Genomic DNA, 57,671 nt, shown 5'->3' with positions numbered 1-57,671 from the left:
GAAATGTTATCTAGCTGTCTGATGAAAGAGCCTTTGGACAATGCTCTAACTGTGTTTGAGAAAAATAGAAAACACAGAACCAGTAAAGTTCAACTGGGGGCTAGATCCAACATGCGTCTTTTCCATCATGGAACGCCGATGTCCCGGTTGATTAACTATGCTCCGATAAAGTTTGCTGCATCGATAGCACCTCAATTTGTGCACTCTAGACAGGACTGGTTGTACACATATGACGCAGAAAACCCCAATTAGGAGTATCAAACTGCTATAATTCTCGGCTAACACACGAAAGAGATTGTGTCTCTTCGATAGCGGTTGTACCGTGGGATATTAAGTTTTTAGTAAGTTTGTTAGGTAGGACCTCACATCATGGTCATGACGATCCTTGTCTCTATATGTGCATTGCTTTTGTTAGTGTTGCTTGGTGTGTTGCTCTATCGTGCTGCTCGTACATTTGATGCAAATCCAAATCATACATTTGTTGTCCAGTCTCAAGGAGAGATTGTTGGTGCGCTAAGAGAGCCAGCTACTCTTTGGGATCCAAAAATGTCCGTCCTTAGAGATAAGGATGCTCCCGACATTACCTATCCTGCCAGAAAAGCACAAACAGGTGAGTTTTTTACACGCGCACTTGTAAACCGGCGTACAGGTCGAATTTCTCTTACTGTGAATACGTGTACACCAAAACCATTTAGAAGTATGACGCTGGATCGACACCAGCTCGAAATTACAGCTAATGTTGTATTTCGTCTCGATATTGAACGTATCCACATTTCAAGCCAGCTTGAGAATTTTGGGGCCACTTTCGCCAATCGTATTGAAAACCTATTCGACAACGAAATTACGAGTTGTAACGATGAAGACATTCGCGGACAACAGACGCGTATCGAGCAAGCCGTTACACAAGCTCTTCGTGAGATTGAGGATGAATCTAAAGGCGATAGCATGCTAAATGGCATGCCCTTAGGTATCAAAATTTATGAAGCCAATTTTTCGTTTAAAGAAATAGACACCATGGCTGAGGCTCAAGCAGCTCAAGCTGGGCCGGATGGCCGCCCTATCGGTCCCATTTGGATCGATCAACAGCATATCGATAAATTGGCGGACACCCTTGCGAATAGAGATCCTGTTGTTCGTGAATCTGTGATGCGTATGATCGAACTTCAAACCCGTCAGAACATAGTTGAAATGTTATGTAAGTCTGGCGGACTTGTAGCATTCACCGCAAAAGAGCTTGGGCTCAATGATCTGATGTCGGAAGTGAAAGAAGAACGCGGAGGCGTAAATAGAATGTCTTCAAGTCCTGATGTTGCTAATGGCGTGGATGCCTCTGAAACGGTTCAAACAGGTGTGGAAGCAGAAATTGAAAGTGATTTAGGCGCTTCCAGGGAGCCAGTGGAGCGAGACTATTATGGGCGACCTATTCCAAAACAATAGATCTTCAGGTTGCAATAAAAGTTGATCATTATTGCAGGTTTTGATCAGATTCACTGCTTTTTGTGGCTTCCTGAGTGAAATTCAATTCACGTTGTTAAGATTACGAAAACTACCTCGAGTCATTCTGTCTTCATAAATTCATATCCATTGGGGGATGAAAATGAAGTCCTATGAAGTTCTGGCGCGAAGATATTGCGCTTTTTTGGGTGAAGACCCTGACGAAGAAATAGAAGGCTTGCCGGTCTGGAGAATTGCTCTAGCAGACCTTGAAGCGGCTATAAACGCGTTGGAAACATTTGGTGTTTCAGCTCGATCTCCAATGAACGAAACTGATATTACTCCGAACGACGATGGTTCTGGGAACAAACCTGCCCCACCAAAGAAGCGACCTAAACTGCGGCGGGTGGCGTGAACCTATCCCTTAATTTGAGTTTTCTATTATTTTAGCGATTTGGCGAACCATCGCTCTATCGTGTTCTTTAGTATTTTCATCCAATTCATCATACTCTTTCAAGCAATCATGAATTCGAGCGCGATTGTCACGCTTGGGGCCATACCTCCAACCATTGAGAAGTCTATCAAACATCCATCTGCGATGCTGTAGTCTTGCCAAATCTTCAACTTCTTTCTCATTATCAAGATCAATGACGTGTGTGCCTTGTGGAAGCATAAAACAATTGTGAGACAGCCCGTCATTTCCATTTTCTAGCCATCTATTTAGATCGAATCCGGCGGCATCGAGCGTTGCGCGTATATGGGCTGCCAATCTCCTATTTGCGACACGTAACTCTTCCTCCAGATAATCCCAATCATATGAAATATCCTTGATATTCTTGGTACTGCTCATCGTCTGAAGATAAGTTTGGTGGAAGAGCCTCGGGATTGCGTCAAAGTCTGGGGTCTTCAATGCTGTCCCATCCATACCATCTTGCCATGATCCATACGGTATTAGGCTTAGATCGTCTATCAAGTTTGTTAGCGCATAACTGGATGCTTTCTGCTTTGGTTGTCCTATCAACCCTACACCCTGTCGGACTTCACGCAGGCCTGAACCATCAAGTGAATTGACAAAGATTGGAGCGCTAAACCAGTTTTCTCTTTCAGCTCGATCTTTGATTGCAACGGCGGTTAGCAATGGGTGTTCACCGTCGTTCAAAGCGACATAGATTGCGCATGGGGGTATTGTTCTACATCGTTGAATGAGAAACTCTTCTGTTTTGGGAGATTTAAGTGTTAAATCCGCCGCAAGAAATGAAAAGTCTACATATTCCTCAATACCAGGATGACGAGCCTTGAACGAAGCAGCTCGTTTTCTGGCATTCGGGTCAATTATTGTAACTGCCATTTTGTGCGGGTTGTTAGAGACTGAAGTTATCAAAAACTCCCTCACCAAAGCCTGCCCCAAAAAGCCAAATCCAATGACGACTATATGCTGAACATCATAATTATTCGCGCGAGCTAAAAGATATGGGGGGTGAGCCAGCATTACACTGCGGGCGACACCTGAAACAAACGAAAAAGGTTTTAGTCTTGTGGCAGGACTTGCCTTATCAACACGCTCTAGCAGCCATGGATCATTGATGTGCGCAAGTACCTCTTTTTTAGGGTAAAGCTTGGCAACTTGTTGAGCTTCTGACCATGTTTCGACATCTGTTTCCAGAGCTACAACAAGTCTGTTAGCGCGATTTGCACCCGCCCTTGTCAGATCATCGCTCAAGTTTTCAGTTCTCGTAATTGAGTTTTTGTTTTTTGCGGAAGTGTGAATACCTGTTGTAGGTAAATTTGCTGAATTTGCATATTCTAGTGCAATTTGATGTTCACCTAAGATTACATCGTGATTGGATCTAGCCCAAAGAAAAATTCTAGATGCCTTACCACCAACTGCAAATATAAAAATACGACCTATCAAAAGGACAAAGGCTAACGCGCCAGAAATACGGGCGATTTGTAGAGATAGCGGCATATCTTTGAGTGCGGTGGTTACATAAATATCTGAAGCAAATATTGCTTTTATGCTTAACTGAACCGTCTCAAGTATTGCTTGCCAATTTTGATTTTCAGAGGGTCTCGATGCGAAAGTGGCATTTGCGTTATCCAATTCCCAATTCCACCAACCGAGCATTCCAGACAGAAAAGCCGTACTTGCGAAAAGTGATAGGCAAAACCAATAGATGATCGCGGAGTGTTGCAAAGCAAAGTACTCAAATCTTCGAAGTATAAACCGCAATATTGTCATCATGCTTCCTATTTTGGGTATTATTCAAACGGTACTCACACATCGCATGTTTAGAATTTCATTGAATCGAATTAGCGTAAAGGTCTTGATGGTTAGGACTTGGTGATGACTTCAATTTCAAAACAAGAAGTTCTCGTAATTGCACGCGTCATGCATGAGGCAATTAGAGCCTTTCAAGCTGCCCATGATCAACCAACGTCTCCGCACTGGAATAAAGCGCCGCGTTGGATGAAAGATGCATCCATTGCTGGGGCGAAATTCAGAATTGAAAACCCAAAAGCATCAGCTTCAGATCAACACGTGCAGTGGATGAATGAAAAAAAAGAAAATGGGTGGAAGTTAGGAACAGTTAAGGACCCAATCGCCAAAACCCATCCATTGTTAATTCCGTATGGTGAACTACCTGAACTTGAAAGGCAAAAAGATGCTTTGGTTGTAGGAATTATCAACGCACTAACAATGGAGGTTTAACTTATTCTGTTTTCTTTTTCTTGAATGACACATTTTCTGACAAAAGCCTGATACCGGCCCAGCTGACGAGACCTGCGGTGATTGGAAAAGCAATTGCTATAAATGAATCATCGAGTAGTTTTTTCAAAGATTGCGCTATGACCGCACCCAATGGTGTTGTTAGTGACGCAATTAAAATTGCTACTACGGCCGCTCTAAAACTGGGTCCAATAAGTAACAAGCACAGGATATAAGTGATAACTCCCTCGGGTATTTCATGAAGTATCAACCCAAAACCTGTAAACAAGCCGGCTTCATGGCTATGCCCCATAGAGGCAACATATGTCATGCCATCCAAGAAAGAATGCAGTCCTATCGCTATCAAGGGAGTGAGAGAGACGTTTGCAGATTGATTTTGAGTGACGCTGCCCACTTTGTCGAGAAACCAACCGGTCATTAGGCCTAAAACTAAAAGACCGCCGCCGATACCGCCAAAATGCAAAGATTCCGGAATTAGGTGTATAATGGCAATGATACTTAAAAGCAGCCCAGCAACTATCGCAGCGAAATGACCATAACGTTTTGCTAAACCGGTGTTGAGGACCGCGAGAACAATCCCCATAAAAGAGAAAATCCCCGCTAAAGTGGCGAGAACAATAGATGCAGGTAAGTGAAATGAATGTTCTATTGTATGGATTAGATCATCCATGTGAAATGCCGCCCGCTTTATGATTTTTGTAACAATTAAAGTCGCCGAACATCAGAAAGTTGCTGAAAGCCCGTTGTAAATCGTTATATAGTAACGCAAGATTAAAAGGGCAATCTTTCATATCGATCTTCACAGATCTAATCTTTATGCAGTTTCTAACGAGTTACATCCAATGAGCCTTAGTGATACGGCAATCGAAATCTCATCTTTGAAATTTGGGTGGAAGAAGCATCACCCTATCCTGTCAATTAATGAATTGAATATACAAAGGAACGCTAGAACTTTCTTAAAAGGTGAAAGTGGGAGTGGAAAGTCTACTCTCTTAGGTTTGATCGCGGGTATCCTCACACCAGATAGCGGTTATCTCAAAGTTTTTGATTTAGAAGTTTCGTCGCTCAGTTCAGCTAAAAGAGATCAATTTCGATCTGAGCATATGGGCATCATCTTTCAGATGTTCAATTTGTTACCTTTTTTATCGATAGAAGAAAATGTCAGTTTACCCTGCCGTTTTTCAAAGGTTAGAAAATCCAATTGTCACAAAAACCATGGAAGTGTTGAGGCAGAAGCCAAAGAACTTTTGAATAAACTTGGTTTAGACCCAAAGCTGTTTTGGGAACGGAAGGTATCTGATTTGTCCGTTGGTCAGCAGCAACGTGTCGCGGCCGCAAGAGCACTCATTGGTTCACCATCGATTATAATCGCCGACGAACCAACCTCAGCGCTAGATACAAAAAATCGAAATAGCTTTATTGAATTACTGTCCCAATCTGCCAGTACTAGCGAAACGACTTTGCTATTTGTCAGTCATGATGAAACTCTTGCAAGCGAATTTGATTTTACAATTGACATAGACAACATTAATTTAGCCACTGAGGGATTGAACCAATGATAAAAGGCGCAATTCCCAATTTAGCTTGGAAGAGTATTCTAGCTCGAAAAACAACTGCTTTTCTTACCGTTTTAGCGGTTGCGTTGAGTGTCGCACTATTCGTTGGTGTAGAAAAAACAAGACATTCCGCGCGCTCTAGCTTTGAAAATACTATATCTGGTGTGGATGCAATTGTAGGAGCACGAACCGGCCCGATAAATCTTTTGCTATTTTCGGTGTTCCGTATAGGCGATGCAACCAGTCCCATGTCATGGGAATCGTTTGAGGCCATACAAGCTCGACCAGATGTGGCATGGGCTATCCCAATCGCACTTGGTGATAGCCATAGAGGGTACAAGGTTCTAGGAACCGAAACTTCGTATTTTGAACATTATAAATACGGGCAAAAGCAACCACTGGAATTGGCGGCGGGAGGCGTTTTTAACCCTCACGAATTAGAAGTCGTTTTGGGATCCGATGTAGCTCAAAACCTAGGTTATCCACTTGGGCATAAAATCATATTGTCTCATGGGATTGGTGAAGTTTCGTTCCAAAATCATGATGATCATCCTTTTGAGGTTGTAGGTATTCTCAAACCGACTGGCACTCCCGTTGATCAGACTATCCACATCAGTCTTGAAGGTATGGAAGCTATGCATGCGCCTGCCCCCGCTAAGTCTAATGGCAATCATGATCACGTAAACCGTGATGATCATAATGATCTTCATGCGCATTCAGAAGAGATGGAGCACAAACAGCACGATCATAACGATGCTCATGACCATCACCCATCTCACGATCATGAAACTCATGATCACGATGCTCACAACCATGAAGGTCACGATAATCATGAGGCGCAAAATGACCAACATGATCATCACAACCACAATGATGAAGCAGTGCATTCCGATGATCATAGCAATGATGCTTCACACGAAGATGCGCATCATCATGAAGCGGACATTCATGATGACCATGATCATCAACATCTGGAGCCCAATACAATAAATGCCGCTCTCATCGGTTTGACATCAAGACCTGCGGTTCTTCGTTTTAATCGAGAGGTGAACACTTACGAAAATGAAGCCTTACTCTCTATCATTCCAGGTATGACGCTTTCTTCACTATGGAGCATAGTGGGATCGGCAGAAAAGGCATTGCTAGCCACTTCGGCATTCGTTGTAATCGTGGGTATTTCAACCATTTTGATTACCATCTTCACAAGCTTGAAAGAGCGTCGCCGCGAAATGGCTATATTACGCTCAATTGGTGCAAGGCCATCGGATATATTCGCTCTCATAATTTCGGAAGCTGCGTTGTTAGCTCTCTGTGGAAGCGTTCTTGGTGTAGGATTTATTCAAGGCTTGTTACTATTTGTAGCGCCTTTGATAAATGCTCAATTAGGATTGAACTTATCTGGATTGCAACCAGGCCTGTTCGAATTGATTGTCATTGTAGTTGTCGTAGTGCTAACAGCATTTATGGCTTTTTGGCCTGCTTTTAGAGCGACTAAGAATTCTTTAGCAGATGGTTTGACTATTAAAGTCTGAATCATGCCATATTCGCTCTTTAAGAATGCTTTGAGTATATTTGCAAGGTTTGTTTATGAGCGTTTACAAGACATACACGGCGGTTCTCTCCGCTCTTTTCTGTTTGGGACAATCTTCCTTTGCGGAGCCCGTGGCGGCAGATGATGGTTCAGTGCAAACTGAAATTGACCCGCTAACTTATGTTTTGCCTGAAGATAAAAATGAACTTTTTGAATTGGGTTGGGAAGATCTGCTACCGCCAGGCGAAGCAGAAAGAACCGCCGCTCAGATTCAGGCGCAAATGCAGTCACTTTTTAGCATCGCAGAAGGAAGTGCCGGAGATGTGGCGATGCAGTTTGGATCTCACAATACTGTTGATGCGCTCGATGGCCATAAGATCAGAATACCAGGATACACGGTACCCTTTGAGTTTGGCAAAAATGCAAAAATAAAGGAATTTTTACTGGTTCCTTACTATGGAGCGTGTTTGCACGCGCCCCCACCTCCGCCAAATCAAACGTTGTATGTTACGACCGATAAGGCCATCAAATTGCAAGACTTGGCACAAGCGGTATGGATTGAAGGATATGTGTACACAAAAAGCGAATACACTGATCTTGCGGAAGCAGCATATACGATTAAGCTCACCAATATCGAAGTTTATGATTACTAAGTTAACCCTATTGGAATAATATTTTTCAAAATCTTTATTTTTATTGATTTTGATACTTGCGGGAACCTAGCAAAACCAGCTAGGACATTGTTCCTGATTATGGAGAGGTGGCCGAGTGGCTGAAGGCGCTCCCCTGCTAAGGGAGTATGCGAGAGATCGTATCGAGGGTTCGAATCCCTTCCTCTCCTCCAGGATCTTGTTGATAGGTGATGGTGCGCTGAGAAATTACTTTCTCTTATATGGCTTATCCGCTTTTTAGAGTAGTGTTTAAATTGTCCAAAACAAATACCATGATCTATTAATGAACGCCCATCGTGTCTAAAACGCTGAAGTGTTGTACAATACATCTTCTTTATATTGCTGGAGTTCTTCGGTTAAACGAACGGGGAATCTATAAATAGCACTGAAATTTAACGTGTACTGGAAGCCGCTAAATTCGGCGCAATACCTGACCAATGCAAACTCTAAAACCAGAAAAATTTAACATAAAAACCTTGTTTAATCGCTATTAAAATAACGTGTAAACAAGGTTTTTGATAGGATTGGCGTTAGGCACCTAAAACTTCTGGTAATGCTTTACAGAAGCGGGCTACATCTTCGATTTTTCCCATGGAAACACGGGTCCATTCACTATAATCCATGTATTGGCCACGAACAGAAATGTTTTTGTCCATCATAGCTTTTTGAACGACATTCGCTTCTTTTCCTGATTTGAAATAAACAAAATTCGTTCCTGAAGGTAATGCGGTTAAACCAAGCACATTTAAGGTTTCCAAAACCATTTCACGCCCTTCCACAACTTTATTTTTGGAATACTCCAAAAAGGCAAAATCATTATAAGCGCCTATGGCACCCGCATAGGAAGTTCCGGGGCTCCAGGACATTGCAGTATTGCGGATTTTTTCAGCAGTTTCTGCACTAGAGATTGTATAACCAACACGTATACCAGCCATTCCATATATTTTGGAGAACGTACGAGATATAATGACATCATGTCCTTCTTTGAGAAGACTAATACAACTCGTTCCTTCTGGATCATCTGCCAATTCGATGTAGGCTTCATCCACAAGTACTGTTGTTTTTGCAGCCATACGTTTTACAGACGCTCTAATCGTTTCCCCCGGTGTGACGACGCCTGTAGGATTGTTTGGGTTACATAACTGAACTAACCCTGTTTTATCAGACACCTTCGCTTCAATACCCGCCAAATCTATTTCCATCTCAGCAGTTAGTGGTATCCGCTCGATAGTGGCCATTCCCAACTTGGCTGCATATAAAGCTGTAGTGTCCCAAAATAATCTTGGAGCTACTATTGGACCTTTAGGACCATAGATTAATGCTATAGCAGAGAGGGCCTCACCTGAGCCGGTCGTTATGACAACCTGCTCCGGCTCGACGCCATTGCGTTCGGCGATCATCGACATTAATGTCGTCACGGCTTCTCTTGAAGCGTAATAGGCTCCCTTTTTTGCTGCGTACTCAATCATTTTAAGAGCTGACTTAGAAGGCCCATAAGGGTTTTCATTTCTAGAGAGTAACGCCACTCCTTTTTTGGGGCCCAATAAGTAAGGGTCAAAGGATACCGCCTCAGGGGGAAACGCAGCTTCCTCTGCCACGGTAGATGCACCGTTAGTTGCGCAGGCTGCTGTGGCAAAGCCAGTTCCTACTGCGCCCGTTAGCATGAATCGTCTTGAAATATCAAAGGCCATTAGAGCCCCCCTTTTGCTGAGGTGAAAGTTTCAGATGAAGCCATTGTGACTTCATCTGGCATTTTGTTGGGTGAATAAATTGCGTTAAAGAACACAACAATCGAAGTCGCGACGAGATATATTCCGAACACACGCTTTAGTGCAGGACCATTCATTGAATGGGCAGCTTTCGCCCCTAAAGGTGCAGTGATGAAGGACATTGCAGTTAGAGCCACAACTGCAAGAAGGTTGATGTAACCAAAGGATCCAAAAGGAAGCGTCTCATTTCCTAAACCAAGAAGCACAAAACCTAGTGCACCTGGAACGGCAATAACAACTCCAAACCCAGCCGCGGTTGCCACTGATTGATGAACTGATCGGCCACAAATGGTCATCACAAGAACCGCAATCGTTCCACCACCAATACCAAGAAGTGCTGAAAAAGCGCCCAAAAATGTTGCTATAAGCGCTAAAGGAACACCTTGTGGCATATGCTTGTAATTATGCTTTGTTGAGGAAATTAAAGGTCTGATAAAGTGAATTCCCATGAGGAAAACCCCAATAGAGAATATCCACTTCAATGATCGACCATCCATTATTTTGGCCAACAATAGACCTATAAGAACTCCTACCACCAACCATGGTGTCCATTCTCGAATGATCTTAAAATCAACAGCACCTCTTTTGTGATGCGCATGTACGGACCTTGCTGATGTTACGATAATAGTTGCTAGAGAAGTCCCGATTGCAATATGTGTCAAAACTTCTGGATCAACGCCAAAATATCCAAACACTAACAATAAAGCCGGGACCACTACAAAGCCGCCTCCGATACCAAATAATCCCGCTAGGAATCCGGCAGCTAGTCCTGCGATCATCAATATCGCAACCTGTTGACCGACGACAACTGGATCAAATTCTACCCACATTTTATAACTCGTATTGCATGATAATCATGCTTTTTTGCTTCAGAACAATATGAGAGATGGCGTCATCGCCATCTCTCGATGAGTGTTAAATGTTTAGGATTTAGAACGTCGCGACACCTCTCAGATAGTAGTATCCTCCTTGCCAATCAACGACAGAATCGGAGCGATAAATGCGACCACAGCATGTCTCCCCAATTGTACCCGCATCAGGGTATTCATCGAATGCATTTCTAGCACCCAATGCAATCGTTAAGTCATCGGAAACATCAAAAGACACTTCCAGGTCCACTAGTATCTCAGGGTCAAATTCCTGGATTACAGAGACAGTGCTGCCTCCATTTGAATTTTCGTATGAGCCATAATAGTTGGCGCGTGCAAGAAATCCGACCGGTCCAGCCTGGTGAGTTGCAGTAAATACACCTCTCCATTCTGGGCTACCGTTTTCGAAATCAAATTGAGCTTCAGCGTTGAAGAACTCGTTTACTTCGCTATCGAATTCCGTGGTATTGTAATTCACAGATCCAGTAAATGAAGAAGAGTGTCCATTGCTCCAATCAAGATCATAAGTTGCAACAATATCAACACCTTGAGTTAAAGTATCAAATGCATTCTGGAAGTAGAACACACCTCCGATAGATTCTGCTCCAACAACTCCGGCACCCTCTAACGCAAGGAAGTTCAAATATGCTTGTCCCGCTGTTGGATCAGCGGAAACATCTTGAGTAGAAATCGCGTTCAGGCGATCTTCTAATGCAATGCTGTAGAAATCTAACGTTAAAGAGAAGTCTCCAGCGTTAAACGTTGCACCCAAAGTGTAATTAGTAGATTTTTCAGGTGCTAGTGGAACTGCTCCCAAGGCACCAGCTATGGCACCACCAGCGGGGAAAAGACCAGTTGCGACAGGGAAACCATTCGGCAACCTAGTTGAAACGTTGGTTGTTCCCTGCTGCCCTGGTGTAGGAGCGCGGAAACCTGTACCAACCGAACCTCTTAGGTTCAAGAATTCCGTTACGCTGTATCGGCCGGCGACTTTCCAAACAGTTTCTGCATCGAAATCTGAATAGTTTTCATAACGTATCGCAGTATCTAACGCGAACTTATCAGTTAGATCCATTTCTAGTGCAAAATACGCCGCATATGAATCGCGCTCATATGAATCTGAAAACTCGGGAGAATAACCTGGAAACCCGTTAGATCCGACACCTACAACATTATAAACTGAATCATCAGTATCAGCACAATTTAATGTCGATCCAGCCGCAATGACAGCTGCCCCAGTCGTTGTTGGAGTACGATCTGCAACCAAAGATTCATCTGAACAAAACCCAAATGGATCTTGTCCGGCAAATGGCCCAGGTGCATATGAATCAGGGCTCCCTTCTTTGATTTCATAGCTTTCATCAAGATATGAGACTCCGAAAGCAAATGTTGCAGATTCAGAGAATCCGAAATCAACGTCTTTGGTGAAATCCGCTTGGAATTGCATTTCTTCGTTGATTAGGTCACCGGGTCGGAATAATGTCGGCGTATCAGGTCCCAATGAAGGATTAATAGTATTATACAGTGTATATTGAATCTCACTGTGACCCATCCTTCCGCTAACGTCATAAGTAAAACCACCTAGGTCACCCTTTATTCCAGCCAAACCAGAGTAATCAGTCACATCACCTTTGAAACGTGGCGTAAAACCACCTGGGAAAATTTCTAATGGGCTATACTCAGAGCCATCCTCTAATCTAAGGAATTCAATTGTTCCATTGCCAGGATAACGATAAAAGAAACTTCCATCAGATGTTGATTGAGAATAATTTCCAAAAGCGTACAACTCTGCGTTATCACCAATATCATAGCCGAAGTTTGCAAAAGCTCTGAAAGCGTCAATTGGCGGTTGTCCCCAAGGTTGAACAACTTCAGCACCATGAATGTCTTGGCCCATTGCTTGTGCGGCAGCTACAAAAGCCTCAGGATCAGCTCCAAAATCAAGAATGCGTTGTTCACTAAAACGCGGGTCATCGGGATTTACACAGAACCAGCTTTCACAATATTGCTCTGCACGTACTGTAGCATCGGCGGCGGTATATTCCGCTGAAACATTTAGGAAACCATTCTCACCAAGTGCTAAACCAACATTTCCGGCAAATGTCGTTTGAAAGCCATCCCCTTCATAAAATTTACCGATGTCGGTTGTGATTACACCACCATCGGGTGCGTCTTTTAATTGAAAATTTAGCACTCCAGCGATGGCGTCTGATCCATAAAGTGCAGCAGCACCGTCTCGCAATACTTCAACGCTCTTCAGCGCGACGGCTGGGATTGTGGCAATATCCGGTCCCTGCGTACCTGATCCACCGATTTGAACTAGAGGTGATCTGTGGCGTCGTTTTCCATTTACGAGAACAAGTGTCTTGTCGTTTGGCATACCACGCAGCGAAGCGGGACGAACAAAAGTACCACCATCGGAAATTGGTTGGCGAGAGATTGAGTAAGACGGAACTAGTGTTTTGATGATATCATTGGCATCTGTGAATGGTACTGCCGTAATTTCTTCGCCTGACAACACATCAATCGGAACAGTAGAATCTGCAACGGATCTGGCCTTACCAAGCGCACCTGTTACAACAATTGCGTCCATGACTTTTTCTTCAGTTACGGAAGAATCACTGTCAGCATCTTGCGCATAAGCGGAAACACCAGACATTGTGACGACACAAGCTAATAAGTATTTTTTGAAAGAGAATTTCATATTCAGACCCCTCGGCCAGATTGCACGGTATGGGAGATGCAATCAGGACGTATTAAACTCGGATTAGTTTCCCCGCCGAATTTACGTTAATTTTAAGAATGGTTGGTTTTATGGTGTTGTTATTTAACAACATTTTTAGTGGCTTTGATTGCCTTGGGTGTTATCATCTTTGCAACACCGTTTACATGCCCCGCCTTTGGACCATGATTTAATTGAAAGGTTGGATTTATTAATTTTACAACGAAAACTGACCATTTTGTTGAAAGAGAAAGTTTCTGCTCAATATTTTGTCATATTGTGAGATTTGGCGATTGAATAATACGCAGAGCTCTCTCGTTTATGTATGCTTTTTTGCATATATAAACCAAAGGTTGTTGCCAGAACAATTGTTATTGGGAAAGAAAACAGGATTGATAAAAATGCGCTACCGCTCTCACTTACGCGGGATCATTTGACTGAATGAAATGATCGTTGATGCTATGTCTCTTATTGAACGTGCTTGAGCCATCGCCATTTTCCGCATCACATTGTAGGCTTCGTCTTCACTTAATCCGCGATCTTTCATAAGAAAGCCTTTTGCACGCTCTATAAGTTTGCGATCAGCAAGATCAGCTTTAGTTTTTTTGAGCTCTTTTTGCAGAGCATCACTGAACTGAAATCTTTCTACAGCAACAAAAACTAATGGAGCTATTCTCGAAGAATACAGCCCATCTATAACATAGGAAGCTACCCCTGCTCGCACGACTTCCCGTGCCATATATTGCTCATCAGCATCTACAAACAAGACAACCGGTAGAGGAGAATTTGACGCGATCACGTTCAACATTTGGAGTAATGCTTGATTAGTCTCTACTTTGTGTAACATGAGAAAATCAAATTTTTCTTGGGCGAGCCTGTCTAATAACTTTTCTTCATTCCACCCTTCGATTTTTGCCAAATCAACCAGGCCCAACAAACCAGCTTCAATAATCTGAGTGCTTTTATTATCATCAGACATCAGCAGAGCTCGCAAAGATTTAGATTTTACAGATGCGCTCGCGTCCATACGACTTAATTATCCAATCGATTTTCAAATATTTGCTTTTGGGAAAGCCTGACGGCCAATCATTTACTAAGATGAAGTAAGGAAAATTTCAGGCAAGAATGATCGATACGATCACAAGAAATGACTTGAATCAGACAAAGAAACTGGCACGATTGTTCAATGTTCGAGCACTTCGTAATACACATAGTGTTACGCAACAAATAATGAATTGACCTACACTGCTTTCAGTCTCTGCATGAAGTGTATCTTGATCACGAAAAATTTAGAGTCTCTTTCGACGGGATTCTGCTATGCCATCGTGTAACAAAATGCAGAGCGCGTTTGACTGTGAGGATTTATGGATAATTCCTATGAAAACTGGATGGATTTTGAAAGAAGGATATTCATCGCACGATCTGTTAAAGATCTGGAGCGGTAGTTTTCTTCGTCTACTAAGAATTACGTCCGAATAATCTGAAACTCAAATAGTGCACCAATTCACATGAAATCTACTGACTTTTTACCTGAGAACAAGATAAGTATCTCTTTGGCCCTTGGTGTCCCCATATTAGTGGGAGCATGCGCAACACCCAACATGCCTTCGATAGAAGAAATGAGTCTAAAAGATAACTTTATTGCTTCCGATGAAGCTGCGTTATCAGTTGCGGCACTTCCATCAGATAAGAATTGGTGGATAAGTTTTGAAGACGATTTATTGAGTTACTTTGTAGAAAAAGCGCTAGCGGAAAATGCCTCCATTGAAGTAGCCTTTGCAAACTTAAAAACCTCAAGAGCAATTTTAGCAAGAGAGCTTCTTTCTCGAACACCTATAACCTCTTCAGGTTCATCACTTGAGTATGGACGTAGTGCTGCCGCGGGACAAAATTTTGAACTAGATGGTTCTCTTCAATTGGGTGCTTCATGGGAATGGGATTGGGTTGGACGTGTTTCAGCACAAATAGCTGCTGCAAATGCGACGGAGCTTGCTTCCCAAGAATTACTTCGCGACACCGCAGTAACAATCGCTAGTGATACCGCGCTTGCTTACATTGCTACGCGCGGTGCTCAACGGCGCCTGCAAGTTGCCAATAGTAATGCTTCAGCTCAACTAGACGGACTAAATATTCTACGTGATTTGTATGATAATGGCCGTGCTACGCTCTTGGATTTAGCAAGAGCTGAGTCACAATATCATACAACACTCGCCTCTATACCACGACTAGAAACCACCCTGGAAACGGCCTTGATTTCACTTCGGACGTTAACTCGATCCGATGATCCAGAAGACAAGAAATTCTACGAATTAAAAAGCACAACACAAAGTTCATTTGAAATTCCTAAGGTTCTAAAACCTCCTACCGTTTCTACTCCCATTGAGTTGGTGGAAAGGCGTCCAGACATTCGCCATGCTAAAGCACAGTTAATAGGCCAACTGGCAAGCAGCCGAGAAGCTCGAACTCAATTGCTACCACGGATTCAGTTTGATCTGACTTTCAGTAATTTGTTTGATGATTCGAGTAATTTTGGAGATCTAAATACCTTTGGGTTGGGTATAGGCCCAAGCATCACTTGGGCTGGCCCAGATTTACGACGAACATATGCAAATATTGATATTGCTGACGCACGTACACAAGCAGCTCAGGCAGTCTATGAACAAGCCATCGTAGCTGCTATATCCGATGTTGAAACTTCTGCTATATCTTACCTGCAGGAGCGGAAACGCCTTAAAGATTTAAAAAAGGCAGCAGCATCCGCCGCAACAGCTCACGATCTAGCTAGAATACGCTTCGAAGAAGGTCTAGACGACTATCTGGACGTCATAGATGCACAAAGAACTTTGTTAAACGCAGAAGATCAGCTGGTACAAAGTCAAATTGAAACCTCACGACGCGCCATACTCATTTATCGTAGTATGGGAGGCATTTGGAATTCCGATGATTTGGAAACCCATCGCAGCAAAGACACCACAGGAATTTCCAATGATTAGATCAATTCTTATCCTAACCATCGTCGTGCTCTTAAACGCACTGCCAGCAAAGGCTCAGCGCGCCGGTGGAAAGAGACCGCCCCCAAGCGTCTTTGTGACTAAAGTGACCGAGCACCCCTTCTCACTGCATATCGAAGCTTTAGGGACGCTTGAACCAAATGAACGCGTGGAACTAACACTAAACGCCGCTGATAGAATTACAGCTTTGTTTTTCGAGGACGGTCAGCGTGTGGACAAAGGGAAAACGCTTCTATCATTGGCTCAACGTGAACAAGTTGCGCTTGTCCAAGCTGCTGAAGCAACTACGGAGGAAGCGAAGCAACAATTTGAACGTATCCAAAGATTAGCTGAGAAAGAGGCCGTTTCCGCGTCTGAGTTAGATCAAGCCCGCCGCAACCTCTCCAACGCAAGTGCTCAATTGCGTGCGGTTCAATCTCGACAGAAAGATCGTGTTTTAGTCGCACCGTTCAGCGGCGTTTTAGGGTTTAGACAAGTTAGCGTGGGGTCCTACATCCGTCCCGGAGATGTGGTCACAACATTAATCGACGATTCAAAAATGAAACTTGAATTTACGGTCCCTTCTACGTTTTTGCGTTCTTTGAATGTTGGTCTCAAAATTGATGCGGCAACAGATGATCTTCCAGGTGAGATATTTACCGGTGAACTTACAAGTATTGATAATTCTATTGATCCAGTCTCCCGCTCAATTAGAGCTCGAGCCACTATTGAAAACACGGACCTCATACTCAAAGCAGGAATGTTTATGCGGGTATCATTGTACGCGAACAACCGTACTTCTCTTGCTATTCCCCAAGAGGCCATTGTTTCAATCGGACCCGATTCATTTGTTTTCATCATCAACGCTGACGGAAATGCAGAAAGAAAACAAATACAAATAGGCACACGAGATAGTGGATATGTTGAAATCATTAGTGGGTTAGACTTAGGAGAAACAGTCATTACTGAAGGTTTGACTCGCGTTCGCAATGGAAGCGCTGTGCAGATTGCCCAGCAATCAACTCTATCTTCTGCCCTATCCACTCCCAAAACGCTTGAGGACTAAGAGATGGTTCTGTCAGATGTCTCGGTTAAACGGCCTGTTTTTGCTTCTGTTATAGCATTTGTATTGCTTATGTTTGGGATCGTATCTTTTGATCGACTTCCCCTTCGTGAATATCCTGACATCGACGCCCCTATAGTTTCAATAAGTACGCGCTATCCGGGTGCATCTGCAAGCATAGTTGAAACACGCATTACTCAAGTATTAGAAGATAGAATTGCTGGAGTTGAGGGAATCCGTTTTATCAATTCACGGTCTAGAGATGGCCGTTCAGATATATCAATTGAGTTTAACACTGGACAAGACATTGATGCAGCAGCCAACGACATCAGAGATCGAATTTCAGGTGCTGCACGTGCGCTTCCCCCGGAAGTGGATCCTCCTGAAGTTGAAAAAGCCGATTCAAATGATGATGTGATTTTATGGTTAAATCTATCAAGCGATAATATGAGTACGGTGGAATTGTCTGATTATGCCAATAGATACTTGGTTGACCGATTTTCTGCTCTAGATGGTGTAGCTCGGGTTCGGATTGGAGGTAGAAAGGATTATGCACTTCGCGTGTGGATTGATCGCCGTCAATTGGCAGCTCGTGATTTAACAGTTCCCGACATCCAACGTGCTTTACGTAGTGAAAATATCGAAGCGCCCGCTGGTGCTCTGGAAAATGGCTCACGAAACTATACGCTAAGGATTGATAGGACTTTCCAAACACCCAAACAGTTTGCTGAGCTGGTTGTCGCAGTAGGCGATGATGGTTACCTGGTTAGATTAGGTGATGTTGCTCGAGTTGAGCTTGGAACTTCTGAAGATCGGATCATGTTCAGAGGGAATGGTGTTCCCATGGTGGGATTGGGCATGATCAAACAATCTACTGCTAATACTATCGATGTCGCAAAGGGAGCCAAAGCGCTAGCAGCTGAGCTGGCGCCTACTCTACCAGACGGAATGCAGATTGTAACAAATTACGATAGTTCAATATTCATCGAAGCTTCTATCCGAGAAGTTTATATAACACTGTGTATTGCTGTTGCATTGGTGACTTTGGTTATTTTCCTTTTCCTCGGGAGTTGGCGAGCGACACTCATACCGGCAATAACTGTTCCTGTTTCAATTATCGCAACCTTCACAGTACTTTTTGCATTTGGGTTATCGGTCAATTTAATAACGTTGCTTGCGCTGGTTCTTGCAATCGGACTAGTCGTGGATGATGCAATTGTTGTCTTAGAAAATCTACATAGGCGTATAGAAGAATTCGGAGAAACACCCCTCGTCGCAGCTTACAAAGGTTCGAAACAAGTCGGATTCGCCGTGATCGCTACGACTTTGGTGCTCATCTCAGTGTTCGTCCCTATTACTTTTATGCAAGGCGATATTGGGCGACTGTTTACTGAATTTGCTATTACAATGGCTGCTTCTGTTGCTATATCAAGTTTACTGGCGTTGACACTCGTCCCGATGCTCTCATCAATACTACTCACCCCGTCAACTGGAGAAAAAACAGCGTCTAAAAGTTTACCCAATCTAATCGACAATGGGTTTCAAATTATAAGACGTGGATATGGGTGGCTAATTGATCGTTTAATCTATCGTCCCATCCTCATTTTTTCAATTGTAATAGCTGTCGTATTTGCGGGATACGGAATATTGAAAAAAGTTCCGTCTGAATACGCCCCTAAAGAAGATAGAGGCGCATTTTTTATTGCAATTGCGGGTCCTCAGGGGGCTTCGTTTGAATTTCTAGAAAAATATATGGACGAAATCGAAGAGCGTTTAATGCCATATGTTGAATCAGGTGAATTTCGAAGGCTTCTTCTACGCGCTCCAGGATTTGGCAGCACAACATTTGACCGTGGGTTTGCTATTGTAGGCATGGAAGAATGGAGCAAACGTCGCCCCATAAATACTGTCATGTCCGAAGTTAACAGTAAGCTATCGGATCTTCCTGGTGTTCGAGCTTTCGCAAGAGCTCGTGGCGGCTTAGGGGGAGGAACTGGAAATCCGGTGCAATTTGTTATAGGTGGTCCATCATATGAAAAACTTATTGAGTGGCGCGACACCTTCGTTGAAGCTCTTGAGGCTAACAACCCTGGACTGTCTCAGATAGATTGGGATTACAAAGAATCTCAGCCACAGTTCCGAATACAAGTCGACTATGAACGTGCAGCAGATTTAGGTGTTACGGTTTCTGAAATCGGAACCACTTTACAAACAATGTTAGGCTCACTTCGAGTTACAACCTTTGTGGAAGATGGCGAAGAATACGATATAATTTTGGAAGGATTACGTTCTGACCAGTCCACACCAGATGATATTCAAAATATATATGTCCGTTCACAAAGGTCTGGGCAACTCATTCCGCTCTCAAATTTAATCCAGATAGTATCTCAGGCAGATAGCCCTTCTTTGAACCGTTATAATCGCGTCCGATCAATTACGATAGAAGCCAACCTACAGGAAGGCGTTGTGCTGGGAAATGCTCTGTCTGAAATGGAACGTGTAGCGCGGGAAGTTTTACCCGACGAAGCAGTGTTTAATTACAAAGGACAGTCTTTAGATTTCAAATCATCTGGGGATTCAATTACCTTTGTTTTTGCAACAGGGTTGATTATTGTGTTCTTGGTGTTGGCTGGACAGTTTGAAAGCTACCGCCACCCTCTCGTCATTCTGTTGTGTGTTCCTGCAACTGTTGTTGGAGGTCTTTTAGGGCTTTGGGTAACAGGCACTAGTCTGAACATTTATACACAAATAGGATTGGTTATGTTGGTTGGTCTTGCAGCCAAGAATGGAATTCTTATTGTTGAATTCGCAAACCAACTTAGAGACGAAGGTGTTGAATTCTATGAAGCAATTAAAAGTGCTTCCCTCACCCGTTTGCGTCCCATAGTTATGACAAGCCTAACGACCGCAGCTGGTTCTATTCCGTTAATAGTAACATCTGGAGCTGGCGCAGAAACACGACAAGCGATAGGGTTTGTTATTCTATTTGGTGTGATCGCATCTCTCATTGTGACATTATTGGTCGTACCTACCGCTTATTCATTGATCTCCAGAGGGACGTCATCACCTAACTCTAAAACGCAGAAATTGAATGCAGAGCTTTCCGATTTATCATCTTAGCATTATGGGCGGTAACTCTTTACTCCCGACGAATGATAAAAATGATTAGTTCCTAGTATTGTTTTAAGTCATTTTGTCTATTTTACTCATAAAATTCAACTTCAAGAGAAGATGTTGAAATCTTCATGTATTAGATTGTGTTTTAAATCGCATGCTGAATAAACGATTTGGCTTTGGTATCTCTTTTCCAAACCCACTACATCTCACGCCATCACTATTTGATTGTCTGATACGATGATCTAATTTTTGGGCAGTAGCGCAATGAATTAGAGCATTTCCATTTTGTTTTGCATTAAGATTTCTATGAAAAGATTAGATACTTGACTGAAACTACGTTTTTTCAGGAAGACTAATTACAGATTTGGTGCGCTAACATCAAATTAGTTGATAGTCCGATGAAGGACGCTTGTTCCCGCGATGTTGCTTATAGCGATGGAATTTATTCCATCACGTCGTAAATCCTCTGTCAGATTATAGTTATCTGCCAGGTTGAATAAAAAAGTAAAATTCATGGCTACACGTATAACTCCCCGTATTCTCGCAGCCACATTGGCTTCTGTTCCGATGATGCTGTCTGCACACGCAGAAGAAGCTCCAAAGGAAGAAGTTGCTGCAACATTTGAAAACGCAATCAAAGCTACCAAGCCTATTTTTAACACTCGACTTAGATATGAAACAGTCGATCAAGACGGAATAGCCGAAACAGCAGATGCTTTAACATACCGTTTTCGCGCGGGTCTTGAGACTGGATCATATTTAGGAACTAAGTTTCTGATTGAGTTTGATCATGTCGAAGATATTGTTGACGATTTCAATTCTACAACAAATGGTAAAGGGACTTTTCCGGTTGTAGCTGATCCAAATGTTACTGAGTTAAACAGATTCCAGCTCACAAATACATCAATTGCTGACACGACGATCACTTTAGGACGCCAGCGTTTGATCATGGATGATTCGCGCTTTGTAGGTAATGTTGGATGGCGTCAAAACGAGCAGACATTTGATGGGCTACGCGTTACAAATGAAAGCCTCGGTAAGTTAAAAATTGATGCTGCTTATGTCACACGAGTAAATCGTATTTTTGGTGATGAAGGGGCAGATGCAGGTGGCGCAGCAGGTCATTGGACCGGCGACACTTACCTTTTTAACGCTTCACTACCAACCGCTATAGGTAAAGTCACAGGTTTTGCATATTTAATTGACGCTGATGAAGCTGCGATTATGTCAACCCAAACCATAGGTGCTCGTTTAGCTGGAAAGAAACCCGTTGGCGATGGTAGCCTGAGCTACGCACTTTCATATGCGCAGCAACAAGACTTTGGTTCTTCAAATGCAGATTATTCAGCTGACTTCTACATGGCTGAAGCCGCATACGGAATTAAGGGTTTCACAGTTGGTGCAGGTTATGAAGTATTAGGTTCTGACAATGGTGTTTCATTCAAGACACCATTTGCAACACTTCACAAATTTCAAGGCTGGGCAGATAAATTCCTTGTGACACCTCCAAATGGAATTGAAGATGTTTACTTCAAAGCTGGTTACAAATTTGGTGATGTAGGCCCATTCAAAGGTTTGAGCGTTCTTGGTTTTTACCATGATTTCTCTGCTGAAACGGGGTCATCGGACTACGGTTCTGAAATTGACCTCGTGGCCTCAGCTAAAGTTGGCAAATTTAAACTTACTTTGAAATATGCAGACTACAGTGCCGATGCATTTGCTACGGACACTTCCAAATTATGGACTCAAATTGACTTCGCATTTTAAACAGATCGAAAATGTCACCTCCAAAGGTTCGCAGCAGGTTTCAACACCTGCTGCGCCCCTTCGCGTGCTTTTGATAGATAACAACCCTGAGCGTGCACAGTTGGTCGAAGAAGGCTTAGCTGAAGCAGCTATTGTTCAAACTAAAAGTCAGGTGCACGGGACTGAACTGCTCAACTTAATCGCAGCAAATCAGCCTGACGTTATAATTGTCGATTGTAATTCTCCAGGACGAGATTCAATCGAAAGTCTCAGAACTGTAGCGCAAAATAATCCCAAACCAATTGTTATGTTTGTTGAAGAAGAAAATCCTACGGGATTTCAGCAAGCGATTGAAGCTGGAGTAAGTGCCTATGTTGTTGATGGTTTGACGCCTAAACGCGTGAAACCCGTCATTGATGTCGCTATCGCACGTTTTAAAGTCATGAATGACCTTCGATCCGAATTGAAGAAAACCAAGGATGATCTAGCAGCTCGAAAAGTTATCGAAAAAGCAAAAGGCATCCTGATGGATAAACGCGGGATGACCGAAGAAGAGGCATTTATTGCAATGAGAACAATGTCTCAGGAACGCGGAATTCCACTTAGAGATATAGCAGAGACAGTAATCTCCGTGATGAGCTTGCTAAACGAGTAGTGATTGAGAAATTCTGTTATGAAAAAAAATGAAAATGTCACTATTGGCTTCGCACGTTTGTCTGATTGTGCCAGCTTAGCCATTGCACAGGAACGTGGTCTATTTGATAAATATGGCCTTACTGTTTCGCTAAAGAGGTATAAATCCTGGGCCGCAATGCGGGATGGTTTAGCAAGTGGCGTTATAGATGCAGCAAACATGTTAGCACCTATGGTTGTTGCCTCAGCCGCTGGCATCGGTCCCTACCCGGATCTGTTTACTACTGCTTGTTGTACCAACCAAAACGGGAATGCGATAACTGTTTCTGCTTCATTGTTTCAGAACATTCAGAGTATTTCTCCAGAAACTGCACTTAGAAGGCCGTTGAGCGCTCATGGATTGAAACATGTCGTCGATGTCCGCCGGGCCACCGGTCAGCCGAAACTGGTTTTCGCTCATGTTTACCACTATTCCATGCATGCTTACCTTCTACGGTATTGGTTAGCGTCTGCGGGGATTGATCCTGATAGAGATGTAGAACTTGTTGTTGTTCCGCCGTCTCAAATGGTAGACAGCCTACGTTCCGGTCTTATAGATGGGTATTGTGTGGGGGAACCCTGGAATAATGCAGCAGTGTTAGCTGGATTGGGGCGCACATTAATTACTTCTGCTGAGATATGGTCGGGACATGTAGAAAAAGTTCTAGCCGTAAGAACTGAATGGGCAAAGGATTGCTCTGAAGTTCATCTCTCAATAATTAAAGCTATTCTTGAAGCTGCTGCTTGGATTGATCACCCTCAAAATAGGCTTACTGCAGCTGAAGTAATAGCTTCAGCTGATTATGTTGACGCACCTTTAGATGAAATTGTGAGCTCCCTGACCGGAAAGAATCGCCAAACCGGTGGAAATCTCCGTGTGGATATGCCCGATTTCAATGTTTTTCATCGCTATGCAGCGAACTTTCCATGGCAATCTCAAGCCAAATGGATTTTATCTCAAATGGTCCGGTGGGGACAATTGGATACGAAAACCAATTTCAATGAAGTTGCAAGAGCTGCTTTCCAGCCGGATATATACCGTCAGGCGGCTCTGGAGTTAGATATCTCCAGTCCAACAATAGACAATAAAATTGAAGGAAATTACTCTCATGCTTGGTTGTTAGAAGAAGCAACCTCACCTATCGCAATGGGGTGTAACCAGTTCATCGACGGTAAGCTGTTTAATCCAGATAAGATTCAAGAATACTTGAACACATTCCCACAAGTAGATCCTGTTACGAGTTCGAAATAAAAAACGGCCTATATCAGAGAGGCCGTTTATCTATCCTAGCGTTTTCGTTGAACTGCTTACACTCTGTTGGTTCTGAAGACTGTAGGGATACCTAACCAATAAGATTGCAGGATTCTTTACATTATGAACCTTGCTGTCATTTGCTAACCGCCCAAGTGAAGATCTAACTATTCTCGTATCAGTTTGACCTGCTCTTTCGACCCAATCAGCAGAGGCATTTTCTGGTACACCAGCAGCCATTAAACTGGACTGAATCTTCCATGCGGAACCCACGCCCATGTAAAAAGCTACACATACGCCAGGTTTAACAATATTGCTCCAATCAGGCGATGAATTGCGGTCTGCGGCTTTTCCTGTTGTAACAATAAAACTTTGTAGCTCTGATCGTTCTGTAACAGTAATTATACTTTCAGATGCAGCTGCAAGTGCAGCTGTGACACCAGGTACAATTTCTACCTCTGCATTGACTTCTGCGGCGACTTCTATTTCTTCTGCAGCCCTTCCAAATACCATTGGATCTCCAGACTTTAGACGTGCGACACGCTTCCCTTTTTTTAAGTTCTCAAGAATTGTATTGTTCAAACTGGACTGTTGAACGCCGCCGTCACCATTTTCTTTTCCGACGTAGGTTTGTTCAACATCACTAGGAATGAGGTCGAGCACTTCTTGGTCGACAAGACGGTCATACAATACCAAATCAACATTTTGAATTCTGTTGACTGCACGCAGTGTTAGCAGGTCAGCGGAACCCGGTCCGCACCCTATCAAAATCAGTTTTCCTGGTTTTATTTGCGAAATTTTATCGCTCATCACTCAGCAGCTTTCAGTTCACTTTGTTTTTGTGAATCGAGGAAATTTGAAATTAAACTAGAAATTTCAGGTTTGCATGATCCACAATTGGTACCAGCACAAGTGGCTTTTCCGACAGCCTCGACCGATGTCGCTCCAGAGGAAATGGAGTTTTCAATTTCACCGGAACTAACACCCAAACAGGCGCATATTGTTTTACCCGTAACCTCTCCCACCGGAGGTCGGCCAGCCAATAGATGCGATCGTAAAGTATCATCTACTGTTTTGCCCAAAATTTGGCCCAACCAGTTTCGCTCTGCTTCAACACTGCTCAGTGTCGATAGTGTGAAGAATGAGGTAAGAATGTTGTTCTGCAACACGCAACGACGAGAATTTCCTGTCTTGGAATCTATAAAACTTAAAGTTTCATCAGTGGTGGATGAAGGGAATATTTTTTCCAGAAGACTTTGAGGGGGTGCCTTAGAATTGGTCCCGCCTAGCTCGATGCTCCAGCCCTCTCCTCTGCGTGTCAGCGCCCAATAATCGCATTCATTGAGCAATGTTTCGTCTGGCTCTTCCATTGAAACTCCAAATCCCCACCAATCTAATTTGAGTTTTTCAATTGAAACAGGTGTAAACTTCAATTCAGGTTGACCGGATATGGCATCATGGTTTGAACTAACAACAGAGTCGACACATCCATTGGAAGAATATCTTCTAGTCCAATGTATTGGTGCAAATACTGAACCTCTCGCAAGGCGATTTGTAACTAATACACGAAGTCGGGAGTGCCCCCATTTACTTTTAATTTGAGCAATATCTGCATCGATCAATCCAAGTTGTTTTGCATCATCAGGATTAATTTCTAGGAATGGCTCAGCAATGTGGGTTGATAAACGTTGTGTCTTTCCCGTTCGGGTCATTGTGTGCCAATGATCGCGAACTCGTCCTGTGTTTAAAACGAACTCATACTCTTTGTTTGTTGCAGTTCTTGCTTGGCGAAATCTTGTGGAAACAAAGCGCGCTTTCTTGTTAGGGGTATAGAAATTACCTTCAGCGAAAAAGCGTTTTTCTTTTGTGCTTTTCAAACTTCCTTTGGGCAACGGCCATTGAAATGGCTCAAGTGAATCATATTCTTGAGAGCTAATTCCTGCTAGAGCACCGATATCAAAATCCCGCGAACCTTCATTTTCAAATGACGACATCGCGGCATATTCTTTAAAGACATCTGATGGATTTTTGTAATCAAAACCGTCATATCCCATGCGTCGAGCTACATCAGACATGACGTCCCAATCGTGGCGTGACATCCCTGCAGGTTCTAGAAAACTTCTCTGTCTTGAAATTCGACGTTCTGAGTTCGTTACAGTTCCTGTCTTCTCTCCCCATCCAGTGGCCGGAAGCCGAACATCCGCAAGTTTTACAGTATCGCCTGTTGCTACGATATCGGATACAACTACAAACGGACAGTCCTCGATTGCTGAACGGACTTTCTCGGCATTGGGCATAGACACTGCTGGATTTGTCGCCATTACCCAAAGCGCTTTTATTCTACCTTCTGCAACAGCGTCAAACATATCGACGGCACGTAACCCAGGCTTTTTAGAGAGATTGGGAGCTTTCCAGAATCGTTCAACTTTATCCAATCCACTAGGGTCAAAATCCATATGACAAGCCAATTGATTGGCCAGACCGCCAACCTCTCGTCCGCCCATAGCATTTGGTTGACCAGTTATAGAAAAAGGCCCCATTCCCTCTCTACCTATCCTGCCAGTAGCTAGATGGCAGTTGATAATCGCGTTAACTTTATCAGTACCAGCAGAAGACTGGTTCACACCTTGGGAATAAACGGTAACAGTCTTTTCAGTCGTAACAACAAGTTCAAAGAACTCACGGATAAGGTCTATTGATATCCCTGTTTGTTCACTCACAGCTTCTAAAGAATGGTTGGAGGCCGTGTCTAACGCTGAATCCAGACCGTCTGTGTATGCACTTACATAATCTGGATTGAACGCTCGTGAAGCTGCTAAGTGAGCAAATAGTCCATTGAACAAGGCAACATCTGAACCAGCTTTTAAAGGGAGATGAAGATCAGCTGTATCTGCAGTCGCTGTTGCTCTTGGGTCAATGACAACGATCTTAGTTCCACGTTCTTTTTTTGCAGTCAAAAGCCTTTGATGTAATACTGGATGACACCAAGCAAAATTAGAGCCTACTAGTATCACAAGATCAGATTGCTCTAGGTCTTCATAGCAACCGGGAACAGTGTCGGTTCCGAAGGCACGTTTGTGTCCGGCCACTGAAGATGCCATGCATAAACGTGAATTTGTATCTATGTTGGAAGACCCAATAAAACCCTTCATGAGCTTGTTGGCTACGTAGTAATCTTCCGTCAGAATTTGACCTGAAACATAAAATGCAACGCTATCAGGTCCATGTTCCGCGATAGTTTGTATAAATCTACCAGCGACCAAATCCAGCGCAGTATCCCAATCTGTTTTTTTTCCAAAAACTTCGGGTTCAAGTAGGCGTTCTTCATGAGTGAGAGTTTCACCCAAAGCTGATCCTTTAGAACACAATCGCCCGTAATTGGAAGGATGAGAAGTATCACCTTCAATTTGCGCTGTTTGACCATTTTCTGAAGGCGTTACTAGAACACCGCAACCTACCCCACAATAGGGGCAAGTTGTAGCCGTTGTTTTCGGCTCACATGGGGATTGGGTCACTTACCTATCCTTTGAGCTGAATGTATACCCGATCATCTCTGATCTGAATTGGATGAGTTGTCACACTGCCTTCGTCTTGTCCTTGTGCAACACCAGTTTTCAGATCAAAAACCCAATTATGAAGCGGACATGTCACCGAACAGTCGTGAACAATTCCCTCCGTCAGAGGTCCCTGTTTATGAGGACATGCATTGTCGATTGCATAAATTTCAGAAGATGATGTTCGGAATATACCGATTTCACGTCCATTGATGATCGCGCGACGAGACCCTTGAACAGGAATATCGTCAATTGCACACAGGTCTCTCCAATCTAGAACTGCAGTATCTATGGTCATTTCAATTACTCCGCAGGTTCTAATGTGAGAGGGCTGAATTCATGAGCATCAACACCTTTAGATGCGCGTTCCTCCCACGGGTCATCTTGTGCAAATTTTTGAGAGTACAAGAAGCGCTCATAAAACGCTTTTCGTCCCTCAGCATCATCCACAATCATCGCTCGAACAGTGTCATAACCTACTCTGTCGGCCCATTTATAGATACGTTCGAGATACCATCCTTGTTCACGGTAGGCCTGTAAAAGAGCACCGCAATACTCCAATGCTTCTTCTTCAGTTTCCACTTTGCATAGAACTTGAGTACCTTGAATGTGCATTCCAGCTGCACCGCCAAAATGCAATTCATATCCAGAGTCGACACAGATTACTCCTATGTCTTTACAAGTGGATTCAGCACAGTTTCTCGGGCAACCAGACACAGCTAGTTTGACTTTAGCTGGAGACCAAGAGCCCCACATCATTCGTTCAAGTTTAACGCCTAGACCAGTTGAATCTTGCGTTCCAAAGCGACACCAATCGGTTCCAACACATGTTTTCACCGTACGAAGACCTTTGGCGTAAGCGTGACCAGACACCATTCCAGCATCGTTGAGGTCTTTCCAGACAGCTGGTAAGTCGTCCTTCTTAACTCCCAATAAGTCGATCCTTTGACCACCGGTATATTTGACTGTTGGTATTTCAAATTTATCAACGACGTCGGCAATTGCGCGGAGTTCTTTAGAATTTGTGAGTCCGCCCCACGCGCGTGGAACTACTGAGTAAGTGCCATCTTTTTGAATGTTTGCATGCACGCGTTCGTTGATGAAACGAGATTGTTGATCATCAACATATTCGCCCGGCCATGTAGCAACCAGATAATAATTCAAAGCAGGACGACATTTCGCGCAACCGTTAGAAGTCTTCCATCCCAATTCTTGCATAACTGCAGGAATAGACTTTAGCTCTTTGGCCACAATTAGTCTTCGAACATCTCCTGGGCCAAGATCAGTACAACCGCAGACAGTTTCTTTAGTGCCACCAAATTCATCTCCAAGAGTACAAGCAAGTAAACTTTCAACTAGTCCAGTACAAGTACCACAAGATGCAGATGCTTTTGTGCAAGAACGAACGCCTGCAAGGTCTTTAAGTCCTTCTTTTTCAATCGCAGATACGATTTTCCCTTTTGAAACGCCGTTACAGCCACAGATTTCTGCATCATCCGGCAAGGCTGCAACGGCCGCCGTGGGGTCCAGCGGTTCGGCTCCTGCGAAATTCTGTCCGAAGATCAGGTTTTCGCGTTCTTTAGGTGAAACAACTTCCCCTTCTTTGATCTTTTGGAAAAACCAAGCTCCATCGGCGGTTTCACCATATAAAACGGCACCGATTAAGCGATCTTCTTCGAGAACTAGTCGTTTATATATTCCTCGAGACGCATCACGGAACACAATTTCTTCTCGGTTTTCGCCTTCTGCAAAGTCTCCCGCTGAGAAAAGATCAACACCTGTAACCTTTAGTTTTGTTGAGGTTTCGGAATGCGCAAATGAATTGCCAGTTTCACCAGCCAATTCAAGCCCGAGTATTCTTGCTTGCTCATATAAAGGTGCGACTAGACCGTACACATTCCCTTCAAACTCAACACATTCTCCAACCGAATATATGTCTGGGTCGGATGTTTGCATTGTGGAAGATACAAGTATCCCCCGTCCAACATCCAATCCAGCATCTTTTGCTAATTCTATGCTAGGTCGAATACCAACGGCCATAACGACCATATCAGCTTTAAGCAGTGTTCCATCATCTAACAAAACACCTTCAACTCTGTCTTCACCAACTATTTCTTTCGTGTTGGCTTTGGTGATGATGTTTATACCACGTGAGGACAATTCTTTCTCAAGAAGGTATCCCGCTGAAGGATCAAGCTGACGTTCCATCAAAGTAGGCATAAGATGGAGAACGGTAACATCCATGCCTTGCATTTTGAGACCAGCAGCAGCCTCAAGACCAAGTAGACCGCCACCAATTACGACAGCACTTGAATTTTCCTTATTGGAAAATTCAATCATTTTGTCGACATCATCGAGATCTCGGTATGCTAACACACCTTCTAGTTTGTGCCCCGGGCAAGGGATAATAAATGGGTTAGATCCTGTTGCGATGATTAGTTTATCATAGGCTTCAGTAATTCCAGCAGCTGAAGTAACAGTTCTAGCTTCCCTATCAATTTTGGTTACGCGTGCGCCACGATGGAGCGTGATGTTATTTTGCTCATACCAATCATCGCCGTGAATGATGATATCGTCGAATGTACTTTCACCAGAAAGTACAGGAGAAAGCATAATACGGTTATAGTTCACACGTGGTTCTGCGTTGAAAATGATGACTTCATAGGCATCAGGTGCAGTTTCAAAAAGGGTTTCAAGTGCACGGCCTGGGGCCATACCATTCCCTATTACGACAAGTCTGGGCTTCATTAGACCTCTCCTGTCTTCAGGCTCAATTGAGCGATAATGTTCATAATATTCAACTTTGATCTAAGCAGCGTCTTCTGACTTGGAACCGTCGTCAGGAGTTGGTTCCTCTGTCGGCGGTTTGGGGTTTGCACCACCTTCATAATCTTCAAGAAATTGAAGAACTTTCTGCCTATATTTATAATAATCGGGATGTTCTAGAAGCGCTTTACGCGTTCTAGGCCGCCCGATATCCACGCGCATGTCCAGACCAATTCTCGCGTTCGGACCATTGGTCATCATGATCACTCGGTCGCCCAAAAGAATGGCTTCATCCACATCGTGCGTTACACACATGGCCGTCACTTTTGTTTTTTGCCAGACATCCATGAGAACTTCTTGCAATTCCCATCGAGTCAAACTGTCCAGCATTCCGAAAGGTTCATCCAAAAGAAGAAGCTTGGGACTAAGGGCAAATGCACGCGCAATACCAACACGCTGTTTCATACCGTTTGAGAGATCTTGAGCAAGTTTGTTCATCGAGTCTTTCAGGCCAACACGGTAGAGATAGTACTCAACGATCTGTTCGCGTTCAGCTTGAGTGGCATCCGGATAAACTTTGTCGACACCGATAGCCACATTCTGCTTTGCCGTGAGCCAAGGGAACAAAGATGGAGATTGGAACACAACAGCTCTATCAGGTCCCGCAGCAGATACTTCTTTGTGATCGAGGATAATACCGCCACGTGAAACTTCGTTAAGGCCTGCAGCCATTGTCAGAACAGTTGATTTACCACACCCAGAGTGACCAATGATGGAGATGAACTCCCCCTTTTTCACCATGGTGTCAAAACCATCAACGACGGTAAGTGGTCCCTTGGGTGTAGGATACACTTTACAAACTTTAGAAAACTCAAGGTAACGATCTTCGTGAAGACCAGAAGTTTTCGAAGCGCTCTCGTATGCCTTTGGTGGCTTTTGGGTAATCGGAACTACATTTGGTAGAGGTGGTTCTACGCCTTCAGATTTGGCGGCGGCCCCTACTCCCATTAGGTACTCAGTGATATCCTTGCGAAGAGTTTTGAATTCATCGCTTTCGTTCATTTTTGTACGATCGCGTGGTCTAGGAATATCAACTTTAAAATCAGGCCCTAAAGATGCGTTAGGGCCAGGGTTTAATGGTATTATCCGGTCCGCTAGTAATATAGCCTCGTCGACATCGTTTGTAATCAGAACAACAGTTTTCTTTTCCTGATCCCATATTTCAGTGATCTCGTCCTGCAACTTAGACCGCGTTAGTGCGTCCAATGCTGACAATGGTTCATCAAGCAATAATATTTCAGGGTTCATTGCTAGCGCGCGCGCTACTGACACGCGTTGTCTCATTCCACCTGAAAGTTCAGCTGGTTTTCGATCTGTAGCATGGCCCAAACCGACCATTTCAACGTAACGTAAAGTACGTTTTTCTCGTTCGCTTTTGCTTTCAGATTTGAATACAGTGTCTACAGCTAGAGCGACGTTTTCTTTGACACTCATCCAAGGCATTAAAGAATAGCTTTGGAATACCAAACCGCGGTCAGGTGCTGGCCCAACAACTTTTTCACCCTTACTGAACACTTCACCTGCGTCAGGGAACTCAAGCCCTGCGATGAGGTTGATCAAAGTAGTTTTTCCAGAACCAGAGAAACCAAGAATAGCTACAAATTCAGCATCCGCGACATCAAGATTAATATCTTTAAGTATCTCGGCCCGATCTGGACCATCACCATACCATTTGGACACATTTTTTAGCGAAAGTATCGCCATATCAGCCTCCAATAATTAGCGGTTAGTTGTGTGAGTGAACATGGTCTGAAGAGCAGCCATGAAGCGATCTAGTATAAAACCAATTATACCAATAGTTAGAACGGCAACCATGATCTTAGCGAGTGATTGAGAGGATCCGTTTTGGAATTCATCCCAAACAAATTTTCCTAGACCAGGGTTTTGGGCCAACATTTCTGCAGCAATCAGAACCATCCAACCAACACCGAGCGACAAACGCATGCCGGTGAATATCAAAGGAAGAGCTGAAGGAAGTACAAGCTTTGTTACTTTAGTCCATGCATCGAGTTTCAAGACCTTACCCACATTCACAAGGTCTTTATCGATTGAGGCCACACCTACTGCTGTGTTGATCAGTGTTGGCCAGAGGGAACACAATGTCACGGTAATCGCTGAAGTAACGAAACTCTTAGACATTCCGCCATCTGTCGTAACCATAGTTGCGGATACAACCATAGTAACGATCGGCAACCATGCTAGAGGAGATACGGGTTTGAAAATTTGAATAATCGGATTGAATGCTGCATTCATTACAGGCGACATTCCACAGATTATTCCCAGAGGTGCCGCGATAATAGTCCCAATCAAGAAACCAAAAAATACTGTTTGCAAACTAGTCCATATTTGCTGGTAGTAAGTCGATTTCCCTGTGTACTCTCGAGTTTTTACCTGATCCGCGCGTCCAGCGGCGATCAATGCATCATTGCGAGCGTCCTGACGATCCTGAAATGCTTTGGCTTTTTGCGTTTCTGAAACATGGTCAGCATGTAATACTTGAGCTTGTTCCCATACTTGTGATGGACCGGGAATAGCTCCTAAAGATGTTTTAACCTGCGGGGCGAGTTGAGCCCAAGCGAAAAGAAAAATTAGCACAGCTAAAATAGGAACACCCAATCTGTTCCAAAGCACCTTCCCCTGTTCTTTGGGGCTATCGCCGGCGGCGATCATTAAAATAGGTGTCACCCAAGAAAGCCCTACAGCATCCAAAAATTTCGAAGCTTTGTTGATGCTGGAAAAGATAGCTTCTTTTTTTGCTTCTTTGTTAAGTTGCTTGATTTCGTCTGGTGAAACTTCGGCAGTTTCACTATCTGGGGCTGGTTGCGCTGCAGTCATTTACTTATTCCACTTTTAGTGAATTTTGAAAAACGCGAAGAGCAAGTGAAGGGAAATTTGCTCTTCGCAAGTTTAGTTTTAAGGGGCTTTTTTTACTCGGTGACTTTTGCGTCCACGATTTTTTGAGAACCTTTCAGCCCGATGGTGAGACTGTCGAGGTATGCGTTTGGTGTGCGACCGTCATATCCAATTCCGTCGATTATGTCGGCAGCTGGAGTTGGCGCTTTGTATCCGTCTGTTTCCCAAGGGAAGTCAGCTTTGTTAGCTTTACCTTCATCAACAAGCATTTTTGCTGCTTCTAGGTAAATGTCAGGACGGTAAACGCTCTTCGCTGTTTCGTCATACCATTCGTCTGATTTGCCTTCTGGGATTTGCCCCCAACGACGCATTTGAGTTAGGTACCAAACAGCATCAGAGTAATATGGATAAGTCGCGTTATAGCGGAAGAATACGTTGAAGTCAGGAACGTCGCGCTTGTCGCCTTTTTCGTACTCGAAAGTACCAGTCATAGAGTTAGCGATTACTTCGTAGTCAGCACCAACATACTCAGAACGAGATAGGATCTCAACAGCTTCTGGGCGGTTAGCGTTGTCGTTTTCGTCCAACCACATTGCAGCACGGATAAGAGCTTTTGTTAGAGCAAGTGTAGTGTTCGGGTTTTCTTCAGCGAATTGCTTCGTGATACCGAATACTTTTTCCGGGTTATCTTTCCAGATTTCGTAGTCAGTGATCACAGGAACACCAATTCCTTTGAAAACAGCTTGTTGATTCCAAGGCTCACCCACACAATAACCGTAGATAGTTCCAGCTTCCAAAGTAGCAGGCATCTGTGGTGGAGGTGTTACTGAAAGGAATGCTTCGGCTTGGATTTGACCAGAAACGTCATCTGGCGAGTAGTATCCAGGGTGAATTCCACCAGAAGCCAACCAGTAGCGAAGCTCATAGTTGTGTGTAGAAACTGGGAAAACCATACCCATGTTAAACGGCTTACCTTCTTCAGTGTATTTCTCAACAACTGGCTTTAGGTATTCAGCTTTGATTGGGTGAACTGGACGACCATCATCCATTTTTGGAAGGTTTGGCTTCATTTCAGCCCAAACTTCGTTAGAAACAGTAATACCGTTACCATTTAGATCCATTGAAAATGGAGTAATAATATCGGCTTTGGTTCCATACCCGATTGTAGCAGCAATAGGTTGGCCAGCAAGCATGTGTGCACCATCAAGCTCACCATCAATCACGCGATCGAGAAGAACTTTCCAGTTAGCTTGAGGTTCGATTGTTACGAAGAGACCTTCATCTTCGAAATAGCCCTTTTCATAAGCGATAGCTAAAGGAGCCATGTCGGTTAACTTAATAAACCCAAATGTTAGGTCCGTTTTTTCTAATTCCAAAGCAGGAATTGAAACATCGACGCTTTCGGTCGGTTTTGTGCTGCTGGAGCTTGTTTCGTTTGATCCACCACAGGCGGCAAGCATCAAAGCCGCTGTTGCACCCACGAGGGTACCGATTGGCTTTTTCCAATGAGTGAAAAGAGAATTCTCATTAGTATAATTGCTGTTAAATAACAGTTGCATGTTCAGCGAACTCCTTAGAGATTCCAAGCGCGTGCGACACTTGTGTATGTTTCTAATTTGGGTTTTGAGTTGGGAAGTGCAGTTCAGTACGGTTATGTACTTTGCATTTCTACTAAACACGCCCGACTCCGAGCGTATGTTCATATCAACAGCATCATCGCTGCAACTTCATTTCAAATTGAAGTAGTATGACGCTGCCTGCAATTATTCTTGCATCGGCACTCGCAACAAAAGTAAAATCGATGCAGACTCGATCAACATGTGCAAAGAGTGCACATTATTTTGGCAATTACATTAAAATTGCAATGAAAATAGCGGTTTATCCGCCGCTAAAAGGCGGTAAAAAAGCGATTTCGTCATCCTGTTTGATGTTGACAGCTTCTTTATCAGTTAAAATCTCTTGATTGATACAGAGCTTAGTCGATTGGTCTCGCAAGGTTGATTCTAATTCTACATTGTCTGAACAAACCATAGTTAGAATGTCTTCAAACGAATAAGCAGTAGAACTATGAGGCAATGCCATTTCTGTTAGACCGGCAATATCAGCTAACTTTCCAAAGAATAAAATCTTACCCATTCTAACCTCCAGTCACTGACATGGTGCGCTGAGTTGATGGTGTATCAAGCTTTGAAACTTCAAAATTATGCTTGGCAGGTTTAAGCATTAAAGCATGATCTAGCATTTCATTGGTGTTGTTGAGCCAGTCATCTGATCGAACAGCAGGTTTTAAGTCGATGCCGCCCTCATGTCCCAGGCAAGTGTGCAACATTCCTGTGCATGTCACTCGGATTCGGTTGCACCCGTCGCAAAAATTGTCGGTAAGGGGCGATATGAAACCGATCCGTCCGCCTGTTTCTTTAACACGGTAATATCTTGACGGTCCCCCGGTTGAAAACGTTTCTGATGTTAGTTTCCACTGTTGCTCTAACCGAGTTTTGACATCTTTTAGCGAAGAGAAATCGCGTGACCGATGAGCCATGCCCTCTCCCATCGGCATTAACTCAATTAGAGAAATGTCAAACTCATTCTCATGAGCCCAAATAACTATTTCGGGAATCTCTTTTTCATTGGAATCTTTAAGAACAACCGTATTAATTTTGATATGAAGACCAGCTTTTTTTGCAGCATGTATACCCGACATAACATCATCAAACACATCCCGCCGAGTAAGAGTTTTGAACATTTCTTTGTTCAGTGTGTCGAGAGAGATGTTGATCCGACCAATGCCGAATTTCTGGAGATCTTCTGCATATTTGGTAAGCAAAGTAGCGTTGGTCGTTAACGCGATTTCATGGATGCCGGAGTTTTGTTTTTTTTCGCCTAGTTTTTCTAGAAGTTTTACGATGTCTTTGCGCACCAAGGGTTCTCCCCCAGTTATCCGCAATTTACGAACTCCTCTGGATGCAAACACGTCGACCAATCGTTCTAACTCCTCGAAATTTAGGACCTCATTCTTGGGTAAAAATTTCATACGTTCCGGCATACAATACGAGCAACGTAAATCACAACGATCAGTAACTGATAATCTAAGATAATTGATTGTGCGCCCTGAACTATCAATCAATGGCTTCTCACCGGTCGTTAGAGGTGTTTTTTTGCCTTGTGGTGGCGTTGTGTTGATTAAGTTGTATGCCATATCGTTTTTATTTAGGGCGACTAGAGTCTATTTCTAACTGTTTTGCTATAAATTTTTGAGCATTCTCATATTCTGATGGTGTATTAATATTCATAAATGATGAGATTTCATCTTCGGTGAAAGTTACTACACAAGCATTTAAGCTCTCCACTAAACTGTGCAGTGCAAATTGTCCTTCGTCTATGTTTTTTTCTATCTGTTGAAGAACTTCGAGTGTCCATGCACCAAAAATGGGCTGTAAACGTTCTTGAGTATGGGCTATCGCCGCTGCTTTACCCTTCAACACTGCTTCAACTAGCTTTTGAATCATATCGTTTGGAAAAAATGGTGCATCGATTGGCGCTGTTACGACAATAGAATCTTCTGCATAGTTAAGGGATACATTTTGTAGTGCGGCTGCAAGCCCACCTAGGGGGCCTATGGCTTTTCCGTCTACTTGGATATCTTGAACGAATTGAGCATTGGGCAGATCTGGTAGCCAATCGGGGGCGAAGTTCCCGGTAACAATAATTTGGTCCGCTGAATGCACTAAACGTTCGCTAACGTGCTGCCACATGGGCTTGGCATTGATGGTTAGCTTAGCTTTATCTTTGCCGTTCATTCGGCGGCTTGCACCGCCCGCAAACAAAACAGAAATTATTTTAGGCACATCTACTCTCCGGCCGAAAAGTCGCCCGACTTTCCACCCGTTTTTCTGAGCAGTCTGATGTTTTTAATGTTCATGTCTTTTTGAGCTGCTTTGAGCATATCGTAGATTGTTAGACAGGATGCACTTACAGCTGTTAACGCTTCCATTTCGACACCAGTTTTACCGCTTGTTTTAACATCGGCGATCACATGAAACCCCAAATCAACGGGTTCGATAGAGATATTCACTTTTGACAAAGGTAATGGATGACACAGAGGAATGATATCAGACGTTTTTTTGGCTGCCATTACGCCGGCCAATATACTCGTTGAAATCACATCACCTTTCGCGTTTTGTCCACCGATAGCAATATTCTTAGTGTCGCTGGACATTTCCACAAAACCTTCGGCGGATGCTGTTCTATGAGTGATGTTTTTGTCCGTAACATCAACCATATGTGGTCGACCGTCTTGGTTGAGGTGAGTCAGTTTTGTGTTTTCAGGCATTCTAAACTTCTCGCAACCGAGGCATTAATTCAACCATATTGCATGGTCCATATCTGCTATCCAGCTGCCATTTAATAATTTTGTCCCACCCATCCTTACAAGCACCGTTTGAACCAGGCAGACAGAATATGAATGTTCCATTGGCTAAACCAGCACAAGCACGTGATTGCAGTGTTGATAGTCCCACACTTTGAAAACTGACCATGTGCCAAACGGTTGAAAAGCCATCAATTTCTTTTTCAAATAAAGGCTTAACGGCCTCAGGTGTTATATCGCGTCCAGTTAATCCTGTACCACCTGTCGAAATGATCGCATTAATATTGTCATCTTCAATCCAATTTTTGATCATGTCTGAGATGCATTCTCTATCGTCCTTAACAATTTGACGATCCGCTAGCTTATGGCCTGCTTCTAAGATTCGTTTTTCTAAAAGGTCACCAGACGTATCTTCCGACCTTCCACGAGTGTCAGACACTGTTAGTAGCGCAATATTGACTGGTTTGAATTCTCTATCCTCAGCTAGTTTGCCTCCTGGGGTAAAGTTGTTCATGGCCGCATACTTTCTATTCTACAGTTTCCAGGCTTCATGTGCTTCATAGTCGGTGGATCTTGGTTCGATCCATTTTTCTTTTTCTGATTGAATTTCTTTTTTCCAAAAAGGCGCACCTGTTTTTAGATAATCCATCAGAAAATCTACAGCTTGAATAGCTGATTTGCGATGAAGTGAAACAGCTGCAACATAAACAACAACCTCGCCGGGATTCATTTTTCCAACACGGTGAATTATCAAGCAATCGATGAGTGAAAATCTACCGATTGCATTGGATTCAAATTTTTGTATCTCTTTTTCTGTCACACTTGGATAATGTTGTAGTTCGAGAGTGCTAACAGCGCCCCCCTCATCACGAACATAACCAGCGAAAGTTGCTATCGCACCGTGTCCTTTATGCTGGGCTTGGAAAGAATTCATTTCCTGCCCTGTATCGATGAGATCTGTTTGTATTCGTATCATTTTTGCACCCTCACCAATGTTCACTCGACATTCCGAACAAAGGACCTATTACTCTTGGTGATAACTTTAGTTTGGTAAATGGTCAAAGCGTGACAATCTGGATTTCTCTCACATTTGCTCTTGCTGCACTAATTTATTCCAGCGTTGGTTTCGGTGGAGGTTCAACATACACCGCAATATTGTTGGTTTCTGACATCGACATTTTGTTGATCCCAATTTTATCTCTAATTTGTAATTTGGTCGTGACTAGCAGCGGGGTTTGGAGGGCATACAAAGCAAACCTTTATCGAGGTTCAAACCTACTCCCGATTCTTTGTATATCCGTTCCCCTTGCCTTCTTAGGTGGGATTACCCCTGTAGATATAAACACTCTCAAAGCTCTTTTGGGAGTAGCACTCTTATTGTCAGGCCTGCAGATGGGTTATACGAGCTTTCGTCAGAGTGAGACCTCCCATTTATCAGAGTTCAAGCGTAAGAGCATTATCGGTTCAGCTATTGGGGGTATCACAGGCTATATATCTGGTGTTGTGGGGATTGGCGGTGGAATATTTTTAGCTCCGATTCTGCATATGATAGGCTGGGCAAATCCTCGAAAAATAGCCGCAATTTCTTCAGCTTACATCGCTGCAAACTCATTGGCTGCTCTTTCAGGAAAATTCATCTCAACGCCAAAGTACTTTTCATCAAGTACATTTCACTTAGCTGCGCCATTGGTAATTGGGGTAGTTGCAGCAAGTTGGATCGGGCATAAATTGATGATTGGTATTCTACCTGAAACGCTTGTAAAGCGATTGACTGCGCTGTTAATTATAATAGTCGCAATTCGTTTGTTGTTTGGATTATTTCAGGGGTAATCAATGTTAAGCACTCAAGAAGCATTGAAGAAAATTTGTACAGTTCCCCAAATTTTAGACTCTGAAATTGTTGAATTGCATGATGCTGAAGGGCGAATACTAAATCAGTCAGTAAAAGCTAAAATCACCCAACCTCCATCTCGGATGTCTGCGATGGATGGATATGCAGTTCGTTTCGAAGATTGTGAGAGGACGAAAAGCTTTAATGTGGTTGGCGAATCCTCTGCTGGAAGTCCCTTTAATGGTTCTGTAAACGAAAATGAATGCGTAAGAATTTTCACTGGTTCCGTTGTGCCTGACGGAGCTAATCATGTTGTTCTGCAAGAGAATACAGAAAGAAAAGAGAACAAAATCCAGATAATGGAACCGCAGGAACGTCCAAGGAATGTACGAGCGGCGGGTGTAGACTTTAACGAAGGTGATGTTTTATTTTCCACTGGTACAAAAATGACTGCTCATGCGTTATCTATTTGTGCCGCAGCTAATCATGGACAATTGAGTGTACTACGCAAACCTCGAGTTGGTATCCTTTCAAACGGAAATGAACTTAAAAAACCAGGGTCTACTTTAAATGAAGGCGAAATTATCGCCTCAAACGAGTATGCGCTGCGAGCTCTTGTACAAAATTGGGGAGCTGAACCTGTATTACTCGGTACAGCGAGAGACACCGAGCAAGACATCATAGAAAAGCTCAAAGACACAGAGGCGCTTGATATTATCATCCCAATTGGGGGCGCATCCGTAGGAGACTATGACTTAGTCAAACCAGTCATCAAAGGGTTGGGGTTTGAACCCGTATTTTCAAAAGTGGCGGTAAAACCTGGAAAACCGACATGGTTTTCGACCAATGGAAATCAATACGTTCTTGGTCTGCCAGGAAACCCCGCCTCAGCGATTGTATGCGCGCATTTGTTTGTTAAGCCATTGATTAGCCAACTGCTCGGAATTGCAAACAGTCATAAATGGATAAAAGCTAAATTAGTGCATCCTTTGAAGGAAAATGGACGACGAGAGTGTTTTGATCGCGCCAATTTAACGTACGCGGAAGATGGAACAATCGAGGTGTCCCTACATCCAAATCAAGATAGCTCGTTACTAAAGCCATTTATTAATTCAGACGTGATATTGAACCGGCCAGCTAATGATAAAGGCAGATCTGCAGGCGATTTAGTAAACTGCTTATTATTGAATAATTAAATTACTAATTTCGACTTAGATTACATTTCATCTGCCATTTGGATGAGTTGGCTGAAGCCTTCTATCATTGACAGGAAATTCTCAACCGAAAGACGTTCATTTGTGCCATGTATGCCGGCTATATCAGTCATGGAATAAGTTACTGGCGTAAATCGGTATACATTTTCTGAGATTGCGTGTGCAAACGTTGCATCAGTGCCAGCCAAAACAAGTGCAGGAACTGGTCTAGCTCCCTCTCCTGTTTTTTCCGCTAACGCAGATAGTATTCTGAATGCTTTATTGTTTGATGGCGAAATCGGAGATGGTTCTCTAAAAATACCTTTGTCGCGGTAATGGACTGACACTCCCTCAAATTGACTTACAACTCTTTCAATGTGTTCGAAAACCAATTTCGAATTGTCTTGAGGATGGATTCGGAAATTCACTGTAGCTTTCGCCCTTTGAGGCATAACATTCTCTTTAACAGAACCTGTTAGCATCGTTGGGGCAGTCGTTGTCCGTATCATAGCATTTAGCGACGGTGTATTGCTAAAAGACGCATTTAACAGTCCACTTGTAAGCCAAGTGTTAGACAGGAAAAAACGGTTCAAAAATGACATTTCAGGTGAAACCGCTTTGAAAAAATTTTGTACCTGTTCAGAGTTCAAGTGCGATTGCATTTGTTCTTTTTCAATCGCGAGCAATGCTTTTGCCAGTTGTATGTTCGCTGAATTTTTCGGTGGAAGTGATGAATGGCCTCCTATCGATTCTGATACAATATCAAGAGTAACATAACCTTTTTCAGCCACTCCGATTAATCCTACGGGACCATCAAAACCTGCCATATCATTGATTACAAAATAGCCTTCATCGACAACCATGGCAGGTTGAACATTGCGTGAGGCCAATAGTGCCACTATCGCTTCAGCACCTGTACCGGCAACTTCCTCATCATGTCCAAAGAGGAGATGTATTGTTCTATTTGGCTGATAATTTCTTGCAATGAGCGCTTCGATTGCTTCGAGAATTGCTATTATCGAGGCTTTATCATCCTGCGTTCCTCGTCCGTAGATATATCCATTTTCTATGTTTCCGGAAAACGGAGGATGATTCCAATCATCTAATGTTGCAAGGTTTACGGGAACGACATCTTGGTGAGCCATCAACATGAGTGGATCTAATGTAGTGTCACTACCCTGCCATGTGTAAAGCAGACTATATTTCGCTACTTTTTCACGCCTTAAAGTGGAATGTGCTTTTGGATATTCGCGCTCTAATAATGAATGGAAATTCAACCATGGTTGAGCACGTTCTGCGTTAATTGGGTCACCACGATTGATGGTGATGGTTTTTAATTGAACAGCTTGTTTTAACCGATGCAATGCACTTTCTACATTGATCGCAACAGGACTGGGTAATGCAGGCAGATCTGAAACATTTTGCCCTTTAAAAGTAAGTGTTCGAACCACCATAATTAAAAGAAGTAATACGATGATAGAGACTATAGAAATACCGATCTTTTTGATCATCGTCAGACCTTAAAATTAAAACAAAAAAGCAACCTTCAAAAGTAGAAGGTTGCTTTTTCTTATCTAGCTACTTTGAGATGGTATTACCATTTCTTACGTAGGGTTAGTCCATATGTTGCAGGAGTATTTGGATACCCGTTGAATGAACCACCTTGAGCAGTTGTCGGGAAACCTGATTGTGCGTACTCATCATCAGTGATGTTACGTCCCCACAATGTTGCTTCAAATCCATTTTCCATTCTGAAACCAACAGAAGCATTTAGCATATTAACTTCACGGCTTAAGATATCAGCTGGGATGTTATCTACAACTTGAATTTCATCTTCATATTGGTAGTCAGCTCTGACGAAGCCTTCAATTCCTGGAGAAATTTCTTCTTCAAATAGCGCTGAGAATGACAATGAAGTTTGGTGAATTCCTGCTGGTGTAGCTCCCGATAGATCTTGAGGACCACCAACACCTGGAGCATTAGGGAATGACGCGTATTCAGGATCTAGGAACAACCCAGCAAAACCAAGAGTTAATTGATCTACTGGTTTATACGTTGCATCGATCTCTATACCTTGGGCAGTCTGCTCACCAGCATTCGCCAATACAAAGCCTGTTCCTTGGAAGATTGTAGACTGGAACCCCTCAATGGTTTGATCGAAAATAGCGATGTTGATCGCCCCTCTTTCGAACTCAGCTTTAGCACCAATTTCCCATACTTCCACATCTTCTGGCGCAGCAAAGCGAGTTCCAGCACCTCTGTTGTTTGGAATTAATCCCGCAGCGGCCAATGCTGCCTGATCTGCTGGGAAGTATGAGCTATCACGAGTTAAGTTCCATGAGCTAGCTTTGTAACCAGTACCGTAACTAACATACATGTTGAGGAAGTCGGTCACATCGTAAGCAGCACGAAGTGTGAAAGAAAGTTTATCATCATTGCTTGTTCCGTCCTCTATTGAGTTAGGAAGTGCAAGGAATGGTGGTAGGAATTGAAGTGGAGCCAATTGCCCTGCAACAGCTGGTGCCAATTGTGCACGTAGACCTGCAGCAACGGCAGTTTGAGTCGCTGGAGTGTTCGCTTGGATTGCTGCAAACTGTGCAGAAGCGACAGGGTCACCACCCGCCAGGGCTGCTTGCCAAGCACCGATGTTTGTAGGTGTCGCTTCTTGCATTGTCACAGTCGAGAACAATGTTCCAAACACGATCTCATCAAACTGTGCTGGAACTAAGCCACCTGTTAGTTGAGGTAAATCGATCAGTTGGAAAACAGTAGGTGAGAAAATGTTTTCGTTCGAGAAAATGCCTTGGAAATCCAAGTTCGCAAACAGATCATTGTTTACAGCTGAAGCAACAACTTTTTTCTCGTCATTTACGTAACCTAAGCCGGCAGTAAGCGTTAGCTTGTCTGTAGCGTGCCAATCAACTTGACCAAAGATGTTGTAACTTTGGTTTGATTGAGAAAACGTTTCAAATGTTCCGGTTCCAGCTTCAAAGAACGGTGTCGAAATGACGCCTAGATTAGTTAATAGATCTTGGATTCCACCTGTTACTCCGCCGGAAAGAGCGTTCGCATAAGGACTAAACCCTGCATCAAAGGTAACATCGCTTTTTTTGTCGAGTTCTTCATCGTAGTAAAATGCACCAACGAGCCAATCAATTTTTTCTGAACCGCCAGCTAGTCTAAATTCCTGCGTGAAAGTATCGATTTCCCACTGGTTGTTGTTGCTTCCAATGAGCGGAGCACTAGTAAAGTCTACATCACCATTACTCGCGGATTCTTGACTTCTCAACGCTGAAATAGACGTCAGAGACGCCCATCCAAGATCCCAATCTGCTTGCAGGGAATATCCAGAATTCTCCACTTCACTTACAGGATCAAAATTAAGGGTCGTTTCATATGAAAACGGGTTGTCCGGAACGTTTCCACCAAGCGCGGCAATTGCTGCACTTGTTGGTCCATTTTCGAAGTTGGGTGCGAAACAACAAAGTTCATCAATCTTATCGTAATCAGCAATAAAGCGGAAGGACAGATCTTCAGATGGCTCCCACAACAATTGTCCGCGGACCATGTGACGGTTGCGGTCGTTGATGTCATTACCTGTAGTTAGGTTGTCTACGTATCCATCACGTTTATTCATTGAGCCCGCTAAAGAGAAAGCTAAATTTTCTGTGATGGGACCCGTGATCTGAGCCTTACCTATGAGTTGATTGTAGTTCCCATAAGTACCTTCAACCTTTCCACCCCACTCAAAAGATGGTTTTGCTGTTACAATACTTACAACACCTGCTGAGGCATTTTTACCAAATAGAGTTGATTGCGGACCACGCAAAACTTCCACACGTTCTACGTCAGGCATATCTGATAGACTTCCTGAAGAACGCGTGCGGAAAACACCATCAATAAACACAGCTACTGATGGCTCAATACCTATATTGTTACCACCATTACCGAAACCACGAATGATAAAAGTGGTATTTGCAGAACGTTCCAACTGGCTCGCTCTAAGAGACGGAACTACTGACTGCAAATCCAGTAGATCAACTATATTAGCATCTGCTATAACGGATGCATCAACCACCGAAACAGCAATTGGAACTTCTTGAAGGGTCTGTTCTCTCTTAGTTGCTGTGACGGTAATAGTGTCCAGCACAGCTTTGGAGCCTTGTGTTTCTGAAGCAGTTGAATCAGCATCCTGAGCTACGGCCGATTGAGAGGCCAAAGCCATTGCCAGTACAGAAGCGGACAAAATAGTAGATTTGCGCATATATGTTTCCTCGAATTTTCAGTGAATATTTTGAATTCACTTTTTTTTTCGAGGGTAAGCGAGGAAATTGTACTCAGTCTTATCATCACGGGACGAAATACTTATCATCCCCTTGCAATTGACGGTACTTGTGGCAGTTTTATCACTATAGTTTTTTGCATTGAAGTTATGTTCGATTATGTTACCTCACGTCAACCCCACGCAAGATTTCCGCATAAAAGAGAATGCGGCAGAATTGTTCTTCCTTCTAGGTAAGGAGGGAGTTGGAAGTAATTGGGGAAACTATGATTCTTCGGAAAGTCTCCCCCTTGGTGAAATAGGTGCAGCTAGAGAGTTTTCTTGCGATTATATGCGAGGAAATTCAAAAGTATTTCAACCGATGAGTGGCGTAACGATTGCAACTCAAAATGTTGAAGTATTTGGCCCTACAAAGGCAGATGAGTTACTACTATATCCGTCAGATAAATTATATGTTGCCATCGTATTAAATGGCACTTTGGGCATGACTTCTGAAAAAGAGTCTTTCTCAATTTCAAAAGGACAGTATCTGCTTTACAGGCAGAGCCAAGATTCTGAATGCTACGTAAAGATAAATCAAAATGAGCCGTTGTCTTTAGCTTATTTCGCGTTTTCACCAGAGCGCTTTGAAGATATCGCGTCTAGCTTGAAAACTCCTTTACCAAAAATAATACGTGCTTCAGAAATGTTGAAGTTATGGGGCAAAGAGAGAACGATAACTGGCGAAGATCCGACATTACATCGTTTAGCAAAATCACTTGTAGAAACGTGCGATTACAATGAGCTTTGGCCAGTGTTTCTCAAAAGTAAGATTTCTGAATTGTTCTGTATATTAAATACGCTGGATTCAAAAATTACAGACGCACTCGTGGCCCCTTCTCAACTTTCAAGTCTGAATAGAATAGGACGTGTGCTAAACTTGTTTTTAGAAGATCACGCTCAAATACCGTCTTCGTCTGAAGTGTCTCGCATTTTAAGGATTGACAAGAAAATTCTTAATTCTGACTTTGAGGATGTTTATGGTCTTAATTTTCCTGACTATTGTAATGCAATAAAATTTCAGCTCGTGTTCCGAAAACTTCTCAAAACAAAAATTCCAATAACTGCCTTGGCCTATTGGGCTGGATATAATCATACAGCAAATTTTTCCCGCGCGTTTCACAAGCAATTTGGTTTAAGCCCTCGAGAGGTCAGGCTTTCCGCTAAGAATTTCGTTGGAATTGTAGACGATCAATAGCCTATAAGGCTCTTTGAACATTTAATGTTAAATACGTTTAGTGTGGGGGCGGTCTTTCTTTTTGACGAACCCATATCAATCAGATCAATTTATTAATATTTGAGATCAAGGTCTCAGGAGTTACAGGTTTTCCGACGTGTCCAGTGGCACCGGCGTCCATGGATGCTTGAATGTGATCTTTAGAGGTGTTGGCGCTTAGCACTAGAATGGGTATAGGAATTTGAGACTGTTCTTTCTCGATCTCTCTTATTTTTTTGATTGCTTCGAGACCATTCAGAACGGGCATTTGGACGTCCATTAAAATCAAATTGTAAGACTGTTTTTTGAATGCATCTACTGCATCTCTTCCATTTGCGACGACATGAATATCAACACTGTAAGCTTCCAATATCAGCTCAACTACTTTTCGATTTACGATGTGGTCTTCAGCTAAGAGAATTTTTTTATTGCAAGTGACGCCTAGATCAACAATAGCTTCCTCTTCAGCAAGTTTGGTTTCTTCGCCCGCAGCACGCTTCAATTCAAATGAACAACTGAATGTGGACCCTTTATTCAACGTTGAAGAAACACTAACTTGCCCGCCCATCAAACGGGTCAGCGCTTTGACGATGGTAAGTCCAAGCCCAGTTCCACCATATTGTCGATGTATCGATGTATCAGCTTGGTTAAATTGATCAAATATCGTTTCGATTGCTTGAGTCTCTATCCCTCGCCCTGTGTCTGTGACTTTCAGTTTAAATCTTTCAAACTCTCCCTCTGTAGGCTCACAAGACAAGGACAGTTCGATGCTTCCACGTTCGGTAAACTTAATTGCATTGGTCAACAGATTTCCAATGATTTGTTTTACGCGTATTGGGTCTCCCATAAACACCCCATCACATGATGGATCGATTTGCGAAGATAATAAGAGGCCCTTTTCGTCTGCTACAATTGTTTGGAGATCTATTACAGGTTTAACCGCACTCCCCAAGTTGAATGGAATGTTTTCTAATTCAAACTTTCCAGCTTCAACTTTTGATACATCTAAGACGTCAGATAATTGTTGTTCTAGTACATTGGCAGATTGTTCAATCAGATTGACCATTTCTTTATGGTCCGGTTCATCAAGCTTACGTCTCAAAGCCCCAGCTATCCCCAATATACCATTCATCGGTGTTCTAAGTTCATGACTCATATTGGCCAAAAATCTAGATTTAGCTTCATTGGCTCGTATAAGTTCTGAAGTGCGTTGAGCAACCTCTCTTTCTAGAATTTCATAATTATTGAGGTTTCGTTTTCTGTACTCATCCAATGAACGTGCTAATTCACCAATTTCATCTTCTCGGCCTAATATTTCCTTTAATGAAGATGCATCCAGGTCTTCTAAATTGGCATGTGCTTGTTTTGAAGAATATTGCTTCGCCAATTTTTTCAGGGGCTTAATTCCATAGCCAGAAATAAAGTTGGCGATAATGAATATCGTTACGATCACAATGGCCAGAATAGAAGAAAAAATAGGCAATATCGATTGCAGTGTTGCAGCTCTTATTATGCTGTTTTCTAATTCTATTACAAAAAACCATTGTGGTGTGTTCAATGAATAATAGGCATAGAGTGCATCATTTTTGCTGCTACCACTCGATAGTACTCCATGTTCCGCATCAAACTCCGTAATTGTTTTCATCAAAGAATTATAAAGGTTAGAGCTTTGTAGGGCTTCAATATTCCCAAGTTCTAGACTGTCTGCTTCTATGAAACTTGTGTGAGCTAATGGCATTCCTTTATGCGTCAAAAAGTAAACATTCGAGCCATCTACCGGAACGTCCAACACCGCTTCAGTAAAGGATGCTTGCATTGGAAGTGTTGTTCCCCAAACTCCCAGATGCTGCCCTTCATGGCGAATTGGAGTTTGGCAGCCTGAGACTAATGTCGTTGTTTTGGGAGAATTTTGAAACGTGTCTAAGTCAGAGCACCTTGTTATTCCTTCGGGGTTATTGATTGGCCTAGCAAGAATAGCAAAAGGTGCATCTTCAAAACTCAAATCTGGAGGTGCAGTTTTTCTGTAGTATAAGAGTTTGTTTTCCCGCTTAGGTGCGAATATTATGATGTCATGTTCTGGCGAAAAAAACCAAAGACTTTCCAGAGTATCTCGATAGCTCGGTGCAACCCTTGATAATGAGAGAATGGATGCGACTAAAATGCGTTTTCGATCCGGTGTAATGGCTTTCAATCGTGTCGGTATAAATGCAGCAAACCCTTGTATAATTCCTATGTTTTCGACAGCCATACCGTCATAAAGCTCATCAGGAGTTCGAAAAGTTCCATCACCAAAGTCATGAAAAAAAAGATCAAATAATTTGTTGGCCCTGTCAGGAGTGAGATCAGCATATTGTTGCAGAAAATGTTCTTTAGCTTCGTTGTGCGCGCGAATTAGTCTGTCGTATTTGAGTGCTTCTCTTTGACCTCTTTCAACAATGTAGGCTTCCATTGTGGAGACATACAAAGCGTGGGTATATCTGTATTGGATCCAAATTGCACCGGCAGCTGCTGCCAAAGTGGCTGCAGATGTTATGATCAAAAGGGCGACCACCAACCGGTTGTGCAGACTCTTACCCATATCTGAAATTGTAATTGGAAAAAAATGAATTCGTACACCCCTAATTGCAAATCATCGTAAAATATTTCTATGTAAGTTCCAGAAATAAGTGATTTTTATTTGTTGTTTGTACAAATGAGGCTGTTATGCATTTGGTTTTCTTCTTTAGTAATATCCTCGTGGTGCCCAAAGCAGAAAGCGTGAGGATTGAATTCTCTATATGATGTCCTATCACTGCACTTTAAAGCCACTTATTATGCCTATTTGATTGAGCAGAAAAATAATGACAAAAAAGACACGCGCATTTGTGGAAACCGAAAACGCAATCACTGACCTAATTCACATCATGGAAAGGTTGCGAGACAAGGAAACTGGCTGTCCTTGGGATATAGAACAGACTTTTGAAACAATTGCCCCCTACACCATCGAAGAAGCATATGAGGTCGCAGAAGCAATACACCTAGGTGATATGTGTGAATTGCGAGATGAATTGGGCGATCTCTTTCTACAGGTAGTTTTTCAAAGTCAAATAGCAAAAGATAATGGTATATTTGATATTCACGATGTTGCACGAGCAATTGTGTCCAAAATGATTGCGCGTCATCCCCATGTGTTCGGAGATGCCGAAATCAAGACGGCTGACGATCAAACAAGTCACTGGGAAGCTCTGAAGGAAAAGGAAAGAGCAGCTAAAGCAAGAAGTGAAAAATTACCATCTGCATTGGACGGTGTTGCATACGCACTTCCATCCTTAACTCGGTCAGAAAAACTTTTAAAACGTGCCGCAAGAACGGGTTTTGACTGGCCTAAAGCAGAAGACATTAAATCAAAACTGGATGAAGAACTTGTTGAGCTTGAAGACGCAGTGGCTTCTGGAATTCAAGAAGACATCAATGAGGAGATGGGCGACGTATTGTTGGTCGTTGCAAATTTGGCGCGTAAACATGGCGTAGACCCAGAAACAGCATTACGTGCAGCAAATGATAAGTTCACTGCCCGCTTTGAAGGCATGGAGCAATTAGCTAGGTCTTCAGGAAACGAATTTAATTCACTTTCTTTGGAACAGCAATCTGACCTATGGTTACAAGTGAAATCAAAACTTAAATAAGTACAAAGCTAAAACTGATTAAAATGTTTTTTTGGAGGACAGAATAACATCATCAATATCAATCTCATGGTGTTCGTGGACAAATTGATTGAGTTCTCGTTCTGATAGGCTCACTCTAAGTATTACATTTCCAAATTCATCAACTGTTTCGCCTATGACATTACTATACTGATGTAACCAAGAACGAGCTTTTCCAAATTTTGGTTCTATTTTTATTTCGAACTCGCGAGTTGATGAAAAGAGCGTTTCTTGGATTAATGTTAAAAGATCTTCCAATCCATCGCCATTGATCGCGGAGGTCAGAATAATATCCTCTCGATTTGCTGAACCCGCTTTAAAAACGGCCAGCATATCCTCACCTAGTGCGTCAGCTTTATTCCAAACCTCTATGACAGGCGGTCTCTCAGTTTTTGTATCTTTCTCAAGTTGGGAAAGTACATCGTCGACATCTGCTGCTTGGCGTTCGGTCTCTGGATGACTGATATCTCGAACATGAAGTAGTAAATCAGCTTCAATTGCTTCTTCAATGGTTGCTCTAAAACTTTCGATCAAATGAGTTGGAAGGTCTGTAATAAAGCCAACCGTATCGATCATTGAAATTTTTTTGCCGCTTTTAAGTTCTATATCGCGAGCGGTTGGGTCTAGGGTCGCAAATGGCATATCAGCGGCGAAAACTGTTGAGTTTGTTAACGTATTGAATAGCGTCGATTTTCCTGCATTTGTATATCCTGCTAAAGCAACAATGGGAGCACCGCGGCGCTTCCTTCCTGCTCTTTGTAATCGACGCGTGCGTCGAACAGCTTCTAGATCAGTTTTCAGCTTGGCAATTCTGCCATCTAACATGCGGCGGTCCGCTTCCAATTGGCTTTCTCCCGGCCCAGCAAGGAAACCCGTACCACCACGTTGTCGTTCTAGGTGGGTCCAAGTTCGGACTAGTCTGGATCGTTCGTACAATTGGCGCGCCATCTCAACTTGTAATCGACCTTCAGCTGATCTTGCGCGAACACCAAATATTTCAAGAATTAGACCGGTGCGGTCCATAACCTTAACATTCAAGGTGCGCTCTAGGTTCCGTTGCTGAATTGGTGTCAAAAGGCAATCAATAACAATCAAATTGCCTTTGCAGTCATCCAGCAAATCACCAATGTGTGAAAGTTGCCCTTCTCCTAATAACTTCGCAGCGTTTGGTTTACGGACTCGCAAGCATTCAGTGAAACCAAGTTCAACGCCCAAAGCTTCGACCAATCCCTCCGTTTCTTCAATTCGGGATTGATCATACATTGGCGCATCAAAAAGGGTCGGAATTACAATTCCGGATATCTGCTTTGGGGCTTCAATTTCTAACAAGTTAGCTTTGGTTACTCTTCGTCAGAGGCGCTATCATCTCCGCTAAACAATTTAACAGGGTTGTTTGGGGCAATTGTAGAGATAGCGTGCTTGTATACAAGTTGTGGGGGTCTTCCATCCCCTTTTAACAACACACAAAAGTTATCAAACCAAGTCACGACACCTTGTAACTTTACACCGTTCATAAGAAAAATTGTAAGCTGTACTTTGTCTTTACGAACTGCGTTTAAAAACGTGTCTTGAAGGTTTTGTTTTTTATCGGATGACATTTTATTATGAGCCTCTTCTCGGGACTTTGTTATTACTGTTCCGTTGGTTTTATTATTTCAGACTAACAAAAATTAGTCGTGATTCGGTCCAAAAACCTACTTAGTACTATTTGCGCCAAAAATCACCAGAAAACAATGGGGCTAACGCTAGAACTTCAATTCTTCCCAAAATGCAGCCAATACTTACAACAATAATCGAAAAATTGCTCACGTCCTGATCAATGAAGGCGACATCAACTAATGGACCTGTATTAGATATCGAGCCAATTGCACTTCTAAACGCTAATTCCAAATCCAGTCCGGTTAGAGATAGCAATATTCCAATGAGAATACATGCGCCAAGGTACGCAATCAAATACACCCAAACCCCTACAACGATATTGTCGGTTCGGGCTCTCCCCTGAAATCTAAGTTCCGCTGTTGAGTGATCAAAGGCTAAGCGTTTAAATTCTGCAAAAGCTCTGCTCAACAATACTAGAACTCGTGTCATCTTTAAACCACCTGCAGTTGACAACGCAGCCGCTCCAACAAAGACAAACAAGTCTGGAATTGGTTGAGGAAGTAAATCTAAAACCTTCTCAGTGCCCGAAACGTCCATTCCTGACGTTGATATAAAAGATAGCGCTTCAGAAACAAAACGTAAGTCAACACGTTGAGAAAAGACACATAAAAGGCCCGTAAAAACGACAACTCCCAACAGTAAAATTTGGGTTTCAGAATCTTTGATGTAAACTTTCCAGCTATTTTGTCGAAGTATATCTGCATGTAGAGCAATGTTTGTCGCGCCTACGAATAGCAGGATTGTCAAAATAATTACTGAGAATGGCGAGTATGCGTAAGCACCAGCCACGTTAGGTAATACATTGCTGGTAGAAATGGCAGCGACACTGCGGGTTAATGCATCAATCAATTCGACACCTGACGCTGCCATTGCCAACGCTCCAATAATAGCAAGAGCCCCGTAAACAATGGAAATTGTCAATGATACACGGCCTATCTTGCCGAAAAGGTCTTCCTTAGGAAGAGTAAGCAAATGAGATCTGTGAACACCTGGACCGGATAGGTTTAGAGCAGCCAGCACGACAACTGCCATGACCACACCTGATACCCCACCTATGAACTGCAAAAATGCACGCCATACACGAATAGAAATTGGCTGGATTTCTTGCCCAATTGAAGATCCAGTGGTCGTTAAGTTGGATACAGCTTCAAAGCTTGCATGTAACCAAGTTTCTACAACATTTGACGCCCAAAATGGCGGGGCTGCGATTATTGGTATTAAGAACCAAAAACTAACAACAAATAGAAGCCCTTCTCTGGCACCAGTTTTCTTTGGAGCATCCCATAACAAGATTATAAGTGACGCGCCGAGAAAACATCCCAATACTCCAGAGAGTAGAAACCCTCTAGCGGAATCGTTTTCGCCAATCAAAGTTGCAAAAAGAGAATTCAGTAAAGCGCATCCACCGATTAAGGTGATCATCAAGCCAAGTTGTTTAAGAACACTAGAAACGTTCAATTTCGCATCTCACCTGATGTTTTAATAATAATCTAGTTTAACGCGGAAGAGTAAATCTACTTTGCGCGACATTTCTTTTTCGGCAAATAGAATGACTGTATCATGAACTTTCACTTTGTTTGAAAGCTCAATAGGCGAACCGTCTCGAATAATTGCGCCGGCTGAAATGCCTTCGGGAAGTTCTTCCGGTGTTAACGTCATACCGACCAATGGAGCCGTTTCTTTTACTACGCCTTCCACAACTTCCGCTGCGCCATTTTCCAAAGTCTTTAGATTTGAAAGCCGCCCTTGTCTTAGTTTTAAAAGAATTTTTGATACCGTAATTGATCGTGGGTCAATTAGTACGTCTATTCCGACATTGGATTTGATGTTTGCTAAATCCGCTTCATTAACGAGTGAAATTACCTTCTTGGCACCAATTTTCTTTGCGAGTGCTCCCAAGAGAAGATTGGTTTTATCATCATTGGTCAATCCGACGACCAGGTCAGAGTCAGACACACCAGCCTCTTCCAATAAGTTAGGGTCTAGACCATCGCCATGTAATACGATTGCTCTTTCTAGAAATTCAGCTGCCTTGTTCGCTTTATCTGCTTCTCGCTCAATTAGACGAACTTTTACATTGTGCTTGTTGCGTCCATTCTTCTTTGTTGGAGCTTCTAATTGTTTTGCAACGTTTAAGCCGATATGGCCTCCTCCCACTACGACAACGTGACGGCTGTGATTCTCGGAAATTCCCAATATATCAAACATGTGTTCGATCTTATCCGTTGGAATAATCCAATACACACGATCATTTAACTCTAGCTTGTGGTCTTCTTTTGGCACGAACAAGTTCTTATCTCTGCCAATCCCTACAATTTGTGCATTGCAATCTGGGCATAAGGCGTAGATGTCTTCCAATCGGCGTCCATGAAGGGTGGAGTCTTTGTCCGTGATTTCCACACCAAGAAGTTTAACTACTCCCGATTCATTTTGGTTCATAATTCCCATATCTGCAGATAAAAATGCACCGGGAGTTGATAGACCTTGAAGAATAGATTCACTTACTTCTGCTTCAGGCGATATGTGCATATCAACTGGAATATGATCCCGCGTAAACAAGTCTGAATAAGCTGTTTTTGTGTAAGCTTGTGTTCTTATGCGTGCGATCTTAGTCGTGATTTTGAATAAAGAGTGTGCAACCTGACATGTTACCATATTGATTTCATCCATATGGGTAACCGCGATAATCATCTCTGCGTTTTCAGCGCCTGCATCTTGTAGTGTCTGAGGGTGCGCAGCGTGTCCAAGTGTCGTTCTTACATCAAAACGAGTACCAACTTGATCAAGAAGGTTTGCATCATCATCAATCATGGTCACATCATGATCAATGGATAATCGTTCTGCTATCCCCTGACCTACACGACCAGCGCCACAAATTATAATTCGCATGCTTGCACCTCAAGCTTTAACTTTACGACTTATCGCCAGATGTATCTACGCCTAAAGCTTTGAGTTTTCTATGCAAAGCTGATCGTTCCATACCGATAAACGCTGCTGTTCGAGAGATGTTTCCACCAAACCGCGTAATCTGCAGTGATAGATATTCTCTTTCAAATTTTTCGCGTGCATCACGCAATGGCAAAGATATTGTATCCATAGATGCAGTATTATTGCCATCACCATTTTTATCCATAGGAAGATGATCCGGCATGATCTCTTGAGAAGTATCGCCGCTTGCTAGTATCAATATCCGCTCGATTACGTTTCGTAATTGTCGCACATTTCCGGGCCATTCAGATGATTGAAGCACAGCAAGCGCTTCTTCTGAAAACGTTCTAGCTGGGAGGCCAGAAGACTCTCCGATGAGCTTGGCAAAATATTTTGCCAAAGAAGCTATGTCTTCGCGGCGACTTTCTAAAGATGGAACCGTAATTGGAACCACGCTCAGACGATAATACAAGTCTTCTCTGAAGCGCCCTGCTGAAATTTCCTCTTGGAGGTTCCGAGCCGTGGAGGAGATTACTCGAACATCAACTTTGACATCAGAGTGTCCATTTTCACGTTTAAATCTTTGATCGATCAATACTCGTAGGATTTTCGACTGCGTGCCAGCTGGCATATCCGCGACTTCATCGAGCAATAGGGTTCCGTTGTGAGCTTGTTCGAAAAGGCCGATCTTTTTCGGTCGACCATTTGCATCTTCTTCTCCAAACAACTCCATTTCCATACGGTCAGGCTCTATTGTAGCTGCACTAACAACTATAAATGGACCATCACTTCGTTGTGAGTTTGTGTGGATCATACGTGCGACGAGCTCTTTCCCGACGCCAGGTGGACCGGAAATTAGAACGCGGCTATTAGCAGGTGAAACTTTGGCTATGGATGCGCGCAATTGTTGAGTTGCCTGACTATCACCGATTAACTCGTCACTGGTCGCAGCCTGGGACTTAAGACGAATATTTTCTCGTTTTAATTCGGCTGCTTCTAATGCCCGTTCTGCCAATACTAATAGTTTGTCGGAATTGAAGGGCTTCTCAAGATAATCATAAGCACCATTGCGTATTGCGGTTACTGCCGTTTCCACAGTTCCATGACCAGACATTATTACAACTGGCATTGTGCTATCTAGTTCTTTGAGCATGGAAAGAATTTCAAGACCGTCGAACTCTGAACCTTTGAGCCAGACATCCAAAACAACTAGATTGGGCGCTCTCTCTCGAACTGCATCCATTGCTTGTTTGGCATCAGCAGCTGTTCGGACCTTATAGCCTTCGTCTTCTAGTATTCCTCCGACCAATTCTCTGATGTCGGTTTCGTCGTCTACGACTAATACTTCATAAGCCACTATACTTCTCCTTCACTGATGAGAGCTGCGTCCTCATCTTCTCGGATTATGGTAAGAGGAAGAGTAATATTCACTCTTGCCCCTGAATCTGAAAGTTCGTTGTCACCAAGGGTAATTTCCCCGCCGTGATCTTCAACAATTCGATTTACGATAGCCAAACCAAGACCTACTCCGGTTTCTCGGGTGGTAACATAAGGCTCTAATAAACGACTTCTATCCTCTGTAGGAAATCCAACGCCTGTATCACGTATGATTAGCAGAGCGGTTTCATCTTGAATTTCTACATTTATGGAAACATTTCCAACTTTGATTTCGCCAGTATTTATATGACGTTCGACTGATTCTCGTGCATTTTTAACAATATTAGTAAGTGCTTGACCTAACAATCTCTCATCACCAGTCATCGTTGTTACTTTATCGGGCACATCGGCATTTATGCTTACTGTGGGAGATGCAAGTCGCTGTGCAAAAGCAATGTTTTTGACTAATTCGTTTAAGTCGAAAGGTGCAAGAGTTGGTTTAGGCATTCTGGCGAAAGAAGAAAACTCTTCGACCATACGTCCTATATCCCCTACCTGACGCAATATCGTTTCAGTGCAACTATCGAATGTCTCTTTATCTTCAGTAATTTGTTTACCAAAACGTCTTCTAATTCTCTCTGCAGAAAGTTGAATTGGTGTTAGTGGGTTGCGTATTTCGTGCGCAATTCTTCGTGCAACATCTCTCCAAGCTGCCTGTCTTTGACCTGCCACAAGTCTGGTGGTGTCGTGGAAAGTGACTACAAAACCGTTCATGTCTGCTTCTGGAGACACTCTAATATGAATGTCTTTCACGCTATCGCCAGATGAAAGTTGGATGTTAGAACCAACAGTCTGTCGAGATTCAACAGTTTCCCTCAGTGCTGAGAGGAATTCAGGGGCGATTTCGTGAAGCAAACTGTCATTCAGGCTTTCCGTAGGGATATTTAAGAGTCTGCCAGCTGAAGCATTTGCAAGCGTGACTCTAAACGTTGGATCTACCCTAATTACCCCAGCTTCTACACCGGATAGGACCGTCTCAATAAACTCTGAACGTGCTTCTGCTTCGAGACGAGCTGAGTCCAAATCTCTTCGTTGGCGAGACAATCGCATAGTCATTTGGTTAAAAGCTTGAGAGAGGTCATCTACCTCATCTCTAGCCTTGGGACGATCAAGTCTTACAGATAAATCACCATCCCTAACCGCTCGTGCGGCCGCAGCTAGATCACCAATTGGTTTTGCAATGAGGCCCGCAGCGTACATTCCTAGCCAAGCTGTTCCTAATAATATCAGCAGAGCCGACTCTATGTAGGAAAGAACGAATACAGTTCTCAGACTATCTTTACGATGCCCTGCTTCTCTATATTCATCTAACACACTTTGCGTGGCTGTTAATTGTCTTGCAACAGTAACTGGCCCCTGACTTGCGCTATAAAGGTATGCTTCAGGATAGGCCTGAAGCTTTGTCAAAGTGCTCACGACGAAATCAGCTGATACGCTAATAGCGTCTTTGTCCGATCGTGCAGCTATCCAGTTTAACTCAGACATTTCGGATATTTCCAAATCTGAGCTATTATTGATCTGAAAAACTATTTCTCTATTTTCGTTATAAATAACCAATACAGGTAGGTCTCGTAGTTGAGACTCTAGAGCTAAAAACTCTTGAAACTGAACTGGCGCATTTGAATAAGCAGCAACAACGGACTCGTCATTTAGATCGGTAACAGCTTCTGCAACATTGTTTCGA

Annotated in this window: 45 protein-coding genes and 1 tRNA gene (2 of these 46 only partly in view); 18 read left to right on the top strand and 28 right to left on the bottom strand. The window is 43.0% G+C overall.

Annotated elements, in window-relative coordinates; translation table 11 throughout:
- From F551_RS0108080 to F551_RS0108070, 3 genes are all read left to right on the top strand, one after another.
- A protein-coding gene (locus F551_RS0108080) for an FAD-dependent monooxygenase (protein WP_018996996.1) crosses the window boundary here: on the top strand, window positions 1-252 show its 3' portion. 921 nt of this gene lie to the left of the window's left edge; 252 of the gene's 1,173 nt are visible here — the last part of the coding sequence; its start codon lies beyond the left edge, outside the window; it ends in the stop codon at window positions 250-252.
- 117 nt (window positions 253-369) lie between these two features.
- Window positions 370-1,437, top strand: a complete 1,068-nt coding sequence (locus F551_RS0108075; RefSeq protein ID WP_018996995.1) for a hypothetical protein — start codon at window positions 370-372, stop codon at window positions 1,435-1,437.
- A gap of 160 nt (window positions 1,438-1,597) precedes the next feature.
- Entirely contained in the window at window positions 1,598-1,849 is a 252-nt protein-coding gene (locus F551_RS0108070; RefSeq protein WP_018996994.1) for a hypothetical protein, read from the top strand.
- Window positions 1,850-1,858: 9 nt separating this feature from the next.
- Here the strand turns inward: F551_RS0108070 and F551_RS0108065 are convergent, their stop codons facing one another.
- Entirely contained in the window at window positions 1,859-3,535 is a 1,677-nt protein-coding gene (locus F551_RS0108065) for a RyR domain-containing protein (RefSeq protein ID WP_233355224.1), read from the bottom strand.
- 243 nt (window positions 3,536-3,778) lie between these two features.
- On the opposite strand from F551_RS0108065, the gene F551_RS0108060 reads away from it, so the two are divergent.
- Window positions 3,779-4,144: a RyR domain-containing protein gene (locus F551_RS0108060; protein WP_018996992.1), complete on the top strand. Its 366-nt coding sequence runs from the start codon at window positions 3,779-3,781 to the stop codon at window positions 4,142-4,144.
- 1 nt (window position 4,145) lies between these two features.
- On the opposite strand, the gene F551_RS0108055 is transcribed toward F551_RS0108060, so the two are convergent.
- Window positions 4,146-4,832: a ZIP family metal transporter gene (locus F551_RS0108055; RefSeq protein WP_018996991.1), complete on the bottom strand. Its 687-nt coding sequence runs from the start codon at window positions 4,830-4,832 to the stop codon at window positions 4,146-4,148.
- Between the two features lie 172 nt (window positions 4,833-5,004).
- Here F551_RS0108055 and F551_RS0108050 point away from each other — a divergent pair, with 172 nt between their 5' ends.
- The 4 genes from F551_RS0108050 (at window position 5,005) to F551_RS0108035 (ending at window position 8,093) form a co-directional block, all read left to right on the top strand.
- Window positions 5,005-5,721, top strand: a complete 717-nt coding sequence (locus F551_RS0108050; RefSeq protein ID WP_018996990.1) for an ABC transporter ATP-binding protein — start codon at window positions 5,005-5,007, stop codon at window positions 5,719-5,721.
- Complete coding sequence (locus F551_RS0108045) at window positions 5,718-7,250, top strand: ABC transporter permease (protein ID WP_018996989.1); 1,533 nt, start codon at window positions 5,718-5,720, stop codon at window positions 7,248-7,250. The genes F551_RS0108050 and F551_RS0108045 overlap by 4 nt, the downstream gene beginning before the upstream one ends.
- A 55-nt stretch (window positions 7,251-7,305) precedes the next feature.
- A complete protein-coding gene (locus F551_RS0108040; protein ID WP_018996988.1) occupies window positions 7,306-7,902 on the top strand; it encodes a DUF3299 domain-containing protein in 597 nt (198 codons plus the stop codon).
- A 101-nt stretch (window positions 7,903-8,003) separates the two neighbouring features.
- Window positions 8,004-8,093 (top strand) — tRNA-Ser (locus F551_RS0108035).
- A gap of 357 nt (window positions 8,094-8,450) precedes the next feature.
- On the opposite strand, the gene F551_RS0108030 is transcribed toward F551_RS0108035, so the two are convergent.
- The 4 genes from F551_RS0108030 to F551_RS16505 form a co-directional block, all read right to left on the bottom strand.
- Window positions 8,451-9,611 (bottom strand): pyridoxal phosphate-dependent aminotransferase, encoded by a 1,161-nt coding sequence (locus tag F551_RS0108030; RefSeq protein WP_018996987.1) that lies wholly within the window; start codon window positions 9,609-9,611, stop codon window positions 8,451-8,453.
- A complete protein-coding gene (locus tag F551_RS0108025) occupies window positions 9,611-10,519 on the bottom strand; it encodes a sulfite exporter TauE/SafE family protein (protein WP_018996986.1) in 909 nt (302 codons plus the stop codon). The genes F551_RS0108030 and F551_RS0108025 overlap by 1 nt, the downstream gene beginning before the upstream one ends.
- A gap of 100 nt (window positions 10,520-10,619) precedes the next feature.
- On the bottom strand, window positions 10,620-13,262 hold the full coding sequence (locus F551_RS0108020) for a TonB-dependent receptor plug domain-containing protein (protein WP_018996985.1): 2,643 nt from the start codon (window positions 13,260-13,262) through the stop codon (window positions 10,620-10,622).
- A gap of 433 nt (window positions 13,263-13,695) precedes the next feature.
- Window positions 13,696-14,259, bottom strand: a complete 564-nt coding sequence (locus tag F551_RS16505) for an ANTAR domain-containing response regulator (protein ID WP_169334128.1) — start codon at window positions 14,257-14,259, stop codon at window positions 13,696-13,698.
- A 529-nt stretch (window positions 14,260-14,788) separates the two neighbouring features.
- On the opposite strand from F551_RS16505, the gene F551_RS0108010 reads away from it, so the two are divergent.
- The 6 genes from F551_RS0108010 (at window position 14,789) to F551_RS0107985 (ending at window position 24,120) form a co-directional block, all read left to right on the top strand.
- On the top strand, window positions 14,789-16,273 hold the full coding sequence (locus F551_RS0108010; RefSeq protein ID WP_033404711.1) for a TolC family protein: 1,485 nt from the start codon (window positions 14,789-14,791) through the stop codon (window positions 16,271-16,273).
- Window positions 16,266-17,336, top strand: coding sequence for an efflux RND transporter periplasmic adaptor subunit (locus tag F551_RS0108005; RefSeq protein WP_155825839.1), 1,071 nt, complete (start codon window positions 16,266-16,268; stop codon window positions 17,334-17,336). Before F551_RS0108010 ends, F551_RS0108005 begins: the two co-directional genes overlap by 8 nt.
- Before the next feature lie 3 nt (window positions 17,337-17,339).
- Window positions 17,340-20,453 (top strand): efflux RND transporter permease subunit, encoded by a 3,114-nt coding sequence (locus tag F551_RS0108000; RefSeq protein ID WP_018996981.1) that lies wholly within the window; start codon window positions 17,340-17,342, stop codon window positions 20,451-20,453.
- Between the two features lie 510 nt (window positions 20,454-20,963).
- Complete coding sequence (locus F551_RS0107995; protein ID WP_018996980.1) at window positions 20,964-22,217, top strand: alginate export family protein; 1,254 nt, start codon at window positions 20,964-20,966, stop codon at window positions 22,215-22,217.
- Window positions 22,201-22,851, top strand: a complete 651-nt coding sequence (locus F551_RS0107990; RefSeq protein WP_233355223.1) for an ANTAR domain-containing response regulator — start codon at window positions 22,201-22,203, stop codon at window positions 22,849-22,851. Before F551_RS0107995 ends, F551_RS0107990 begins: the two co-directional genes overlap by 17 nt.
- Before the next feature lie 18 nt (window positions 22,852-22,869).
- A complete protein-coding gene (locus F551_RS0107985; RefSeq protein WP_018996978.1) occupies window positions 22,870-24,120 on the top strand; it encodes a CmpA/NrtA family ABC transporter substrate-binding protein in 1,251 nt (416 codons plus the stop codon).
- Window positions 24,121-24,150: 30 nt separating this feature from the next.
- Here F551_RS0107985 and cobA read toward each other — a convergent pair whose 3' ends face one another.
- The 13 genes from cobA to F551_RS0107920 all read right to left on the bottom strand — a co-directional run bounded on the left by cobA (window position 24,151) and on the right by F551_RS0107920 (window position 38,695).
- A complete protein-coding gene (cobA, locus tag F551_RS0107980) occupies window positions 24,151-24,930 on the bottom strand; it encodes a uroporphyrinogen-III C-methyltransferase (RefSeq protein ID WP_018996977.1) in 780 nt (259 codons plus the stop codon).
- Window positions 24,930-27,635, bottom strand: coding sequence for a nitrate reductase (locus tag F551_RS0107975; RefSeq protein ID WP_018996976.1), 2,706 nt, complete (start codon window positions 27,633-27,635; stop codon window positions 24,930-24,932). The genes cobA and F551_RS0107975 overlap by 1 nt, the downstream gene beginning before the upstream one ends.
- A gap of 4 nt (window positions 27,636-27,639) precedes the next feature.
- A complete protein-coding gene (nirD, locus tag F551_RS0107970; RefSeq protein WP_018996975.1) occupies window positions 27,640-27,972 on the bottom strand; it encodes a nitrite reductase small subunit NirD in 333 nt (110 codons plus the stop codon).
- 5 nt (window positions 27,973-27,977) lie between these two features.
- On the bottom strand, window positions 27,978-30,422 hold the full coding sequence (gene nirB / locus F551_RS0107965; protein WP_026296728.1) for a nitrite reductase large subunit NirB: 2,445 nt from the start codon (window positions 30,420-30,422) through the stop codon (window positions 27,978-27,980).
- Between the two features lie 60 nt (window positions 30,423-30,482).
- Entirely contained in the window at window positions 30,483-32,204 is a 1,722-nt protein-coding gene (locus F551_RS0107960; RefSeq protein ID WP_018996973.1) for an ABC transporter ATP-binding protein, read from the bottom strand.
- Window positions 32,205-32,219: 15 nt separating this feature from the next.
- A complete protein-coding gene (locus F551_RS0107955; protein WP_018996972.1) occupies window positions 32,220-33,335 on the bottom strand; it encodes an ABC transporter permease in 1,116 nt (371 codons plus the stop codon).
- A 92-nt stretch (window positions 33,336-33,427) separates the two neighbouring features.
- Window positions 33,428-34,912, bottom strand: a complete 1,485-nt coding sequence (locus tag F551_RS0107950) for a CmpA/NrtA family ABC transporter substrate-binding protein (protein WP_018996971.1) — start codon at window positions 34,910-34,912, stop codon at window positions 33,428-33,430.
- Between the two features lie 319 nt (window positions 34,913-35,231).
- Window positions 35,232-35,489: a MoaD/ThiS family protein gene (locus F551_RS16500; RefSeq protein ID WP_018996970.1), complete on the bottom strand. Its 258-nt coding sequence runs from the start codon at window positions 35,487-35,489 to the stop codon at window positions 35,232-35,234.
- A 1-nt stretch (window position 35,490) separates the two neighbouring features.
- Entirely contained in the window at window positions 35,491-36,549 is a 1,059-nt protein-coding gene (gene moaA / locus F551_RS0107940; protein ID WP_018996969.1) for a GTP 3',8-cyclase MoaA, read from the bottom strand.
- Window positions 36,550-36,556: 7 nt separating this feature from the next.
- Window positions 36,557-37,198 carry a molybdenum cofactor guanylyltransferase gene (mobA, locus tag F551_RS0107935; protein ID WP_018996968.1) on the bottom strand — a complete coding sequence of 214 codons (642 nt, stop codon included), beginning with the start codon at window positions 37,196-37,198 and terminating at the stop codon, window positions 36,557-36,559.
- Between the two features lie 2 nt (window positions 37,199-37,200).
- The gene (moaC, locus tag F551_RS0107930) at window positions 37,201-37,683 is read right to left on the bottom strand and encodes a cyclic pyranopterin monophosphate synthase MoaC (protein WP_018996967.1); all 483 of its coding nucleotides are present in this window, start codon (window positions 37,681-37,683) and stop codon (window positions 37,201-37,203) included.
- Between the two features lies 1 nt (window position 37,684).
- A complete protein-coding gene (gene moaB / locus F551_RS0107925) occupies window positions 37,685-38,233 on the bottom strand; it encodes a molybdenum cofactor biosynthesis protein B (protein WP_018996966.1) in 549 nt (182 codons plus the stop codon).
- A gap of 18 nt (window positions 38,234-38,251) precedes the next feature.
- A complete protein-coding gene (locus tag F551_RS0107920) occupies window positions 38,252-38,695 on the bottom strand; it encodes a molybdenum cofactor biosynthesis protein MoaE (RefSeq protein ID WP_026296725.1) in 444 nt (147 codons plus the stop codon).
- Between the two features lie 89 nt (window positions 38,696-38,784).
- On the opposite strand from F551_RS0107920, the gene F551_RS0107915 reads away from it, so the two are divergent.
- Together F551_RS0107915 and F551_RS0107910 are read left to right on the top strand one after the other, a co-directional pair.
- Window positions 38,785-39,549, top strand: coding sequence for a sulfite exporter TauE/SafE family protein (locus tag F551_RS0107915; RefSeq protein WP_033404841.1), 765 nt, complete (start codon window positions 38,785-38,787; stop codon window positions 39,547-39,549).
- Window positions 39,550-39,552: 3 nt separating this feature from the next.
- Window positions 39,553-40,746 (top strand): molybdopterin molybdotransferase MoeA, encoded by a 1,194-nt coding sequence (locus F551_RS0107910; protein ID WP_018996963.1) that lies wholly within the window; start codon window positions 39,553-39,555, stop codon window positions 40,744-40,746.
- A 20-nt stretch (window positions 40,747-40,766) separates the two neighbouring features.
- Here F551_RS0107910 and F551_RS0107905 read toward each other — a convergent pair whose 3' ends face one another.
- Both F551_RS0107905 and F551_RS0107900 read right to left on the bottom strand, forming a co-directional pair.
- Window positions 40,767-42,254 carry a M20 family peptidase gene (locus tag F551_RS0107905; RefSeq protein ID WP_018996962.1) on the bottom strand — a complete coding sequence of 496 codons (1,488 nt, stop codon included), beginning with the start codon at window positions 42,252-42,254 and terminating at the stop codon, window positions 40,767-40,769.
- Window positions 42,255-42,337: 83 nt separating this feature from the next.
- The gene (locus tag F551_RS0107900; protein ID WP_018996961.1) at window positions 42,338-45,007 is read right to left on the bottom strand and encodes a TonB-dependent receptor; all 2,670 of its coding nucleotides are present in this window, start codon (window positions 45,005-45,007) and stop codon (window positions 42,338-42,340) included.
- Window positions 45,008-45,185: 178 nt separating this feature from the next.
- Here F551_RS0107900 and F551_RS0107895 point away from each other — a divergent pair, with 178 nt between their 5' ends.
- Entirely contained in the window at window positions 45,186-46,262 is a 1,077-nt protein-coding gene (locus F551_RS0107895) for a helix-turn-helix domain-containing protein (RefSeq protein WP_018996960.1), read from the top strand.
- A gap of 79 nt (window positions 46,263-46,341) precedes the next feature.
- On the opposite strand, the gene F551_RS17145 is transcribed toward F551_RS0107895, so the two are convergent.
- On the bottom strand, window positions 46,342-48,858 hold the full coding sequence (locus tag F551_RS17145) for an ATP-binding protein (RefSeq protein ID WP_018996959.1): 2,517 nt from the start codon (window positions 48,856-48,858) through the stop codon (window positions 46,342-46,344).
- Window positions 48,859-49,120: 262 nt separating this feature from the next.
- On the opposite strand from F551_RS17145, the gene mazG reads away from it, so the two are divergent.
- Window positions 49,121-49,945: a nucleoside triphosphate pyrophosphohydrolase gene (mazG, locus tag F551_RS0107885; RefSeq protein WP_018996958.1), complete on the top strand. Its 825-nt coding sequence runs from the start codon at window positions 49,121-49,123 to the stop codon at window positions 49,943-49,945.
- Between the two features lie 18 nt (window positions 49,946-49,963).
- Here mazG and hflX read toward each other — a convergent pair whose 3' ends face one another.
- The 6 genes from hflX to F551_RS0107855 form a co-directional block, all read right to left on the bottom strand.
- The gene (hflX, locus tag F551_RS16490; RefSeq protein ID WP_155825837.1) at window positions 49,964-51,226 is read right to left on the bottom strand and encodes a GTPase HflX; all 1,263 of its coding nucleotides are present in this window, start codon (window positions 51,224-51,226) and stop codon (window positions 49,964-49,966) included.
- A 77-nt stretch (window positions 51,227-51,303) separates the two neighbouring features.
- On the bottom strand, window positions 51,304-51,561 hold the full coding sequence (gene hfq, locus F551_RS0107875) for an RNA chaperone Hfq (protein WP_018996956.1): 258 nt from the start codon (window positions 51,559-51,561) through the stop codon (window positions 51,304-51,306).
- 106 nt (window positions 51,562-51,667) lie between these two features.
- On the bottom strand, window positions 51,668-53,080 hold the full coding sequence (locus F551_RS0107870) for a potassium transporter TrkG (protein WP_018996955.1): 1,413 nt from the start codon (window positions 53,078-53,080) through the stop codon (window positions 51,668-51,670).
- A 21-nt stretch (window positions 53,081-53,101) separates the two neighbouring features.
- Window positions 53,102-54,511, bottom strand: coding sequence for a Trk system potassium transporter TrkA (gene trkA / locus F551_RS0107865; RefSeq protein ID WP_018996954.1), 1,410 nt, complete (start codon window positions 54,509-54,511; stop codon window positions 53,102-53,104).
- A 22-nt stretch (window positions 54,512-54,533) separates the two neighbouring features.
- Window positions 54,534-55,907, bottom strand: a complete 1,374-nt coding sequence (gene ntrX / locus F551_RS0107860; protein WP_018996953.1) for a nitrogen assimilation response regulator NtrX — start codon at window positions 55,905-55,907, stop codon at window positions 54,534-54,536.
- Window positions 55,907-57,671: the 3' portion of a sensor histidine kinase NtrY-like gene (locus F551_RS0107855; RefSeq protein ID WP_018996952.1), read on the bottom strand. It continues 455 nt past the right edge of the window; 1,765 of the gene's 2,220 nt are visible here — the last part of the coding sequence; the start codon falls outside the window, past its right edge; its stop codon occupies window positions 55,907-55,909. Before F551_RS0107855 ends, ntrX begins: the two co-directional genes overlap by 1 nt.

This window comes from Hirschia maritima DSM 19733, from assembly GCF_000378345.1.
Classification (GTDB): Bacteria; Pseudomonadota; Alphaproteobacteria; order Caulobacterales; family Hyphomonadaceae; genus Hirschia; species Hirschia maritima.
This window is presented reverse-complemented; position numbering and strand designations above follow the sequence as displayed.

Coding starts and splice junctions, on each gene's coding strand:
- moaA (WP_018996969.1), bottom strand. CDS start 36,549: ATGGCATACAACTTAATCAACACAACGCCACCACAAGGCAAAAAAACA.
- nirD (WP_018996975.1), bottom strand. CDS start 27,972: ATGACCATAGATACTGCAGTTCTAGATTGGAGAGACCTGTGTGCAATT.
- F551_RS0107995 (WP_018996980.1), top strand. CDS start 20,964: ATGGCTACACGTATAACTCCCCGTATTCTCGCAGCCACATTGGCTTCT.
- F551_RS16505 (WP_169334128.1), bottom strand. CDS start 14,259: ATGTCTGATGATAATAAAAGCACTCAGATTATTGAAGCTGGTTTGTTG.
- hfq (WP_018996956.1), bottom strand. CDS start 51,561: ATGTCATCCGATAAAAAACAAAACCTTCAAGACACGTTTTTAAACGCA.
- F551_RS16500 (WP_018996970.1), bottom strand. CDS start 35,489: ATGGGTAAGATTTTATTCTTTGGAAAGTTAGCTGATATTGCCGGTCTA.
- moaC (WP_018996967.1), bottom strand. CDS start 37,683: ATGCCTGAAAACACAAAACTGACTCACCTCAACCAAGACGGTCGACCA.
- F551_RS0108010 (WP_033404711.1), top strand. CDS start 14,789: ATGAAATCTACTGACTTTTTACCTGAGAACAAGATAAGTATCTCTTTG.
- F551_RS0107895 (WP_018996960.1), top strand. CDS start 45,186: ATGTTACCTCACGTCAACCCCACGCAAGATTTCCGCATAAAAGAGAAT.
- F551_RS0108040 (WP_018996988.1), top strand. CDS start 7,306: ATGAGCGTTTACAAGACATACACGGCGGTTCTCTCCGCTCTTTTCTGT.
- F551_RS0108045 (WP_018996989.1), top strand. CDS start 5,718: ATGATAAAAGGCGCAATTCCCAATTTAGCTTGGAAGAGTATTCTAGCT.
- trkA (WP_018996954.1), bottom strand. CDS start 54,511: ATGCGAATTATAATTTGTGGCGCTGGTCGTGTAGGTCAGGGGATAGCA.
- mazG (WP_018996958.1), top strand. CDS start 49,121: ATGACAAAAAAGACACGCGCATTTGTGGAAACCGAAAACGCAATCACT.
- F551_RS0108075 (WP_018996995.1), top strand. CDS start 370: ATGGTCATGACGATCCTTGTCTCTATATGTGCATTGCTTTTGTTAGTG.
- F551_RS0107905 (WP_018996962.1), bottom strand. CDS start 42,254: ATGATCAAAAAGATCGGTATTTCTATAGTCTCTATCATCGTATTACTT.
- hflX (WP_155825837.1), bottom strand. CDS start 51,226: ATGTATGATCAATCCCGAATTGAAGAAACGGAGGGATTGGTCGAAGCT.
- F551_RS0108020 (WP_018996985.1), bottom strand. CDS start 13,262: ATGAAATTCTCTTTCAAAAAATACTTATTAGCTTGTGTCGTCACAATG.
- F551_RS0107950 (WP_018996971.1), bottom strand. CDS start 34,912: ATGCAACTGTTATTTAACAGCAATTATACTAATGAGAATTCTCTTTTC.
- nirB (WP_026296728.1), bottom strand. CDS start 30,422: ATGAAGCCCAGACTTGTCGTAATAGGGAATGGTATGGCCCCAGGCCGT.
- F551_RS17145 (WP_018996959.1), bottom strand. CDS start 48,858: ATGGGTAAGAGTCTGCACAACCGGTTGGTGGTCGCCCTTTTGATCATA.
- F551_RS0107960 (WP_018996973.1), bottom strand. CDS start 32,204: ATGGCGATACTTTCGCTAAAAAATGTGTCCAAATGGTATGGTGATGGT.
- F551_RS0108060 (WP_018996992.1), top strand. CDS start 3,779: ATGACTTCAATTTCAAAACAAGAAGTTCTCGTAATTGCACGCGTCATG.
- F551_RS0107920 (WP_026296725.1), bottom strand. CDS start 38,695: ATGATACGAATACAAACAGATCTCATCGATACAGGGCAGGAAATGAAT.
- F551_RS0107955 (WP_018996972.1), bottom strand. CDS start 33,335: ATGACTGCAGCGCAACCAGCCCCAGATAGTGAAACTGCCGAAGTTTCA.
- F551_RS0108030 (WP_018996987.1), bottom strand. CDS start 9,611: ATGGCCTTTGATATTTCAAGACGATTCATGCTAACGGGCGCAGTAGGA.
- F551_RS0108050 (WP_018996990.1), top strand. CDS start 5,005: ATGAGCCTTAGTGATACGGCAATCGAAATCTCATCTTTGAAATTTGGG.
- F551_RS0108055 (WP_018996991.1), bottom strand. CDS start 4,832: ATGGATGATCTAATCCATACAATAGAACATTCATTTCACTTACCTGCA.
- cobA (WP_018996977.1), bottom strand. CDS start 24,930: ATGAGCGATAAAATTTCGCAAATAAAACCAGGAAAACTGATTTTGATA.
- F551_RS0107900 (WP_018996961.1), bottom strand. CDS start 45,007: ATGCGCAAATCTACTATTTTGTCCGCTTCTGTACTGGCAATGGCTTTG.
- F551_RS0108025 (WP_018996986.1), bottom strand. CDS start 10,519: ATGTGGGTAGAATTTGATCCAGTTGTCGTCGGTCAACAGGTTGCGATA.
- F551_RS0108005 (WP_155825839.1), top strand. CDS start 16,266: ATGATTAGATCAATTCTTATCCTAACCATCGTCGTGCTCTTAAACGCA.
- F551_RS0107985 (WP_018996978.1), top strand. CDS start 22,870: ATGAAAAAAAATGAAAATGTCACTATTGGCTTCGCACGTTTGTCTGAT.
- F551_RS0108070 (WP_018996994.1), top strand. CDS start 1,598: ATGAAGTCCTATGAAGTTCTGGCGCGAAGATATTGCGCTTTTTTGGGT.
- moaB (WP_018996966.1), bottom strand. CDS start 38,233: ATGAACAACTTTACCCCAGGAGGCAAACTAGCTGAGGATAGAGAATTC.
- F551_RS0108000 (WP_018996981.1), top strand. CDS start 17,340: ATGGTTCTGTCAGATGTCTCGGTTAAACGGCCTGTTTTTGCTTCTGTT.
- F551_RS0107910 (WP_018996963.1), top strand. CDS start 39,553: ATGTTAAGCACTCAAGAAGCATTGAAGAAAATTTGTACAGTTCCCCAA.